The sequence below is a fragment of the Sphingomonas longa genome (assembly GCF_016892685.1).
GTDB classification, from domain to species: Bacteria; Pseudomonadota; Alphaproteobacteria; order Sphingomonadales; family Sphingomonadaceae; genus Sphingomonas; species Sphingomonas longa.
In genome coordinates, this window is sequence record NZ_JAFEMC010000001.1 from 339725 (window position 1) to 397395 (window position 57671).

A 57671-nucleotide genomic window follows, 5' to 3' on the forward strand; every position below is an offset into this window, starting at 1 on the left:
CGCGAGAGGATATGTTCGCCAGCAAGGTCGCGACCTACAACGACAACACGCTGATCGGGTCGAAGGCGACCACCGCAACCGCCAATTTCGACCAGCGCCAGCCGCTCTATCGCCAGATCGCCGAACTGGCGAAGCTGCGCGTCGCCACCCCTGCCCTTACTCGCGGGCGACAGGTAACACGGGCGGGTGGCGACGGCCCCGGCTTCTTCGCCGTGTCGCGCTTCGATCCCGACACCGGCCGCGAAGTGGTGGTGGCGTTCAACACCTCCCCCCAGCCGCTCACGCAGGCGGTGCAGGTGGAGGTCGGCTCCTCCGCCTTTACGACGCTCGCGGGATCCTGCACCGCCAGGGCCAGCGCGCCGGGCAGCCTCGTCCTGACCCTACCCGCATTCGCTTATGCGGTGTGCGCCGCGACGGGGAAGTAACCGGCCCCCGGATACTCGCTCTCGGGGCTCGGGGGTCCTGAACAGGTCCCTATTGACACGCAATGCGATGCGGCTCTCCACGAGAGTCAGGATGGCTGATGCTGGGCCCGACGGATGCATCCGCGCGAACACTCGCCTACTGAGTCTCGGTCATCCGGTATCGCTGACGGTCAGGACCTGTTCCGTGCTTCCGACCGACAACCCGCTAGGTTGGCGTTCGACTCCCGAGCGTAATCAATGTCGACCCATTTTGGCACAGGGTGGGTTGCTCGGCGAAGCTGCAAAGGAACGGGCCCCGTCCTCGATGGAGGATCGCGCATATCGACGAATATACATAGCAAACGTACCGCCTTGAATTCTAACGACCAACTGCAACTCAGGCACTCTTGGCGCTCAGCACCTTCTCGATATACGTAAGTAATGGATGTCATAACGGGACATCTTAACCATGAATGTCCCTTTCCCGATATAGCTATGATCGTCATTGCATCCTGACTTCGATTGGATGTGGGCGAGCTGGCAAATGAATACGCAGAAAGCAGGTGTGTATATCGATCGTCGGTTGCTGGCACTTGCGACGGCTTTGCTGTTCCCCACGACCCCCGCATGGTCGCAACTCCATACGCCGGAACCAAATACGTGCCTGCCTGCGGTATTTTCGCTAAGCGGCGCGGACCGGCCGACCGACCAAAACGGCCGTGTCGTCTCTCCTGACCGGTTTGGCGGCACGACCGTCGTGATGACGCTGGTCCCGCCATCCTGCGACACGACGTGCGCGATGCGGATGATCGACCTCGACAAGATCGCACGCCGACGCGGCGCCGGGCTCACCCATCCGGTCGCGTTCGTCGCGGTGGCTACGGCCGGAGCCGGCGATCGGGCCGCCCTCCGCAGGACGATGGCTACATGGAAGCTCGACCGGGCGCGGTGGACGATGGTGGGCGCATCGCCGCTCGCCACCCGGACTATCATGCGACGTATCGACATCGCGCCCGACGGTGCGACGGAGCCATCTCACGTCGTCTTGTTGTTCGACGCCGCCGGCACCCTGCGCCAGCGCTACGCCGGCAACCCCGTCGATCGTGAGCGACTGATCCGGGAAATCGCCATCGTCGACTCGCTCGTGCCGGTGCCGACGGCCGCCCCGACCCGGTCTTCGACCTGCATCGCGCCCACGCTCTAAGGAACGTTCCTCCATGCTCCCCACCACGCCCCCGCCCCGGTGCCGCGCCGCCCGCCGCGGGTTCCTGTTCGCCACCGCCGCGTCGGCCATGCTCGTGCCCGCGATCGCATCGGCTCAACAATTTCCGGTCGTCGTCGCGCAGGTCCAGGACCCGGCGATGCAGAACCTCGCCATTCCAGAGGGCGCGGACGTCCACGGCATGTGGTCGGGAGTCAAGGATTGGCCGCTGATCGGCATCCATTCCGCGCTGCTGCCCAACGGCAAGGTCGTGACCTATGGCTCGCCCAACGGCACCGCGGCACAGAGCGGACGGGTGTACGATATCTGGGACCCCACGCGCGGCTTCGGCCGCGAAAGCCATCTGACCCTGACCGGGGTGGCGGACGTGGACAGCTTCTGCTCGGCAGCCACCTTTCTCGACGACGGATCGTTGCTGATCGCCGGCGGCATCTTCTCGGAGGGCAACGACCGCGGCAGCGTCCTCGTCGACCAGACCGGATCGTCGCTGCGCGGGCTCGGCCGCAACATGGCCTATGATCGCTACTACGCGACGATGGTCACGTTGAACGATGGCCGCCCGTTGATCGTCGGTGGCTCCTATCCGTATCAGGACGTGAACAACTTCGTCCCCGAAGTGTACAACCCCAATGGCTGGGCCAGCCTGTTCGGCGCTGCCGACACGCTGGTCTTCTCCCGCGCGGAGGGACGCTTCTGGTACCCGCACGTCTGGCAGGCACCGAACGGTCGCGTGTTCGGCATTTCCACCGAGCAATTATGGTGGATGGACCCGCAGGGTAACGGCAGCATCGCGCGCGCCGGCGTGCTGAAGCGGGCGCACACCTACGACCGCATCCCCGCCAACCAGTTGCCGAATGTCGGTCCGACCTCCACCGCCGTCATGTTCGACGTCGGCCGTGTGCTGCAGCTTGGCGGCAATGGGCAACAGAACGGCGACGCCACCTACTCCAGCAGCGCCGCAACGGTGATCGACATCAACGGAGCCGCACCGGTCCAGCGTGAAGCGGCGCCGATGATCCACGGTCGCCAATGGGCGAACGCGATCGTGCTGCCGACCGGCACCGTCATGGTCAATGGCGGCTCGCTCTGGGGGGACGAAGCCGGCTGGAGCGACGCACGACCGGTGGAACTTTGGGACAAGAACACCAATGCGTGGACGCTGGGCGCGGCGGCGGGCGTTTATCGCGGCTATCACTCGTCGTCGTTGTTGCTGACCAACGGCACGGTGCTGACCAGCGGCGGCGGGGTGCCCGGCCCGGTCGTCAACCTCAACTCGGAAATCTACTATCCACCTTATCTGTTCCAGCGCGTGAACGGCCGCATGCAGCTCGCCCCGCGTCCGCAGATCGTCAGCCTCCAGACCACCAAGCTGAACCACGGACAGTCGGCGCAGGTGGAAATGGCGAACGCCAACCCGATCCGGTCCGTATCGCTCGTTCGCCTCGGTCAGGACACGCACAGCTTCGACAGCGGGCAGCGCTACATTCCTGCGACCTATTTCCAAACCGGCGCAGTCCTGACGGTGCAGGCGCCTGCCTCGACCTCCGTCGCACCGCCCGGCTACTATATGCTCGTCGCGGCCGATGCCGACGGCGTCCCCTCGACAGGTGTCATCGTTGCGATCGGCGGCGCGATCACCGCACCGCCGGGCGTTCCCCGCGCCCCCGTCGGGTCGATCTCCAATGCCGCCAATGCCGCGCTGACCGGCGGCGGCACGACGGTCGACGGGCCCAGCTACGAATGGCGCAACTGCGCGGGCGAAGGCGGCACCTGCAACGGTCCGGCGGGATCGACGATGCGCTACGGAGTCGGCGATCTCTGGTCGCTGCGCGCGAACAGCACGTCGATCCTCTGTTCGGTCAACGCGTTCGGCGACCCGGCACCGAACCGCGGCAAGACCTGCCAGATCATGGTACCGCTCAACCCCGGCGTGACCCGCGCACCCGCCGCACAGGTGCCGAACCCGCCCCCGGCGCCGGGCCCCGGTCCGACCCCTCCCCTGCCGGCGGGGTCGTGGAGCGCGTGTGCGCGGGAAGGCCAGACCTGCACGGTGCCGACGAGCACGACGCTGCGCTACGGTGCCAACGGCACCTATGTCGTCCGGACGGTCACCGGCGCAACGGCCTGCAACAACGAGGTCTTCGGCGATCCGCTCGTCGGCGTGGTGAAGGGCTGCGACCGGTTTGTGCCGGAAGCGACGCCGACGCCCACGCCGGGTGGCGGTACGCCGCTGCTCGCCGGGGCATGGACGATGTGCGCCGGTGAGGGCGAACGCTGCGTCGCCCCGGCCGGTGCGACGATCCGGTTCGGCGCCAACGGCCTTTACGCGGTCCTGACCAACACCGGCACGGTGGCGTGCGCCAACGGCGTCTTCGGCGACCCCGTCAAGGGAACGGTGAAGCGGTGTGACGTCGCACCCGCCGCCGTCTGGGCCGCCTGCGGGAACGAGGGCGGTCAATGCGACCTGCCTGCCGGGGCGATGATCCGCTACGGCGCCGGCACCCGTTGGGCGACGCTGGTGGCGAAGGGCGTGACCGCCTGCACGAATGTCGTATTCGGCGATCCGGTGCCCGGCACCGTGAAGGCATGCCAGCGCCTGATCGCCGCCAACTGATGTCGGTCGCACGATATCGCGGCAAGCTCCGCCTTGCCGTCGGGGCTTGGATGCTCGCCGTGCTGACGGGAACGATGCTGGCCGCAACGGCTCCCGGCTGGAGCATGCCTGCCGACACGGCTGCGTCCGCGGCGCGCTTCGGCGGTTTCGTCGACCAGTCGGGCCGGGCGTTCGCCCCGGCACGACTGGCTGGCAAGGCCGTGCTGCTGAACTTCATCTTTGCCGGCTGCGGCACGACGTGTCCCGTGCAGACGGCGGAACTTGCGGCGACACTGAAGGCGATGCCGCCCTCGATACGCCGATCGGTCCGGATCGTGTCGATCACCGTCGATCCGGCGAACGACACGCCCGTAGCGCTGCGACGCTATGCGGAGGCGCGCGGTATCCGGGGTGGTGAGTGGGCGTTCCTGACAGGGAATCCCGCCGGCATGATACGGCTGGCGCGAATCTACAATGCGGTGGGTACGGCCAACGGCAGGGTCGCCGAGTCGATGCACAGTACCGACGTCGTGCTGCTGAACGGCGCCGGTCGCACGATCCGCCGTTATCGCGCGCTGCCGCTCAACAAGGCCCGGGTGATCCAAGACCTTGAAATGCTGACGCAGTTCCCGTCGCTGCAACGGCAATAAACCGCAGGAATCCGCCATTTCCCCTCGCGCGGTTAACGATATCGTCAGCAACCTGGATTAGGAACCGGCTGCCAGTCGCAAGGAAGTCAGCCGATGCCGTTCCGTCCCATTCACCTCGCGACCGCGCTCGCCGCGCTGGTCCAAGCCACCGCGGTGGCGGCGCAGGATTACGACGCCGATCCGCAGGGGTCGGGAGCGATCGTGGGTGCGGTGCGGTGGTTGCAGGGGACGCTGCTGGGCACAGTCGCCACGACGGTTTCGATCATCGCGGTCGCCGTCGTCGGCCTGTTGATGCTCACCGGACGGCTGAACTGGCGCTACGGCGTGACCGTCGTCGTCGGCTGCTTCATCCTGTTCGGCGCCGCCAGCATCGTCGGCGGCATCCAGACCGCCGCGCAAAGCGGCCTCTGAGCGGCCGGCCGGGGAGCGACAGGCGATGGAAGGGGTCGGCAGCGACATGCTGTTCAAGGCGCTGACGCGGCCGCAGATGGTGCTCGGCGTGCCTTACGGTTTCATCATCGGCAACGTCATCGTCGTCGCCGAGCTATTCCTGCTCATCAAGTCGTTCTGGGTCCTCGCAATCGGCATCGCCGCGCATTGTGCCGGGTGGCTGGCCTGCCTGCGCGAGCCGCGCCTGATCGACATCTGGCTGGTCCGCATCCGCCGGACGCCCCGCAACCGCAATTTCGCGATCTGGCATTGCAACTCCTACCGCCCCTGAGCCGCCGCAAGGATGCGGCCGATCGCGAGACGTCGGCGGGCAGTCGCCTGCCATACGTCGCGCAGATCGACGATCATACGATATTGCTGCGCGACGGCCGTCTGATGCAGGTCGTCCGGCTGGACGGATTCCTGTTCGAAACGGCGGACAGCGCCGAACTCGATCACCGCAAGGATCTGCGCGACGCGATGCTGCAGGCGATCGGATCGTCGCGCTTCGCTCTCTATCACCACATCCCTCGCCGTCCCGCACCGTCGTCGCTCGGCGGGCGCTTCGACGACGTGTTCAGCGAATTCGTCGACGATCGGTGGCGGGAAAGGCTGGCATCGCGGCGGCTGTTCGGCAACGAACTCTACGTCGCAATCGTCTGCCGTCCCGCCGCCGCCGGACCGCTGGGAGGAGCCGGCCTGCCGCTGCTCGGCGGGTGGCGGGATCGCCAGCGGGCGAACCGTGCGGCGGAGATGCAGGCCCTGAACGCGGCGCGTGACGCCCTGATCGCGGCGCTGGGGGCGTACGGGCCGCATCTGCTCACCAGCTACGATCGCGACGGCGTGTCGTATTCGGAACCGCTGGAATATCTCGCTGCGCTCTACAACGGCCCTGCCCGTCCGGTCCGCCTGCCGGAGGGCGATGTCGGGGAATATCTACCGTATCGCCGGATCAGCTTCGGCGCCCGGACGGCGGAGCTGTCGGACGCCGCCGGCATGCCGCGCCGGTTCGTCGGCATCGTATCGATCAAGGAATATCCGGGCCGCACCGCGCCCGGCATGCTCGACGACCTGATGCGGCTGCCGTTCGACATGACCGTCTCGCAAAGCTTCGCCTTCGCCGAGCGCGGCAGTGCGCTCAGCCGCATCAACCTGTCGGTACGCCGGATGCGCGCCGCTGACGACGAGGCGATCGGACTGCGTGCCGAACTGGAACAGGCGCGCGATGCGGTGGCCTCGGGTCGTGCGGCGTTCGGCGAACATCACCTGACGATCGCCGTCAACGGCGAGTCCGCGCACGAGGTCGACGCCGGCTGCGCTGAAATACAGGCCGCGCTGTCCGATCTCGGCATCATCGCCGTGCGCGAAGATATCGGGCTGGAGGCGGCGTTCTGGGCACAGATGCCCGGCAACTTCGCGTACATCGCGCGGCGCGGCCTGGTGTCGAGCCGCAACTTCGCCAGCCTGGCGAGCTGGCATAATTTTCCGGTCGGCCGCGCCACCGACAATCACTGGGGCGATGCCGTTGCGATCCTGGAGACGACGGCGGCGGGACCCTATCACTTCAACTTTCACGACGGCGATCTCGGCAACTTCACGATCATCGGTCCCTCGGGATCGGGCAAGACGGTGGTGCTGAACTTCCTGCTGGCGCAGGCACGACGGCACCGCCCGCGCATTGCGTATTTCGACAAGGATCGCGGGTCGGAACTGTTCTTGCGATCGATCGGCGGCCACTACGACGTCCTGCGGCCGGGGCAGCCCGCCGGCCTGAAGCCGCTGGCCTTACCCGACAGTGCCGTCAATCGCCGGTTCCTGCTCGGCTGGCTGACGCGCCTGCTCGCGCCCGACCGGCCGCTGTCCGCCGAGGAGAGCGCGACGCTGCGCGAAGCGATCGAGATCAACATGGCCGCGGCACCGGAATATCGGCGGATGAGCGCCTTCGCCCAATTGCTGCGCGGATCGACGCGGCCCGATGCCGACGATCTCTACACGCGTCTGCAACCGTGGTGGGGACGCGGTCAGCACGCATGGCTGTTCGACAATGCGGACGATGCGGTGTCGATCGACGCGGAGGTCGTCGGCTTCGACATGACTCACATCCTCGACGATCCGATCACGCGGACGCCGGCGATGATGTACCTGTTCCACCGGATCGAGGAGCGGCTGGACGGCACCCCCACGATCATCGTCGTCGACGAGGGTTGGAAGGCGCTGGATGACGATGCCTTCGTGGCGCAGATCCGCGATTGGGAAAAGACGATCCGCAAACGCAACGGCATCGTCGGCTTCGCCACGCAGAGCGCCGAAGACGCGCTGTCCAGCCGCATCGCCTCCGCGATCGTGGAACAGGCCGCCACGCAGATTTTCATGCCCAATCCCAAGGCGCGGGTGGAGGATTATTGCGACGGCTTCGGCCTCAGCCGGCACGAGCATGAACTGGTCCGGTCGATGCCCGCATCGGCGCACGCCTTCCTGATCCGGCATGGACGCCATAGCGTCGTCGCCCGCCTCGATCTGGGCGACGAGCCGGAGATGCTGACGATCCTGTCGGGCCGCGAGACAACCGTACGCCGGCTCGACGCCTTGCGCGCGCAGGTCGGTGACGATCCTGTCGACTGGATGCCGCGCCTGCTGAAGACCGACATGGCGGAGGCATCCGCATGAGCGTCGCAGCCTGCCTGCCCGGTTCCGGCGGGGAATCCCCGATCGGCGACCTGCTGGCGCTGACCGACTGCCGCGCCGCCGCGCTCGGTGCGGGCGGGTACCAGGCGATCGGTGATGGCGGCTGGTTCGCCGCGGTCCTGACCGGGCTTCTGACCGTCGCCGTGGCTTTGCAAGGCTATCGCCTGTTGGTCGGTCGTGTCCCCGATCTCGATGCCGGGCTGTCGATGATCGTGCGGATCGGCATGGCGATCGCGCTCGCGAGCAGCACGGCGGCCTATGGCACGCTCGTCTACCGCGTTGCGACCGAGGGGCCGTTCGAAGTTTCTTCCCGTCTGACCGGGGCGGCGGGCCTCGCCACCGGCGATCTGCCCGGCCGCCTCGACCGCCTCTACACGGCGATCCGCCTCGATCCGGAAACACGCGGACGTCTGGCAAGCGGCGGTAACGCGGTGGCGATGCGGACGCCCGCAATGACGGGCGACGCGGCGCAGCGCACGGCCGCGACCGCGCTCGTCGTCGTATCCGCCGGGCCTTGGATCGCGGTCCGCCTGACGATGGCATTTCTGCTGGCGCTCGGCCCGCTGGCGGCGACGCTGCTGCTGTTCGATGCGACGCTGGGCCTGTTTCGCAACTGGCTGCGCGCCGTTGCTGGCGGTGCGCTGTCGCTGACCGGACTGGCCGTCGCGATCCCGCTGGAGCTGGAGGCGCTGGAACCCATCGTCGCGCGAGCCGGCGTCGGCACGCCGGATTATATCGCGATCGCCGCGGTGCTGGGCGTCTTCGCGCTCCTGTCCGGTGGCATCCTGTTCGCGGCGGCTCGCGTGACCGCCGTCGTACCGCTCGCGCCGAGCCGCTCGCCGACGAAGGCTGGCGACGACCGTGCGCCCGTGGCTGCCGTCATGCCGTTCGGACCACCGCCCACGACGGTGATCGCCGCTCCGGCACAGCATGCGGCCGCGCCTCCTTCGCTCCAGCGCTCGCATGCCGCGTCCGTCACCAACGCGCTCGCTGCGGCGGCGCGGCGCAGCAGCCCGGCCGCCGTCACGATCCACCAGGGCCACACGGGGACCGCATCGCGCCGGATCAGCGTGCCGTCCCGCGCTCCGCTGCCGCCGCTCGCCCTGGCCGGTACCGGGGCCGCTTCCGCACATCGAAGCATGCCGACGCTACGCTCGCCATCCAACAGGAGTTCGCGCCGACGACCGACCGGGCCGAATATTACGAGACGGCGACCGCCTGGGCGCAGGACCGTCAGCGCGACCTGCTCCGCTCTCGCCGGGTCGCCTGGATCGCCGCCGGTGGGATTGCGGTGATCGCCGGCCTCGAAGCGTTGGCGCTGGCGATGCTGCTGCCGCTCAAGCACACCGAAACGGTGGCGATGCTCGTCGATCGCACCACCGGGTATACGCAGGTCATCGATCCCGCCGCGCCGCGCCGCGTCCGTGCGGACCGCGCGTTGCTCAACAGCCTGCTCGCCCAATACGTCGCCGCGCGCGAAGGATTTGACCGCGCCACCACCAACGACGCCTATCGCAGGGTCGCCCTCTGGTCGTTCGGCCCGGCCCGGGCGAGTTATCTGCGCGCGACGGACAGCCGCAACACGGACGTGGTGGCGGCGCGCCCCGGCCCCGGACAGATCGTCGACATCCGGATCAAGAGCGTATCGCTGCTGTCCCCCCGCAACGCGCTGGTCCGGTTCGAGGCGACGACCCGTGGTCGCGACGGGATCGGCACCGGTTCGCGGTCCTGGATCAGCGTCATCGGCTTCCGCTTCGCCGAAGGCGCGATGGCGGTCGAGGATCAGTACCTGAACCCTCTCGGCTTCCAGGTGACCTCCTATCGCCGTGATGCCGAGGCACCCGAACTCCCCGCACAGGGAGACGTGATGTGATGGGGCTGCTACCAATCGCCTTGATGCAGGCGGTGGCGATGGTGGTGCCGACACCGGCTGCCGATCCCCATCTTCAGACCGTAACCTATGACGAGGGTCGCATCGTGCCGCTCCGCATCGCGCCGGGCTTCGTCGCCACCGTCGTCTTTGCCGATGACGAGCGGATCGAGAACGTCGCCATCGGCAATCCCGGCGGCTGGCAGGTGACGCCGAACAAGCGCGGCGACCATCTGTTCGTCCGCGCCCTTCAGGACGGCGGATTGACCAATCTGGAGGTCGTCACCGATCGCCGCCATTACAGTTTCCTGCTGTCTACCAGCAGCGCGGGCGATCCCACCACGGCGTTCGTCCTGCGGTTCGACCATGTACCGGACCGCTCGGGCACCCCGGCTCCGCCGCTGACGTCGGGCCGCTACACGGTATCCGGTGCCCGCGCGATCCGCCCCGCGGCGATCGGCGACGACGGACGGACGACGCGCATCTGCTGGCCCGCCAAAACTGCGATTCCGGCGATCTTCTCGCGCGACGATGCAGGACGGGAACGGCTCGCCGACAGCCGCATGGAGGACGGCTGCTCCGTGATCCAGAGCATCGCCGCCCGCTACCGCTTCGTGGCCGGCGACGCACAGGCGGCGGCGCAGCGGCGGATACCAAAGCCATGAGCGATACCGCGGATCGTCCTGCTCCGCCGGAGGTCGATGCGCGTCCCGTCGTCGGCCTGCCACGCAGCGGGATGTCGACGACGGCGATCGGCGCAGGTGCCGCCTGCGCGACGATGCTGCTGCTCGTGATGCTCAACATCGACCGCCCCACCCTCGATCAGCCATTGCTCGCAACCAGCGGGACATCGAACTTCGGCGTGCCGCCGCGCCGTGCCGAACGATCGGCGACGTCACCCGGGTGGGACGCTGCGGACGAAGCGGCTACGCGTGATCCGATGGCGATACCCCGGTCCCGCTATCTCTTCGTCGGCGACGATCGCGGCGGATACGGGCGCACGGGGTCGTCGCTGTCGACCGCTGGCGGCTATCCGCCTGCTGCCGGCGCCTCGCCAGCCCCCTACACGCCGCCCCCGCCCTATGTCCCCGGACAGCCGTTCGGACCCGCTGCCGCGTCGGGGCCGGGCAGCACCGAACCCGCGACAACATCTCCGCTCGTCATCGACATCGATCGTGATGCAGCAGCGCCCCGTGGCGCGACCGCCAGCGCACCGGGGACGCTCGACGGCCCTGCCGGCACCACGCGCGCGATCCGGGCTGCGTTGATCGCGAACCGTTCAAGCCTGGTGATCGAGGGCACGATCATCACCGCGACATTGGAAACGGCAATCGACTCGACCCGTCCCGGCGCGATCCGTGCGACGGTGGCGGAAGACGTCCGCGGCTTCGATGGCCGGCGCATCCTGATCCCGCGTGGCGCGCGACTGATCGGCGAGTATCGCGCCGACGTGCAAAGCGGCCAGCGTCGCGTCCTTGCCACCTGGACGCGGCTGATCCGGCCGGATGGTGTCGCCGTCCTGATCGCCGCTCCCGCCGCGGACGCGATGGGGGGTGCCGGCATCCCCGGCCGCGTCCAGAGCAACTTCCTGCAACGCTTCGCGTCCGCCGTGCTTCAGTCGGCGCTCAACGTCGGCGTCAATCTGGCATCACGTACCAACGGCAGCACGGTCATCGTCGGACCGATCGGCGGCAACATGGGGCAGGTCCTGCCCACGCCGGAGGCCCGCCGCAGCATCACCGTCGCAGCCGGAAAGCCCGTCGCAGTGTTCGTGGCCCGCGATCTCGACTTCTCCGACGTACCGGGCTGGCGATGACGCTTCACGTCCCGATCGTCATACCCCCGTTGCCGCTGGCGTCACCAACGCCGCCGCCGACTCCCGATTACCTCGACGCGTTCCTGGCACCGCTGCGACCATTGCTCGACCTGCCCGATGTCACCGACCTGTACGTCAATCAGCCGGGAGAGGTCTGGATGGACCGGCTCGGTCGGCCCACCAGCCGTTTCGTCGTGCCCGACCTGACCGACGATGCCCTGTGGTATCTTGCCCGCCAGGTCGCTCGCGTTTCCCATCAGGGGATCAGCCGCGCACACCCGATCCTGTCCGCCACCCTGCCGGCCGGCGAACGCATGCAGGTCGTCGCACCGCCCGCCACCCGCGGCGGCATGGCGATCGCGATCCGCAAACAAGCCTGCGCCGCAATGACACTGGCGGATTATCGACGATCGAGCGCCTTTGCCGCCACGCGCCACAGCAGTGCCCCCGCCGATGCGGCCTTGCGAGGCTTGTACGCGGCGGGCGATTTCGCGGGTTTTCTCGGCGCGGCGGTCAAGGCGCGCAAGACGATCCTGATCGCCGGCGGCACCGCGACGGGCAAGACCACGTTCGCCAACGCCCTGATCCGGGAAATCCCGTCGGACGAACGCCTGATCGCGATCGAAGACACGCCCGAAGTCGTGTTCGATCATCCCAACATGGTCGGCCTGATCGGTGTTCGCGGCACCCAAGGCGAAAGCGCGGCCGGTGCAGAGGCGTTGCTGCAAGCCTCGCTTCGGATGCGCCCCAGCCGCATCCTGCTGGGAGAATTGCGCGGCGCGGAGGCGTTCACCTTCCTGCGGGCCGTCAACACGGGCCATCCCGGTTCGATCACGACCATCCACGCCGACAGCGCAGACCTCGCGGTCGAGCAACTCGCGCTGCTGGTTCTCGAAGCGGGGATCAAGCTCGATCGGGCCGATGTCGCCGCCTATGTCCGCAAGGTCGTCGACGTCTTCGTCCAGCTCGATCGCAGCGGGGGCGTCCACAGCGTACGGTCGGTTGAATGGCCGGCTGGGGCCGGTCGTTAAACGCGGCCGGTGCTGGCAGTGGCTGGAGCCGCCGCTGACGGTTTGGTCGCGAAGGTGGCGGACAGCCCGTGATACAGCTTCTCGCGGCAGACGCCCATGCTTGCCCAGTCGGCGATGAAGGCCGTGGCGAACATCGGCAGCATCAGGCCACGGCTGGCGGTCGTCTCGGACAGGATGATGACCGCGGTCAGCGGCGCGCGAACGACCCCGGTGAAATAGGCGACCATCCCCAGGATCACGACCGCCGCCGCCGGCTCGCCCGGAAACGCGGCGCGCAGCAGGTTGCCGACGCCTGCCCCGACCCCCAGACTCGGCGCGAAGATACCGCCTGGCAGCCCGGCGACCGCCGTCGCGAGGGTCGCGAGCAGCTTGGCCGGCCCGAACCACAGGGGCGCATCCGCCCCGACGATCATCGCCCGCGCCGCGCCATATCCGGTGCCCCAGGTCAGCCCGGTGAACACGCCCAGCACAGCCACGACGCCGCCGCAGCCTCCCGCGAACAGCACCGGCCGCGCCTTGCTCCACCGCGTGATGCCGTGCCGCCCCGTCGCCAGCGTCAGCACCGCGCGCGAGAAGCCACCCCCCGCCAGTCCGCCGACGATCCCCGCCACCGGCACCACGATCAACGCTCCCGCGGTCGGCAGATGCGCGCCGATCGCGCCGAAGTACACGTAATCGCCCGCCAGGCTCTGCGCGACCATGCCGGCGATGACGATCGACGACAGCACCATCAGCGTCATCCGCTGCTCGTACGCGGCGGCGAGTTCCTCGATCGCGAACAGCACCCCCGCCAGCGGCGTGTTGAACGCGGCGGCGACGCCCGCCGCACCGCTGGCGATCACCACCGAGCTTTTCAGCGTCACCCGCATCAGCCGGTGGCTCAAACCCATCACCGCCGCCGCGATCTGCACCGTGGGTCCCTCGCGTCCCACGCTCGCGCCGCACAGCACCGCGCCCAGCGTCAGCAGCGCCTTGCCGACGACGGTACGGACGGCAATCAGCCCGCCGGTCGCCGCCACCGGGTCGCTGCGCGCCGCCATCACCTGCGGAATGCCGGAACCGCGCGCCAGCGGCACCCAGCGCCGCGTGATCCAGACGAGCGCCATGAACCCCAGCGGGGTCGTCAGCAGCGGTACCCAACGATATCGCTTCGCAAATCCGCCGAACATTTCGCCCGCGGCGTCCGACGCCTGCGCGAACAGCACCGCCGCGATCCCGATCGCCACCGCGCCGGCGATGACCGCGATCCGCCGCCGGAAGCGCACCGACGTCGGCCCCCGTGACCGCAGCAGCGCCCGAAAGCGCGACGGCGTCCAGCGTTTCGCGGTGGGGGTGATCGGAGACGGGTCGGGCACGCCCCCGTTTAGGCGTCCACGTCGCCGCGCGTCACCCCCCGCGGATCAATCCTCCATGATCTGGCTGTGTTTGCTGGTGTCCTTCATCCGCCAGTACACGATCAGCGACACCCCGATCATCCCCGCGACATACCAGTAGAAGGCGCGCTCCGCCCCCTCCCCCTTCAGCCACAGTGCGACATATTCCGCGGTGCCGCCGAAGATCGTGTTCGCCAACGCATAGGGCAGCGCCACACCCAGCGCGCGGACATGCGCCGGAAACAGCTCCGCCTTCACCACCGCGTTGATCGACGTATAGCCGCTGACGATCACCAGCGCCGTCATCACCAGCGCCCACGCCGCCAGCGGACTGCGCACCGTCTCCAGCGCGGTGAACAGCGGCACCGTCGCGATCAGCCCGGCGATCCCGAACCCGATCATCAGCGGCTTGCGCCCGATCCGGTCGGACAGCGCCCCCGCCGCCGGCTGCAACAGTGCATACAGCGCCAGCGCCGCCGTCATGATCCCCGTCGCCGTCTCGCGGCTGAAGCCCGACGTATTGACGAGGAACTTCTGCATGTACGTCGTGTACGCATAGAAGGCGAGCGTCCCGCCCGCGGTCAGCAGCAGCACCGTCGCCGCCTCGCGCGGATGCTCCCTGAACAACAGCCAGCCACTGGACTTGGGCTTGTCGCGCGCATTCTCGAACGACTGCGTCTCGGCCAGACCGCGACGGATGCGAAATACCACGATCGCCAGCAGGCCACCGATCGCGAACGGGATGCGCCATCCCCACGCCTCCAGCTCCGCCTCGGACAGCACGCCCTGCAACAGCAACAGCGTACCGAGCGCCAGCAACTGCCCCGCGATCAGCGTCACATACTGGAACGACGAGAAGAACCCCCGCCGCGACTTGCCCGCCATTTCGGACAGGTACACCGCGCTCGCGCCATATTCGCCGCCGACCGACAGGCCCTGCATCAGCCGCGCCAGCACCAGCAGCGCCGGTGCTCCCCAGCCGATCGTCGCATAGCCCGGGCACACCGCGATCAGGAACGCGCCCGCACACATCAACGTCACCGACAGCGTCAGCCCCGCCTTGCGCCCGTGCCGGTCGGCATAGATGCCCATGATCCACGCGCCGATCGGCCGCATCACGAACCCGACCGCGAACACCGCCGCGGTGTTCAGCAGCTGCGCGGTCGGATCGCCCTTCGGGAAGAACACCGGCGCGAAATACAGGCCGAATGCCGAATACACGTACCAGTCGAACCATTCGACCAGATTGCCCGCCGATCCGCCCAGGATCGATTTCAGCCGGCCGCCCTTGTCGCTGTCTCCGGCCGCGCTCACTTCGCGAAGCCGCGCTTGACCAGCAGCGCCTTGATGTCCGGGTCACGACCGCGGAACTGACGATATGCCTCCGCGCGATCCGTCTCGTTACCGGTCGACAGCAGGATCGTCGCGAACTTGTCGGCGGTCGCCTTGTCCCACGGGCTGCCCGCCTCCTCGAACGCCGCGAACGTATCCGCGTCCATCGTCTCCGACCACAAATAGCTGTAATAGCCCGCGGAATAGGCGTCGGACGAGAACAGATGATTGAACTGCGGCAGGCGGTGCCGCATCACCAGCTGCTTCGGCATGCCCAATTCCGCCAGCGTCTCGCGCTCGAACCGGTCGGGGTCGATCACGCCGTTCGCCACCGTATGCAGCTTCATGTCGACGATCGCCGACGACAGGTAGCTGGTCGTCGCATAGCCCTGGTTGAACGTCTTGGACGCCTCGATTTTGTCGAGCAGCGCCTGCGGCATCGCCGCCTTGGTCTGGTAATGCCGCGCATATTTGTCGAGCACGTCGCGCGTCAGCAGCCAATGCTCGTTCACCTGGCTGGGGAACTCCACAAAATCGCGGGGCGTCCCAGCCAGTCCGGGATAGGCTACGTTCTGCAACATCGCGTGGATCGCGTGGCCGAATTCGTGAAACAGCGTCTGCGCATCGTCCAGGCTGATGAGCACCGGCTCACCCGGTGCGGGCTTGGCGAAATTGTTGTTGTTCGACGACAGCACCGTTTGCGCCGGCGGCAGGTTGCGCTGCCCGCGATACGTGTTCGCCCACGCACCCGACCGCTTGCCCGTGCGCGCGAAATCGTCGCGGTAGAACAGGCCGACCTCCTTGCCGGCGCGCGTCACATGCCACACGCGCATGTTCGGCTCGAACACCGGCACCGTGCCCGTGATCTCCTTGAACTCCAGCCCATACAGCCGGTTGGCGGCGTAGAGCGAACCCTGGATGATGTTGTTCAGCTCGAAATACGGCTTCAGCTGCGCCTGATCGAGGTCGTAGCGCGCCTTGCGGACCTTCTCCTGATAATAGGCATAATCCCACGGCTCGATCGTCAGCTTCTGACCTTCCCGATCGGCAATCGCCTGCATGTCGCGGACCTCTTCCGCGACGCGCGCCTTCGCGAACGGCCAGACCCGCATCATCAGCGCCATCGCCGCAGTGGGCGTCTTCGCCATCGTGTCCTGCATCCGCCAGTCGGCATGCGTCTTGAACCCGAGCAGATGCGCGCGGTCGGCACGAAGCTTCAGGATGCGGGCGATCGTCGCGTTCGTGTCGTTCGCGTCGCCATTGTCGCCGCGCATCATGAACGCGCGCCATACCGTCTCGCGCAGGGCACGGTCGCTGGCGAAAGTCAGCACCGGATCGACCGCGGAGCGGGTGTTGACGATCGCCCAGCCCGGCTGCTGTCGCTCCGCCGCCGCGGCCTTGGCCACCGCCTTGACGCTGTCCGGGAGTCCGGCGAGCTGCGCTTCGTCCGTCACGGTGATCGCGGTGCCCTCGTCCGCGAGCAGTTTGTTGGAGAAGTCGCTGAACGCCCCCGCAAGTTGCTGGTTGTACTCGGATAGCTGCGTCTTCTGCGCCGCGTTCAGCTTCGCACCTTGCCGCACGAAGCTGTCATAGGTGCGCGTCACCAGCCGCTGCTGCTGCGCATTCAGCTTCGATCGACCCGCGTAGATCGCCTCGATCCGCGCGAACAGCTTCGGATCGAACGTGATCGCATCCTGCGCTGCCGACAGCTTCGGCGACCATGTCTTCTCCAGCGCCTGATACGCTGGCGTGTTCATGTTGCTGGTCATCACCCCGAACAGCGTGCCGACCCGCTGCAATCGCACACCGGCCAACTGCATGGGCAGGAACGTGTTGGCGAAGGTCGGTGGCTCGGGATTGTCTGCGATCCGGCGATACTCGGCGGCGCGCTCGTCCAGCGCGGCGGCGAACGCGGCCGGGAACAGACCCGGCTTGACCTTATCCCATGGCGGCACTCCGCCGTAAGGCCCGGTCCAGTCGGCGAGCAGTGGATTGCTCTCCGCCGGTCGCACCACGCTGCCCTGAGCGGCAAGCGGGTCGGCAGCGAGAATGGTCACGAGCGCCGTAAGCGACGCGGCGAGCAGCAAATTACGCAATGGAGACTCCCGTTCAATCCCGGACATCATAGCCGGGATGAACGATCCGTCACCCGTTCAATTCGGTTTCGCTGGCAGCACGCGTACCTGTCACTCGGATGGTGGAGCCGGATCCTGCGTCGCCGCGATGGCCGCAGCGGCAATCAGTCGGCGGCCGGTTTCCTCCGCACACGCTGGCGTCATCGCCACGGCAATGGCGTCGGGGCCATCCAGCAGGACCACCCCATATTCCGCGCTTGCGACGCCGGGTTCGGACAGGGGGGTCAGCGAAGCCATGGGTCAGTCCTTCCGGAGGTCGTCTGGGAAAAGATAGGCGGGGTCGAACTCGCCCAAGGTGGCAAGCGCGCGGCGATCGAGGATCTCCACGATGCCGTTGCGGAACACCAGCATACCACGTTCCCGCAACGACCGCAGGACGCGATTGACGTGTACACCGGTCAATCCGCACGCTTCCGCCAGATCGGCTTGCTTGAGCGGCAGCGGGAAGCGTCCGTCCGATGCCAGCCCGACCATCTCCAGCCGGACGTTCAGCTCGCACATCAAATGCGCGACCCTTCCCTCTGCGCCGAGCCGCCCCAGCCGGAAGATCCATTCGCGATGCATCGCCGCGTCGAGCAGGGTCGAGAACCAGAGCATCCGCGTCAGGTTCGGCCGGCCCTCCATGACCTTGGCGAGCGCGGCATGCGGCCACGATGCGACCTTCACCGGCCCCAGCGTCGCGATGTCGTGGTCGAGCATTTCCATCGGAAACCCGTGCAAGTCCACGAAATCGCCCGGAACATGGATGGCGACGAGCTGCCTTAGCCCTTCGCGGTCGTCCATGTACCGACAGATGAATCCTTCCAGCAGCATCGTGCTGACCGTCACGCGCTCCCCCGCCGTGATCATCAGCGTGCGCGCCGGCAGGCTCCGCACGGTCTGAACCGATCCTTCCAGCGCCGCGATGTCGTCGGCCGTCAATTGGGAACGCCGCCGTCCCATCAGGAACCGGCCCGTAATGGTCTCGGTCCCTGTCACCTCCGCCATGCGTCACTCCGTGCATTCATGTTGATTGGGATCAACGTGACCGACTTTGATGCAACATTGCAAGAGGTTCGGGTGTTCCGGGCGACATGCATCATATCGCCTATGACAACGATCACGTGCTCGCGCGTGCTTTTGTCGACACCGTCGAACACGCGTCCTTCCCCTGCGTCGGAGCGAAGTCCGCGCTGAGCCGCGGACAGATGGACATTCTGGTCGCCCGCAATCTCACTTCCGCTTGGGACGACCTCCGCATCCTGCCTGCTCTCGCCAAGACCGTGGGCAAATATCACGCGGACCGCGCCTTGTTTCGGACGCTGGTGGTCCTGTTCGAGGGGCCGGAAGACCTGTCCGAGGAAGTTTTCGAGCGGCACCTTTGGGCTCGCGCCCAGTCGCTGTCGGATAAGGACGAATGGCTCGGCTATCGTCCCGCGCCCGAGGTGTCGTCGGACCCCGACGATCCGCATTTCTCGCTGAGTTTCGCCGGGGAGGCGTTCTTCGTCGTCGGCCTGCATCCGAACGCAAGCCGCCCTGCCCGCCGTTTCCAGACGCCGGCGATGGTCTTCAACCTGCACGACCAGTTCGAGGTGTTGCGCGCCCAGCAGCGCTACGAGAAACTGCGGGCGGCGATCGTCGCGCGGGACGTCGCCGTTGCCGGGTCGCCGAACCCGATGCTCGCCCGCCACGGCGAGATCAGCGAGGCGAGGCAATATAGCGGTCGAGTAGTCGGTCCGGAGTGGAAATGCCCGTTCAGCCGCACCTCGTCGGGTGTCGACGCCCATGGTTGAGACGATCCCGCCACGCTCGGGCACGGCGTTCACGCTCGATCGCGGACAGACTCTGACGGTGATCGACCCGGAGGGAAAGCAGGTCGCGGACCTGCTGGCGTTCTCGCGCAACGACCTGCGGGAAGTCATCTCGTCCGGCCGCACGCTGGATTACGCCAGCCGCCTGTACCTGACGACGGGCGATCCACTCTATTCCAACCGTAGCAACGTCATGCTGCGGATCGTCGAGGACACGGTCGGCCGCCACGATTTTCTGCTGACACCCTGTTCGAAGGACACGTTCCGGATCATCTACGGCGACACCGACCCGCACCGCGGCTGCTTCGGCAACCTCGCCGCGGCGTTTGCGCCCTACGGTGTCACGGAGGACGACATTCCGGTCGCGTTCAACTGCTTCATGAACGTGCCGATCGACGGCCTCACCGGCAGCTTCACCGTCGAACCACCGCTCAGCGGCCCCGGCGATCACATCCGCTTCACGGCGGAAATGGACCTGATTATCGGACTCACCGCGTGCTCCGCACTGCAATCCAATGGCGGCGCGTTCAAGCCGATCCAGTACCGGATCGATTGACGACGGCCTGTTCCTCGCTCCGGCGAGGAACACTCGTCCTACTCAACGAACACCGGATCGATCACCAGCCCGGCGGCGGACCATTCCGGCACCGCCTCCGGCCGCATCGGCACCATGAAACGCTTGCCGGTCGGTCGCTCGACCTCGATCACGTCGCCCGCCCCGAAATTATCGATCGCAACGACCGTGCCGAGCGGCTCACCTGCGGTCGTGACCGCGGGCAGGCCGAGCAGGTCGGCGTGATAATACTCCCCCTCCCCCAACGGCGGCAGCGCCGACCGGGGAACGGAGAGCGTAGTACCGCGCAACGCCTCTGCGGCGGTACGGTCGCGCACTTCCGAAAAGCGCGCGATCGCGCCGTTGCTACCGGTACGGAGCGATGTCAGCGTCAGCGCGCCGTCGTTGAAGCTCTTGTGCGGGGACAAATCCTCCGCAAACACCTTCAACCGCACTTCGCCCGCAATGCCGTGCGCGCCGACGACCGCGGCGAGCACGACACCAGCGTCATCCTTGGGGTGAGCCATCATCCTCCGCGGGGTCGGCATCGGCGCCCTCCGCCGGATCGGTCGTCGACACGCCCTGGTTAGTCGCGTCTTCGGCGTCGTCCGGCGCGGTGCGCGGGTCTGGGTTCAGATCCGGGGTCATCATGCACTCCTTGAACGGTTAGCCCATGGGAAACGAACGACGACCCCGATCCGCTGCTCAGGCGGCGGTCTCTTCGGTCGCAGCGTCGTCACCGGCTGGCGCGTCGGCGGCCGGCTCCTCGGCGGCGGGAGCGGCGGCGGCGGCCGCAGCGGCCTCCTCCTGCGCCTTCAGCTTCTCGGCACGCTCCTCGGCGCGCTCCGTCGCCTTCTCGCCCGGCTTGCCCTTGTTCGGGTTGGTGCGGGCGGCGCGCTCACGAACGCCGGCGGCGTCCAGGAAGCGGGCGACGCGATCGGTCGGCTGCGCACCGACCGACAGCCAATGCTTCGCACGATCCGCGTCGAGCACGATGCGCTGCTCCGAATCCTTGGCGAGCAACGGGTTGTAGTTCCCGATCTTCTCGATGAACTTGCCGTCCCGCGGGCTACGTGCGTCCGCGACGACGATGCGGTAGTACGGGCGCTTCTTGGAGCCGCCACGCGACAGACGGATGCTAAGTGCCATGATAACTGTTCCTTGCTTTTGATCTTCGCCACGATCGACATCGGGGCATTATGGTTGGTGAAGCGCCTCCGCCGCTGACGGCTTCGGCAGGTTATTTCTTCTTCAGGAAATTCTCGAAGCCGGGCGGGAGCTTCGGCATCTCGCCGGGGCCACCCAGACCGGGCAGTCCGCCCGGCAGACCGCCGCCCGGTCCGCCCGCCTTGGCCATCATCTCGCCCATGTCGGCCCCGCCCAGTGCGTTGCCGAGACCGCCGAGACCGCCCTTGCCGAGCATCGCCATCATTCCCTTCAGGCCGCCCATCTTCTTGATCTTCTTCATGGCGGTGGCCATTTCCTGATGCATCTTCAGGAGCTTGTTGACCTCCTGCACCGTGGTGCCGGAACCCTTGGCGATGCGGATCTTGCGCTTGGCGTTGATGAGCTCAGGCTTCGTCCGCTCTTTAGGCGTCATCGACCCGATCATCGCGTCCATCCGCACCAGCACCTTGTCGCTGCCCGGCGTCGCGGCCATTGCCGCCTGCGCCTTTTTCATGCCGGGCATCATGCCCGCCAGCGCACCGAGACCACCCATCCGCGCCATCTGCGCCAGCTGGGCACGCAGGTCGTTCATGTCGAACTGACCCTTGGCCATCTTCATGGCCATACGCTCGGCGTCTTCGGCCTGGATCGACTCCGCGGCGCGCTCGACCAGCGACACGACATCGCCCATGCCGAGGATGCGGCCGGCGACGCGTTCCGGGTGGAAGGCCTCCAGCGCATCCAGCTTCTCGCCGGTGCCCGCGAACTTGATTGGCTTGCCGGTGACGGCCCGCATTGACAGCGCCGCGCCGCCACGCGCATCGCCGTCCATACGAGTCAGCACGACGCCGGTCAGCGGCACCTGATCGGAGAAGTTCTGTGCAACGTTGACCGCGTCCTGACCGGTCAGCGCATCCACGACGAGCAGGATTTCCTGCGGACGCGCAATGTCGGCGACCGCCTTCATCTCGTCCATCAGCGCCTGATCGACATGCAGACGCCCGGCGGTGTCGAGCATCAGGACGTCATAGCCCTGAAGCTTCGCCGCCTGCATCGCGCGCCGTGCGATCTCCACCGGCTGCTGCCCCGGCACGATTGGCAGCGTCGCGACCTCGACCTGCGTACCGAGCGTCGCCAGCTGTTCCTGCGCATTCGGGCGATTGACGTCAAGCGACGCCATCAGCACCTTCTTGCGCTCGCGGCCGGTGAGACGCTTGGCGATCTTCGCGGTCGTGGTCGTCTTGCCCGAGCCCTGAAGCCCGACCATCATCACGACCGCCGGCGGGGTCACGTCGAGCAGCAACTCGCTCTCGTCCGCACCCAGCATCGCAACCAGCGCGTCGTTGACGATCTTGACGACCTGCTGACCCGGCGTGACCGAGCGCAGCACGTTCTGGCCGATCGCCTGTTCGGTGACGCCATCGACGAACTGGCGCGCGACGGGCAGCGCCACGTCGGCTTCGAGGAGCGCGACGCGCACCTCACGCATGGCCGCCCGCACGTCCGCCTCGGTCAGCGCACCGCGACCGCGCAGGCGATCGAAGACGCCACCAAGCCGGTCGCTCAGACTTTCAAACATGCGTACCCAGCCTCCTCATGCCACCCCAAGCAAAAAGCGCCGGCGGGCGAAACCTCGCCGGCCAGCGCGCATCGGGTGGATGCGTGTATTTCAGTGTCCGACGGATCGGACGTTGGCGGGACCTAGCGGGGTGGGGATGGAAAGGCAAGTGTCGTGGCTCTGCCGTCCCGCGCGGATTATCGTCGCCCGGTCCAGCGATGCAGCGGCATATAGACCTACCAACCCCCACCCGTCTCCTCCAACCAAGCTTTCTCCTCCGCCGTCGTATCCCGTCCCAACGCCGCATTTCGCCCCGGAAACCGCCCAAACCGCTCAAACACCGCATGATGATCGCGCGCGAACGCCAGATTCGTCTCGATCCCCAACGCCTCGAACTTCTCCACGCACAGCCGCTGGAGCGATCCGTCCTCCGCGTGCATCAGCGGCATGTACAGGAACACCCGCTGCTCCGCCGACAGCCGCCGGTCGTAGCCGCGATCGATCGCCTCCAGCGTCAGCGCCGCCGCCAGATCGTCGGCGGCAAACGCGTCCGCACTGCCGCGGTGGATATTGCGCGAGAACTGGTCCAGCAGGATGATCGCCGCCAGCATCGTCTCCGGCTCGTCGCGCCACCCGCCCGCATGCCCGGCCAACACCGTATCGCGCCAGCCGCCGAACCGCTCGGCGATGTCGCGATCACGCTCCGCGTCCTTGGCGAACTGCTGCTCCTGCGAAAGCCCGAACCAATAGTCGAGCACGGCCTGCGCCTGCTCATGGACTTGCGTCGCGCCGGCCACTAGATCGCCCATCATGTCTCTCCCCGAGCCGGAGGTCGTCAGCCTCGGCTGCCGCCTCAACATAGCCGAGAGCGAAACGATCCGAACATTGGTCGCCCACCGCGACACAGTGGTCGTGAACAGCTGTGCTGTGACCAACGAGGCGGTGAAGCAGACCCGCGCCGCGATCCGTCGCGCGCGCCGCGACCGTCCCGGTGCGCAGATCGTCGTGACCGGCTGCGCTGCAACGATCGATCCCGCGAGCTTCGCCGCGATGCCGGAGGTCACGCGCGTCGTCGCCAACGATGTGAAGTTGCGCCCGGAGAGCTGGGGTGGAACGGCCGCCGCGCCGACCGTCTTCGCCGGCCACGCCCGCGCCTTCGTGGAGGTTCAGAACGGCTGCGACCATAGCTGCACCTTCTGCATCATCCCGCAGGGGCGCGGCGCCAGCCGGTCGATTCCGGCCGGCGCCGTCGTGGATCGTATCGCGATGCTGGTCGACGCGGGTCACCGGGAAGTGGTCCTGACCGGTGTCGACCTGACCAGCTATGGTCCCGACCTGCCCGGCGCGCCGACGCTGGGGATGCTGGTCGAGCGTATCCTGCGCCATGTGCCGACACTCCGGCGTCTGCGCCTGTCGTCCCTCGACTCCGTCGAGATCGACCCGCGGCTGTTCGAGATCGTGACAGGCGAGCCGCGTGTGATGCCGCATCTGCACCTCTCGCTACAGGCGGGCAACGACCTGATCCTGAAGCGCATGAAGCGCCGCCATTCCCGCGCACAATCAGTCGCACTGGTCGAGCGGCTCAAATCCAGCCGCCCCGACATTGCGATCGGCGCCGACCTGATCGCCGGCTTCCCGACCGAAGACGACGCGATGTTCGCGGATACGCTGGCACTGATCGCGGATTGCGACATCGTCTACGGCCACATCTTTCCCTATTCGCCACGCACCGGCACCCCCGCAGCGCGCATGCCGCAGGTCGCGCCGGAGGTCCGCCGCGACCGGGCGGCGCGGCTGCGCGCTGCGGCGGCGACCCGCAAGGCGGCGTGGCTCGCGAACGCGGTCGGCACCGTGCAGGACGTCCTTATCGAGCGTCCGGGCGACCGCGGCCACACCGCCCATTTCGCGGAGGTCCGCCTCCCGTCCCCCTCGGAACCCGGCAGCATCCGGCGCGTCGCGATTACCGGCGCTACCGACACCCATCTCATCGGAACGGCAGAATGAGCACTTGGCACGAGAAGCTGTTGGGCGGCTTCAAGCGGACATCGGACCGGCTGGTCGGCAATCTCGCCGGCCTCGGCGGCGCGCGGCTCGACGATGCCACGCTGGATGATATCGAGGAGGCGCTGATCGCGTCCGATCTCGGCCCGCAGACCGCCGGCCAGATCCGCGAGCGCCTCGCGGAGGGCAGTTTCGAGCGAAACATGGAGGAACTCGGCATCCGCCTCGTCGTCGCCGAGGAGGTCGAGAAGACGCTGGCGAAAGTCGCCATCCCGCTGGAGGTGACCGCTTTTCCACGACCGCAGGTGATGCTGGTGATCGGCGTCAACGGATCGGGCAAGACCACCACGATCGCCAAGCTGGCGCATCTGCTGATGGAGCAGGATTACGGCGTCATGCTCGCCGCCGGCGACACCTTCCGCGCGGCCGCGATCGGTCAGTTGCGGACCTGGGCGGACCGCGTCGGCGTGCCGATCGTCACCGGCAAGGAAGGCGGCGACGCGGCGGGCATCGTGTTCGAAGCAGTGAAGCAGGCGACCGCGACCGGGATCGACGTGCTGATCGTCGACACCGCCGGCCGTCTCCAGAACAAGCGCGAACTGATGGACGAACTTGCCAAGATCCGCCGCGTGCTGGGCCGGCTCAACCCCGCCTCCCCGCATGACGTGGTGCTGGTGCTGGACGCGACGACGGGACAGAACGCCCTCAATCAGATCGAGGTGTTCAAGGATGTTGCCGGCGTCACCGGCCTCGTCATGACCAAGCTGGACGGCACCGCGCGCGGCGGCGTGCTGGTCGCGGCGGCGGAAAAATACGGCCTGCCGATCCACGCGATCGGCGTAGGCGAGGGCATGACCGACCTCCGCCCCTTCGATGCGAACGAGGTCAGCCGCATCATCGCCGGTGTCGAAGGAGCGCGGAAGTGAACAATGGTCGGTTCTCGCACTCCGCCATGAACGACAACGGGGCCGGGGCCACGATCGCCAAATCCGAATCCTCGGGCCTGCGGATGGCGATCGACTACGCCCCACTGCTGGTGTTCTTCGCGATCAACTTCTTCGCACCCGCCAACCCGATGATGCGGCTGGTGGGTGCGACGACCGGGTTCCTGAACGACATGGACCGTGTCGGTGCGCTGGTCATCGCGCGCGTGATCTGCGCGACCGCGGCGTTCATCGTCGCAACGATCGCGGCGATGATCGTCTCGCGCGTGAAGCTCGGCCGCGTGTCGCCGATGCTGTGGATTTCGGGCGGGCTGGTCGTGATCTTCGGCGGCCTGACCATCTACTTCCACGACCCGCGCTTCATCCAGATGAAGCCGACGATCGTCTACGCGACCTTCGCGGGCGTGCTGGTGTTCGGGCTGGCGACGGGACGCCCCCTGCTGGAGGGGCTGCTCGGGTCCGCCTACCCCGGACTGTCGGCGCTCGGCTGGCGCAAGCTGACGCGCAACTGGGCCTGCTTCTTCGCGGGCATGGCTTGCCTGAACGAAGCAGTCTGGCGGACGACAAGCTGGGACTTCTGGGTTGGTTTTAAACTCTGGGGCGCGATCCCGCTGACGCTGGCCTTCGCCCTGGCGAACATCCCCATGCTGCTGCGCCACGGTTTACAGACCGACGGCGGCACGGCGGCCAAGGAACTGCCGCCGGAATAAGGCTCCACAGGCAACCTTTGGCGTCCAGCTAGCGCAGAACGGCAACTCCACACCGCTAGCGAACGAACAGCCTTTACACCCGCTGTCCCAAGGAATCTTTGCATCACCCGTTGTTGCGATCGCGGCGAAGCAATCAGCCGAACGCCCGACGCACTCGATACCTTCCCCGGCTCGCAACGTCGCGCCCATACGCTCCGCAAATAGCTTGCCGCGACAGTCGGGGCGGCGCAGCGCCATCGTCCCGGACGCCTCCGTCACCCGCACCTGCTGGTGCCTAATTCGCTTCAGACCTTTGCCTGTCGTGTGTCCCTGCGGAGGCGGGAACCCAGTATCGGGCTCTCGCCTTCGCCGGAGCAGATGCATGCCTGGGTGCCTGCCTTGACAATAAGAGAACCCACGGGCGAAGCGCGCCTACGGTATACCTTGAAACACGTCCCGATTGACGGTGCTCAGGGAGGCGACGCAAAGTCGGTAACTCCCGCCGCCTGTGAACGGCAGTCCGGACTACCGCGACCCGGCGATGTCGTTGCCGATAAGATCGAAGCCGTTCAGATCGCCGGTCGCGGTGGCATACATGATCGCTGCGAAAAGCTTCTCGTACCGCGTCGCGAAAGCCATACCGTCGGACTTACGCGAAGGATCGAACGCCAGTGTCTGGCCCGTGACCCGCAGCGCGCTGCCCGGCTTGAGGCCACAATGCCGCTCCAGCTCTCGGCCATAGTCGCGCAGATCCCGGTAATCCGCACGCTTCGGAAATGCCTCGATCAATCCCAGCTTCGTGACGACGGCCGTCGCTTCAGCAAGCATGCGTGGTCGCGCGAGATCATCGGCATAGGCGTCGTAAGCCGAACCCATAGCCTTGTCATCGAAGGCCACGAACTCGACGCCAGCGGCGTCGCGAATGCAGGAAAACTGCCCGGCCGACACCGCAGCATCACGCCGGATCACGATCAGCGCACCCTCCGATTCAGCTTCCCACGTCACCGACACCGCAGCGCGATCAAGCCCGCACGCGACCAGCTTGCGCGCGATGACCTCGGTCGGCGGCATCGCCGGGATGACGTCGATCATAAAACCTCTCCAGAAAGGCCGGGCCCATCGCCCGAACGCGCCCGGTCAAACCGGGCAGGACACCTTCACGAACGGGTCCACCACGAACGGATTGCTCCCCCCGAACGTCCGCACTCGGAAGTCGAAGCGCGCACCGCCCTGGGTCAGGCTGCCCGCGCCCGCCAGCGGCGAGCCGGCGGCTTTGACAGCAGCCTCCTTCATCATGCGGAACGCACCCCAGACACCGACCCAGCTTTTCACCGCCGGCGCCGCGCCGTCGATTGCGAACTCGACGGAGGCACCACCCGCGCCGGGCCAGTCGAATGTCGCGGGCACGCCGGACTTGCCGTCATAGGTCAACGACTGCCCGTCCGCCTTCAGCGTCACCGATTTCGCGCCCGATAGCGCCACCGGTTCGATCTGGTACACGAGCCGTGGCGCGTTCGGGTCCGCGGCGAAGAACGCGCGCGTGACCCTCTGCGCCGCCTGGAAGGATTGCAGCCCCGTCTCCGTCATGCCGATCTCGCTGGCATTGGGCAGCAACACCCATTCGGGCTTCGTCGTGTCGACATAACCCGCCAGTTCCTGCGTCACGAACTTGGCGAACGCGCCCTGCGGCGCGAAGAAATGGCCGAACTGCTCCAGCGAGATGTCGTTGGCCGATGCCGCGAGCAGCGGAAACGAGCGGCCGAGCACGTTGCGGCAATCCTCCCCGAAATTGCCGCTCAGCGCCGCGCCCATCTGGCTCTTGCGCGCACCGCCGAGCGCGACGTTGGCGTCGCCCGCCACCGCCTTCACCAGCACGCCCGCCGGGGCTGGCATGTTCGCGCCGCTTTGGTCGAGCTGCGCGACCAGTGCCTTCACCTCCAGGCTGGCGGCCGACCCGGTCTCGCCGCCGCCACCGGGCAGCACCGCGACCATGTTCAGCTTGTCCGCCAGCTGTCCCATGCTCGCCAGTGTAGCATCCAGCGGACCCGGCGCGCCGGGCTTGCCGACGAACAGGCGCAAGGGCTCGAACGCGCGCACCACTGCATCGCGTGGATCGTCGCTCGCGCCACCGCCGGCCAGCGCGTTGCTCGCCGCCGTGCCAGCCATCTTGCCGAACTGGCCGCCGGGCAGCTTCGGCATCTTCATCTTCGGCACCGCCGCACCCTTGCCGGCGGTGAGGTCGGTCGCCACAACGATCGCTCGCATCAGCGGCGCGATCGGTGACAGCGGCCCGGCGGCATCGCGCAGCCGCTGGATGTTCTCCGCCAGCGAAGACACCGGCCGTGGCTGCATGCCCGCCATATAGTCGCGCCACCGGGTCAGGAACTCGTCGAAATACAGCCGCTGCAAATCCTGCTTCAGCGTGCTCATCTCCTCCGGGGTCATCCCCGCCCGCGCGCCGGTATCGCCGACGACCCAGCGCTCCTCGTCGAGTAGCTTAGGTCCGCTCGACAGCATCGGCACGAACACCTCGTCGTACCCGGTGCGCGTGAACAGCTGCGGGATGCCCGCCCCCGGCGCGAACGCACCGGCGGGGGTGAAGAACATCTCCGGCTGCGGACCGGCATTCTCGCGCGCGGTCCATGTCTCCCCATCCACCAGCGCGACGCTCTTCAGCCGGCCATAGACGCGTACGGACGCGGGTTGCGAACGCAGGATCGACCGCGCCGCTTCCACCCGTGCCGTGTCCAGCGACACGGGCGCGAACGCCCCGTCGAGCAGCGCGCGCGTGTGGCGCGCGACCTCACCGGCCTGCACCTGCGCATCGGGGTCCTGCGACCGCGCCGCCCATGCCGGCTGCACCCATGCGAGCAGCGCTTCCTCAGCCTTGGGACCGCGCCCACCGAGCACGAGATAGGATTTCAGATCGTCGTAGAGCGCGGCCGGCACAGCCCGATCGGCATCGATCCGGTCCTCCGCCAGCCGCGCGAGCATCGGCGTCATCCGCCGTTGCAGGTCGCGGCCGTAGATCGCGCCGATCTCGCCCTCCAGCCGACCGCCCTGCCCCAGCCCCAGACCGAAGTCGCTCGCGGTGTCCATCTCGTCCCGCGCCTTTGCCAGCACGCCCAGTGCGGCAAGGTCCTGATCGGGCGTCGAGGTGCCGCCGCGCGACGTGCCGGCGGCGTTCGAATATGCCGCGGCGGTGGCATAGACCGTACCGATCAGCGCCTTGTTGCGGACATAGCCCCATGTCCACAGTCCAATAGCCAGCAACAGCGCCACCGCCGTCGCGACCGCGCCGCCGACATACAGCTGCCGCTGCCGCGTCTCCGCGCCCGCGTTGCGATTGGCGAGCCCCGCTTCCGGGAAGACGAGGTCGGAGAACAGCCGCTTGAGAAAGTAGCTGCGCCCGCTGCCGACGCCGTGCGCCGGTGCCATCGCCGCGACGCCCATGTTCAACAGGATGCGGTCGACCGGATTCCCGGTCTGGTTGCCCGAGGTCAGATACACGCCGCGTATTCGCGCCGCCGTATCGAACCGCGAGGTCTGGCCGAGGGCCGCGAGCAGATCGGCGATCGGCTTGCGGAGCGACGCAAGCTGCGACGGAAAGGTCGCGATCTGGCCGCGCAGGGGCAATTGCCCCTCGTTCTGCATGCGATCGACCACCCGCTCCGAGACGCTGGCGACCAGCGCGTCGAAACCGGCTAGCACGGCGGCGCTGTCGCTGCCGTCGCCCGGCGCGGTCGACCCGAACACCTGATCCGACTCCGCGTCGGTCGCGCGGGCGAAATACTCGCGAAATCCGGCAAGCAGATCGGCCTTGGTGACCAGCAGGTAGATCGGCAGCGTCTGGCCCAGCGTCTGCTGGATTTCCGCCAGCCGCGCGCGGACATGCTGCGCGTGGTCCGCCATCTTGCGCGCGTCGGCGAAATCGGGCGCGGGGATCGCCACCAGCACACCGTTCAGCGGCTGGAGCGGGCGATGCGTCTTCAGCAGGTCGAGGAAGCTCTTCCACCCCTCCGCATCGCGCGCCGCATCGATGTCCTGCGTCACGTAGCGGCCGGCGGTATCGATCAACACCGCCTCGTCGGTGAACCACCAATCGCAATCGGGCGTGTTCGGCTGTCCCCGCAGCGCCCGGTACTCGCCCGCGACGGCCGTCGGAAAACCGAGCCCGGAATTGAGCAACGCCGTCGTCTTGCCCGCGCCGGACGGACCGATGATCGCGTACCACGGCAGTTGATAGACATACGATCCGCGCCGCCCGACCTTGGTGCTGCGCAGTATCGCCAGCGCTTCGCCCAGCTTCGCGTCGAGCGCGGCACGATCCGCCTTCGGAGCGGCCAGCGCATCGACCAGCGCGGCGTTCGCGTTCGCCGCCTTGCGCCTCTGCCACCACCAGTAGAGCCCGACGCCGACGATCGGCAGCAGCGCGACGACCAGCGCCACCAATGTCTGACCGAGCGGGCGCCAGCCACCGATTGCGACCAGCGGCCCCACGAAGAACAGCAGCAGCCCGGCGAAGATCGCCCCGACGGCGCGCCAGAACCAGCGGTTCGCGAACAGTGACTTCACGCCCCCCACCCCTCTAGTTCCACGCTACATCGTTGGCGACGCGGATTTCCACGCGCCGGTTCTGCCGCCGCCCATCGGGCGTCGTGTTGCTCGCCAGCGGCTGGGCATCGGCAAGACCCGTGCTGGCGATCCGGCTGGCATCGCCCAGTCCGGCGCGTGCGATCGCCTGACCCACCGCCCGCGCCCGCGCCTCCGACAGTTCGAGGTTGGACGGGAACGCCAGCGACCGGATCTGCTGATCGTCGGTATGGCCGGCGATCTTCAACGGCCCCTTGGTCAGGTTCGCCGCCTGCGCCAGCCGACCGAAGGTAGCGCTCCACGCTCCCGACGGCTCTGCCTGTGCGCTTTCGAACAGACCCTGATTGTTCAGGCGCAGCACGATGTCGTTGCCCTCGCGCAGCACCGCCAGGCGATCGGCCTCCACATCTGGACGCAGGATCGACTGTATCTTTTCGAACGTCGGTGTGGCCGTCTCGGGCGGTGGTGCGGCCGGCGCGACGATCTGTGCGGAGCCGACCGCCTGATCCAGTGCGGTCACCGCCGCTGCGCTCTCGCTCGACAGGCGGAACAGCAGCGCCGAGAAGATCAGCAGCGCCACGACGCCAATCCCCGCCGCGATCGCCCAGAGCGGAATCCGCTGGTGATAGGCGCCGGTTGCCGCCGTCGCCCCGCGCCATTGCGGCGACAGGTCGGCCGGTGGCCGGTCGCGCATACCGCCGATCGCCGCCGCCAGCCGCTGGCGACGTTGTTGCAACAGCGATTGCCCCCGCGGATCGAGCGCCGCGCGCCCCTCGAATCCCAGCGACAGGCACTGGTACAGCAACTCCATCAGTCGCGGTTCGCGCCGCGGGTCCGCTTCCATGCGCTCGGCAAACTGGAACAAACGATCGCCGCCCTGCACGTCGTTGTGATAGGCGGCGAGCAGGCTGTGTTGCGACCACGGGCTGTTTGCGCCCCACGGGGTCGACATCACCGCATCGTCCATGAACGCGCACAGGATGTAATGCGCCAATTGCGCGGTCTTCGGATCGAGGCCCAGCGCCTGCGCCCGCTTTCCGAACGCGTCGAGTTCGCGGATCACCAACTGGCGGAGCGCGCCCAAATCGGGGCCCACCGGCATCTGCCGCAATTGGCTGGCGAGGTGGATCAGGCGACCGGCTGCCGCGACCAGCGGTTCGGGTCCATACAGGTCCGGCTCCGCTTCCGCGAAGTCCAGCCGTGCCGGGGCGCCGACGGAAGAGGGCGACGATGATGATGGCGCGTAGGCAGGCGACGCATAGGCCGATGGCGGCTCGGCCTGCGGCGGCGGCGGCACCGGCGGCACCGCACCCGCCGGCATCATGACCGTGCGGTCCTGCGGCGGCCCTCCGCCCGACGGCGGTGCGGCCGAGGCCCCCGGAAAGGGCTGAGCCGCAGCAGGCTGGCTCGGATAGGGCGACGCCGGGTTCGGGGCGTTGCCACCACCCGCCGGCCGGATGATCGTCCGCTCCGTCGGCGGCGGATCGTTGCGCTTGTCGCTCATCGCGGCCTCCCGGTCTGGACTTGGCTAGCGGCAGTCTGGATCATGACTGGCTTCCCCGGATCGCCCACATCTCCAGATCGAGATCGGGGATCTCGCCTGCGACGTGCAGCGCCACCGCGCCCGATGTCGCAACCGACTGCCATTGTTCGTGGCGGGTGTTGATCGCGAAATAGACGGTGTTCGCGCGGAACGGGATCTGGCGCGGCTCGGCTGGCATCGGGTGGATGTCGGCCCCCGGCAGCTGCCGCATCACCAGATCGCGGATATGCTCCACCGACCCCAGCTTGGCGCGGCGTGGCAGGTTCGCACGCAGCGTCTCCGTGTCGACTGTACCCCTCGCCGCCAGAATGAAGCTGGCCCCCGAAAACAGGGAGCGGTCGGTGATCTGGCCGACGCGGATGCCGTACTGGCGCAGCTCCAGCGGGATCGCGACCGCGCTCTGCTCGAACACCGCCGACAGCGAGCGGCGGAGGTCGGCCATCACCGCATCGAAGCACACGCGCAGGTCGCGATGCTGATACAGCGGCATGAAATTGGGGCGGTTGCCGGCCGCCGTCATCGTCGCGATCTCCGCCGCGAGCACGCTTAGCGCGCCGTAAAAGTCCGCCGGATGCACGCTGGGCAGAGCGGCCAGATGCTTTACCATCGCCTCGCCGCGATTGACCGCGATCAGCATCATGAAATCGGTGATATCGGCGACGCCCTTCGACCCCGGCGTCCCCAGTCGCCCTGCGATCGCCTCGCCGCGCTGGTGGAGCATTCCCTCCAGCTCGGACAGGAAGCCGCTCAGCGTCGGGCTGGCACCGGTCGCGAGCACGGTCGGGATGAAGCCATCGTCAAGCACCACAGAGTCGTCCGATCGCCGCTCGACGATGCGCGCGATCGGAATCGTGGCATAACCGCCCAATCCCTCCCCTTCATGCCGCAACGTCAGTTGCAGCCGTCCGACGTTCAGCGCCACACGCGTCGGCGCACCATAGACGGCATCGGCAGCCTCGAACTCCTCGGCCATGAAGCGCGTTTCCGCCCGGGCCGACGGGTCGAGCGCGACATCGGCGGTGCCGGGCCGGGACAACGGGATACAGAGGTGAACGTTGGTGTCGCGCAGGTCGCGGGACACCTCCAGCGGCATCGGTGCCGCCGCGCCGTCCGGAACATGGAACGGCGTGCCGTCGTCGAACACACCCGTCGCGCGTGCCAGCGCGATCTTGCCCGTCTTCAGCAGGCCGTCGTCGATCCGCAGCGAGGCCAGCCCCCATGCGTGTGATACGAGCGGCGCGACCCTCGCCTCCAGCTGTGCCGATGTAAATCGCTCGAATTGCTGGAAATGCTGCGGACGCAGGAACATGCCTTCCGACCAGACCGGCTTGTTCTCCCAGCTCACTCCACCACCCCCCACAGGTTTTCGCTTCGTCGTATTCTTACCCGGCGCCGTTCAGAAACGCCTCGTACCCCTCGCGAAACGCGACGCTCATGATGCTGTTGACGTTGGAAGTGGCATCTTTGCGCAACGCGTCGAAGACTGCCTGATACACCGTCCACGGATTAACGCCACGACCGATCCGCAGGCCCTTCTTCTCTCCGATCGCCTTTTCCATCACTCGCTGGATCTCGTCAGGCGAAAGTCGTTCGAAAACAGCGCGCAATGCGTGTTGTACGCCGGCCAGCATCGCCAGTTGGTGCTTCTTTACATCCTCGAACGCCGACCGCACCGACTCTTCGGCACCCATGAAGCCGGGCAGCGGATCACCCAGCAGCAACTTGGCGGAATCGAGTGCTGGCAGATGTTTAAGCGGATTGTTACGGCCTAGCCCAAGCTGCGTCCGCTCGACCCGAAACTCGTTCTTGAACGCCGCGCGATCCTGGATCAGATCGGACAAGCCGAGCACCACCTGTTTGTAGAGTATGCCCAGACGATGCATCGCATCGGGCGTCGTCCGCAAATCGGTCGGATCAAGCCCCGCGCCAGCGCAGAACGCCGCCCATCCCTCGCCGTCCGGTGCAGCCGCCGGAGACGTCGTGGAGGGATCGACCTGTGCCGATCCTGCTGAGCTTACTGCCCGCGACGCAGAAGCGAAGGGGTCCGATGGCGTCGACGGCGCGCGAGCCGGCGGCAAGGCGAACGGGTCGGCGGCTGCCGGTTCGATCGCTGCTGGCTCACTCGACGCGCTCGCGAACGGATCGACGTCTGCCCCGAAGCCACTGAACGGATCGATGGCTGCTGCTGCGGGCGCCGCTAGCTTGCCCGGTGTGCTGGTAAACGGATCGGCCGTTGCGCCGAAATCGGCGAACGGATCGCCTGTCGCTCGCTCCGGGTTCGCGAACGGGTCCGGCGTGCGAGCGACCGGATCGACCTGTACATCGAACCCGGCGAACGGATCGCTGTCGGCGGTGGGCGCGAAGGGATCTGCAATACGCTTGACCGGCGACGTTTGCATCGGGGGCATCGCGAACGGATCGGCCGCAGGTAAAGGTGACGGCGCAAAGCCATCCGCGCTCGGCGGGCGACCGGCCGAATGCGACGGGGGTGAAACCGCAAACGGGTCCGCTGCGGCGAAGGGGTCGCCTCTGACCGGCGCAAAAGCCTCCATACCGGCGAACGGATCGTCCGCGCGCGCGGGCGCAGCAGCGGGTGGCGCAGCCCAATCCTCCGGGATCGCGAAGTCGCTGGCCGCGGGTAAGGGAGCCGACGCCAACATCGGCCGGCTGAACGCATCGGACAGCGGCCCACCCCAGGGGTCCGCCGCTGCCACCGCTTGCGACCCCCGTGGCGGCGCGAGGAAGTCGTGCATCGCGCTGCCCAGGAACTCGTGCACCTCAGCAGCCGGCGCTCCCGTCCCCCACGGATCTGTGCCGCCGCCATCGAACCAGCTGTCGGGCTGACTGAATGCCGGCGGCGGCGGCGGCGCGGCCGCCGCGAACTGTTGCTGGAGGTTCGCGGCCAATCCAGCGGCTTCGGTCGTGATCTCGATCGCGTAATCGCCCAGCAACAGCCGATCGTTGACGCGTACGGCCACCGGCATTTGCGGCGCAATCCGCTGGCCGAGGCGATTCAGGCTCACGCCATTGGTGCTGGTGTCCACCACAAACAGGTCGAGGCCGATCACGGAGACGGTGCAGTGCGCGCGCGAGATGTGACCCGACTGGTCGGCCAGCACCCAATCGCACTTCAGCGCGTCGCGGCCAATGCGGATTTCGCCGCTATCGAGCTGGCGTCGGTCGATGAACGTGCCGGGTGGGTCCGCCTGGCGGGAGAGCAGCAAGGTCCACATGAGGTCGCGCGGTTCGTCCCGTAGTTTAGCTTCCGGCGAGGCGGTCGAGCACCGCCGCCTGCGCCTTGCGGCCGACATCGCCGTGCATCAGCGCGACCCCGATGGCAACCAGATCGGCATAGCTTACCCTACCGCGTAGCGCCGGGTCGTGCACCGTGAACAGCAACGCAGTACGCGTCGCGATCCCCGTCAGGTGTGCGGCCGGCGGCACCGGCTGCTGTCCGCGTGGTGCGATCGACGGCCCGGACCAGTGTGCCGCCATCGCCGCCCACCGCGCGGGCGCCGCCACCGCGCAGAACTCCGCTGCGGTAAAGGCACGCTCCGCCGCCTCGTCGGCCGTCGTCTGCACCCAGGCTTCGGCGGTTTCGAGCGCGACCCGCTCGGCAGCCCGATCTGCCATACCGGGGATCAGGCGGACTGCCAGGCATCCCCACCAGACGGATTGCCGACGCGGCAGCATCAGCGCCAGTGCGGCTGCGGCATCGGCCTGATCCGGCAGCGCCGTCAACGTCGCGAGCAACGCTTCCGGTCCCGTCGTCGTCGCCAGTGCGTCGAGCCCACGATCGGACAGGCCGCCATGTTCCTGCAATTCCATGCGCTGGAACCGCAGCGGCAACGTCGTCGGGACGGCCGAACGGCCAATGTCGCCGTCGCCCATCAGTTGATCATCACGATGCTGCCCTTCACGGTCATCATTCCCGACGCGGACAGTTCGGTGATCGCCGCCTTCAGCGTAGCCTGTCCGCCAGCCGATGCCGTCAGCACACCCTCCGCCTCGACGGTGATCTTTGCCGCCTTGATCGTGATGCCATCCGGTGCCAGCTTGATGCTGCTGGTACCGACGACGAGTTCGATCTCCTTCAGCGACTCATGCAGGCTTTTCTGGGTGACAGTGACGGTTTGGGTCTTCTGGACCGTCGTCTGCTGAATACCAGTGACGTCGATCTTGCGATCATTCTCGATCTTCATCGTCTGGTCGCGCTGAATCGTTTCCTTCTGATCGCGTTCGACGGTCAGGGTCTGATCCCGCTTGACCGTTCCGGTTTCATCGTTGTCGACCAGCCGCCGGTAATCGCGACCGGTGTACAGATACACCTCCTCGCCACCCGGCTTATCCTCGAACATCAACTCCTGGGTAACGCCGCCGTTCTTGTCGGTGACCGATCGCCAGCCGGTCTGCGTGACCTTGCTCTGCGGGTCGAACGGGTATTTCGCGGACGGCGTGTAGAGCGTGCCTGAAACAAACGGCATATCGGGGTCGCCGTACAGGAAATCGATCACCACGCGCGTGCCGATGCGCGGGAAGAACTGCGCGCCATGCGTTCCGCTCGCCCAGGCCTGCTGCACCGGTAGCCAGACGATATCCGGCAACGCCGTATATTCGCGGGCATGCGTCACTGCGACGGGGATGCGATTGAGGTCGTCGACCACCGCCTGCCCTTCGACGGACCCCTTCTTTGAGACGACACCGAGCACCGGTCCGGCGGCGCGACGACGTCCATGCGGCAGCGCCGGACGGAACGGTTTGCTGGCGTCCATGGCCGTAAAGCTGTTGGAGTAGATCGCGTCGCCACCTCCCACCAGCATCCAAGGATCGAAGGCGCTGTGACTGACGGAGGTCAGTACGATCCGGGCCGGCAATGGCCGGTCAGGCCATTCTGCCTTGATCCGACCACCTGCGAAGAACAAATGGTCACGCCCGCTGCCCACGATCGTTTCCGCTGCCTGTGCGTAGCCCTCCCCGTGCCGCGCGCCGCGACCGTTGACGTCGCCCGCGGCGACAGCCTCGCCGATCAGGTCTTCGTAACTGTGCGGATACACCCTGCCCCAGTCGCCAACCGCGCTCGCGCTATGGGCGAACGGCGCATCGACCTTGCGTACATCCAGGCCATGAAAGTCGTGCTTGGACGGCCGGGCGCGGTGAGTGTGAGCCAGGGATGTCAGCTTGCTGCTCTCCGAACCCGGAGTCAGCCGGATGTCGTCGCCGTCGGGCACGTCCAGGTACGATCGTGCTGCGTTACCGACATGCATCGTGTGGTGATACGCCCCGGCGGCTTCCGCATAGGTAAAGAAGTAGAAGATGCCGTCCTGCGCCAGCAAGCGCTGGAGAAACTCGAACTCCGTTTCGTCGTAACGAACGGCGTAGGTCTGCTTCGGTGGTGCCGGACTAAGACTGATGTCGGTTGCCAGACCGGGAACGTCGGCCACCATCGCGTCGAAAATCTCGAGTGCGCTCTTGTCCTGAATGAAATGCGTCGCGCGCGCATAGGCGGTCGCATGATAGGCAGGACGCACGCGAACGTGGATCCGGAACTGACCGTGGTCGGTACTGCTGATATCCGTTTCGAAGATGCGTCCGGCGAACCGGCGTTCGGCATCGTCCTCGGTGGTGATGTCCCACTCCGCCAACTGACCGATCCAACGGCGGATGTCCCCAGGCGCCTCCCGACAGACCAACTCCAGCCGATAGTCGAACGGCTCCGAGAGAGCCTCGCGACCCTCGAACCGCAAAAGCGACAGCGACGCGAGGTCGACGCCCGCCATCGCGTGCAGATTGAGCAGATGATCTGCCATAGTGAGTCCGCGAAAAGAAGCGGTGCGCCACCGGGGCGCACCGCTCCAACGGGCTTAGCCCAACTTGGCTGCGACGAGATCGTAGATCAGGTGCGTCGCCGTACCCTTGTTGTCCTCGTCCCGATCGCTGAACGACTGATCGAACTTGCCGATGTTCAGCGTCAGCGACTCATGCGGCATGTCCCCACCACTGGACACCGAGAAACCGGAGACGATGACGTCTTCCAGCTTGATGGTCAGATACGCAACGCTCTCGCCTTCCGAGGTCGCCGCGAAAGATATCTGCCCCTTCTGCACGACCGTACCTTTGAGCAGGCTCTTGAATAGCAGTTCCGACGACTTGTCGGTCACCTTGGAGAGCGAAATTTCGGAAATCGACGCCTTCGTAGCTGTCCGGTTGCCGTTACCGGCGCGGTCCACAGCGAGGCCAGCGCCCCACTGAAACGAGTTGCATTCAATCTGCTCCTTGAATGCCGCGTCCGTCGCGCTGCCCTTGATGCCGTCCAGTTCGAGATAGATCGCCATTTGATCCTCCTTGGTTCGAGATTGCCGGTCGGCGACATGCCGCCGGTCTTTTCACGCACACCGTCTCGCGCTCACCCGATCAGGTGAGATCGATCACATAATCCTGTTCGCCAACACCCCCGGCACTCGCGCCGATATGGATCGCGTTGACCTCGCCACCGTCTGCGCGGAGCGTCAGCACGCGATCGGCGAGATCGGCGAGTAGCCCGCGCTTCAGGATATTCTCGATATTGCGGGCACCGCTCTCCACTTCGGTGCAGCGGGCCACGACCTTGTCGAGGAATGCGTCGTCCCAGTCGAAGGTCGCCCCATAATTGGCGACCACCCGCTTGCGGATCCGCTCCAGGCTGATGACCACGATCTCGCGCAGGATGTTCGGCTGCAACGGGAAGTAGGGCACCACCGTCGTCCGGCCGAGGAACGCCAGCTTGAAATACGACGTCAGGTCGGGCCGCAGTTCCGCCGCCAGCGCTTCCGGCTCGGGCATCGTCTCGGCATTGCGGCACAGCCGCTCGATCGTCTCGGTGCCGAGGTTCGAGGTCATGATGATAAGCGTGTTCTTGAAGTCGATGTCACGGCCCTGACCATCGCGCAGCATGCCCTTGTCGAACACCTGATAGAAGATGTCCTGCACACCCGAATGCGCCTTCTCCATTTCGTCCAGCAGGATGACCGAATAGGGCTTGCGCCGCACCGCTTCGGTCAGCACGCCGCCCTCACCGTAACCGACATAGCCGGGCGCGGCACCGACCAGCGTGGAGACTTTATGCTCCTCCTTGAACTCGGTCATGTTGATCGTCGTGACGTTCTGCTCGCCGCCGTACAGCAACTCCGCCAGCGCCAGCGCCGTCTCCGTCTTGCCGACGCCCGACGTTCCGCAGAACAGGAATACGCCGAGCGGCTTGCGCGGATCGGCCAGACCCGCGCGCGCCGTCTTCACCGTCTGGCCGATAATTTCCAGCGCGTAATCCTGCCCCTTGATCCGCTTCTTCAACTGCTCGGGCACGGTCAGCAGCGACTTGATCTCGTCCGCCACCATGCTGCCGACCGGAATACCGGTCCATCCGGCCAGTACTTCGGCGACAACGGCGCGGTCGACCACGTCGTACACCATCGGCACCTTGCCCTGCACCTCCAGCACCTTCGCCTGCGCATCGCGCAGCAGCTGGATCTTGTCGGCATAGTCGGGCGCATCCGCCGCCAGCCCGTCGATCGCCACGCGCGCGTCGCCGACCGCCTTCACCGCATCGCGCTCTGCGATCCAGCGCGCGGCGGTTTCGTCGCGCTCGACTTCCAGCGCCGCCTTCTTCTCCGCACGCTCGGCCAGCTTCGTCGCGACATCGACGCCCGACCGCCCCTCTCGCTCCAGCATCGACACTTCGGACGCGAGCAGCCCCAGTTGCCGCTCCAGATCCTCGACGGCCGGCGGTGTCGCCGCCTGGCTGATACCGACGCGCGCGCACGCCGTATCCAGCAGCGAAATCGCCTTGTCCGGCAATTGCCGTCCGGTGATGTAGCGGTGCGACAGACCCGATGCCGCCTCCAGCGCCTCGCCGAGGATGCGAACCTTGTGGTGCTTCTCCAGCACCGGAACGAGGCCGCGCAGCATCGCGACCGCCAGCGCCTCCGCCGGCTCCTCGACCTTCACGACCTGGAAACGGCGGGTCAGCGCCGGATCTTTCTCGAAATACTTTTTGTACTCGGCCCAGGTCGTTGCCGCGATCGTCCGCATCTCGCCGCGTGCCAGCGCCGGCTTCAGCAGGTTCGCCGCATCATTCTGGCCCTCCGCACCGCCTGCACCGATCAGCGTGTGCGCTTCGTCGATGAAGACGATGATCGGCGTCTGCGAGGACTTCACCTCGTCAATCACCGACTTCAGCCGGTTCTCGAACTCGCCCTTGATCCCCGCGCCCGCCTGCAACAACCCGAGGTCGAGCGACAGCAACCGCACGTTCTTCAGCGCATCGGGTACATCGCCCTGGACGATCCGCAACGCGAAGCCCTCGACGACCGCAGTCTTACCGACGCCGGCCTCGCCGGTCAGGATCGGGTTGTTCTGGCGACGCCGCGTCAGAATATCGACGATCTGCCGGATCTCCGGATCGCGACCGAATATCGGATCGATCTTCCCGTCGCGCGCCTGCTGCGTCAGGTCGATCGTGTATTTGTTCAGCGCTTCCTGGCCGCGCGCGACTCCGCCCGACGGCGACGGAGCACCGCCGCTGCCAGCCGCCGTTTGCGCCGCCTCCGCCTTGGCCGCTTCTTCGGAGGACGCTGCGATCTGCACCATCGTCGTCCGCAACGTCTCGGTCGGGATGCGCGCGAACTGGCCGCTCGCCTCGCGCGGGATCGCCGACAGATCGTCTGATGTCAGCAGCGCCAGCAGCAGATGACCGGACCGCACGATCCCCGCGCCATGCTCCAGCGACGCGATCAGCCACGCCTCGCGAATCAGCGTCACGACGTTCGGCGCCAGCGCCGGTGCGCGGCCGTTACCCGTCTTGAACCGGTCGATCTGGCGATTAATATCCTGCGTCAGCCGACCTGCATCGACTTCGAAGTGGCTGAGGATGACGGCGATATCGGATGTCTGACGATCGATGAGGCGAAGCAGCCAATGCTCCACCTCGACATTGTAGTTGGTCCGCGACAGCGCGAGGCCGGCCGCACCTTCCAACGTCGTGCGGCAAACCTCATCGAGCTTGCCTACCAAGCTTTTCAGATTGACTTGTGCCAATGTAGATCATCCCCCCCGGCAAGCGCGATCCTACGCCTGCGGCTTTCCCCATGAAATCATTACGCTTCGATCGTCTCGATCGAAAGAATACCCAGGTCTTAACCTTTTCGAATCATCCCCGGCCTATTTCCCCCCGGCCCGGCCCCGCATGCTCGATCCCCGATCAATACTCCAGCGCCATTGCGGCGACAACAGAGATATTGCAGTCAACCACGGATCGCGAGCGGGACGTTGCAATCGACGAGGATGTCCATCGAGGACGGATTCAACGCCATCCATGCCGTTCGACCCAAGATTGCCGGGGCATGCGCCGCACCCAGTTGCAGCGGTGGCACCTCGCTGGCGGAGATGGCGAGCCGCAGAATCGGGCGGTACTCGATACCCGCGGCCAATCGACACACTTCGCGCACCCGCGTAATCGTCGCGTCGTCCGTGCAAAGCGCGATCAGCTCGGCATGGCCGACGGGTCCGACCTCGATGACGTAATGATGCTGCACGTCGAGGACCGCGGCCCCGATCATCGCGGCATCCGGCACATGATCGTCGGCACCGTCATGACCGGGCATTTCCAGCCGTTCGCCGCCCAGCCGGGTAAATCGGCCGAACGCTGGCCCACCGATCCGTGACTGTTCTTCCTTGGGCAGCGCCATCCAGACCGGCTCCGCCTGGATCACGCGCAATGGCCGTTTCAACAGGTGCCGCAACACCGTCTCCACCGATGCGGCGCTTCGGCGCTGATCGCCCAGATGATGCGCAAGCGGCGCAAGCGCCACATCGTCGAGAGCCAGGCGATCGCGCATCGCCGGCGTCGCGAGGCCGGCGAATGCCAGCATCGCACCCGTCGCCGCGTCGCTCCCGCCGCGCCCAGCGCGCTCGTGATCCAGCAACCAGTTGTACTTGCGCGCGATCCGGTAGAAGAACGACAGGGCTCGGTGGTCGAACAGGTTCAGGAACGCCGCCACCGATCGATCGCGCAATCTCCGTCGCTGAAGCTGTATCTCGCTGTAGAACGGCGGCATCGCCGCCGTCGCGCCGACCAGACCCAGGATGTTTGTCGTCACGCGCGGCTGCCGCCCATCGTCGTCGATCGCCGCCAACTCCGTCGCGACGAGGCCCATGCGGTCCGACGCGACGAAATGCAGCGGCTCCTCCTCGATCGGGGCGTCCTCGCCGAGAGGTGCGCCACGACCCTCCCGCCGCGCTGCCTGCTCGATCAGACGCCCCGCCTGAACCAGCGACGTTCGCGTCGCCCGCGATCGCAAACGCGCCAACGCGGTCATGTCAGGTCGCGGGTACCGACGCGCGCGCGCCATGTCTTCCACAGTCCCGGCTCCCGCCGCAACTTGGCAGACGTCCGCGTAAAGCTGTTGAGTGCGCAGGCGGTCGCCAGAAAGTGCTCGATGACGACGCAAAGCAGGAAGGCGCCGGACCCGGACAACCGCTCGTCATCGATCTCCAGCGTCACATCCACGCCCGCCGCGACGGCGCTATGTCCTCGCAACCGCATCCGTGCAACACCAGGCTCCGACGTCACGCCGACCAGTCGGTCGCGAAGGTGCACGCTCTCCGCCGTATCGACGATGTCGTATAGCGCCAGCACCTCCCGCAGCGCCTGAGCGCCCTTCGTGCCGCCGGATAGGCTGAGATGGTTGAGGGCCATTTGACCGACCAGTTTCCACACCGCGGCGCGGCGCCGGGCGGGTCGTCGGGTCGGTGTCGGCTTGGTCAGGGCGGTGGCACCGACGAGTCCGGGAACCTGCTCGTCGACCTCGAGTGCCGGCCGGCCGCCCCCGAACGGCAGGCGCATCGGCAGATCGCGGTTGGTCACCCTCACCCGCGTCAGCGCGACCGTCGAGTCGTCGCCGATCATCCGCCCGTCGAGGTCGGCGATCGACAGGAACACGTCGTCGCCGCCTCCGGGAGCGAAGCTTCCGCGTCGCGCCGTCGCGTGGAAGAAGCGGCCACGCTCGCCGCCGCCGTGAATCGAATGCAACATAGGCGCATCGACCTGTTCGCCCTGCGCATCCTGCAACCGCACCTCGCACACCGAATGCACCTCCAGCGCGTCCTCGCGCCTGGCATCGGGCACGATCCTGTATTCGATCTCCGTCTGATCGATCTGGATCGGCTCCGCCTCCATCTCGAACAGGTTCAGCACGGGCACGGCGAACAGTTCGAAATCCTCCGCCCTGACCACGCGCTCCAACTCGGCCGCCGGTTTGTCGAGGTAGAAGAACAGCTCCAGCCGGCCACCCGCAATGTCGAGCGTCCGAGCCGCCAGCCCGGTGATCTCGACGAACAGATGCTTTTGCGGGAACGCGAAATGCTCCTGCACCACGGCGTACGCGGTCGCCGCGACCTCCGTCTGCGGCAGAAGCAGTTCGTCCCGCTCAAGGCCCATGATCCGCAGGCGCTCGGGCGGCAGCAGCACCGAGCGCGGGTCCGTCGGGCCCGTACCGACGCCGATGCCTAACAGGTTGACCCCAAGTTGCTCGATCAGGATCTGCGCCCGCCGCGCATCGCTCTTGATGAACAGCCGGACGCGATCGAGGCCGAGCGACACCATTTCGAGGTCGGCCACCGTGGTCGTCAGCGCGATCCGAAGGACGCCCTTCGCCTGGGCCACGCCCAGCGCCGGCGCGTCCAGCGGCAACCCGCCGAGCGCCGCCTCCTCGATCCTGAGCGGCAGCAAGGTCGTGTCCCAACACGTGCGGTAGCGGCAGGGCTCGCCCGTCACGGGCTCGGTCGTCAGTACGGTGCCCGCCGGTACGACCACCGGCTTGTCCAGCGCCGGCGCCGGCATCAGGCGCGCCACGAAGAAGGACGGCACCGGCTGGATCAGATGGGGATACAGCGTCAGCAGCAGGGCGTCGGACAATTCCGGGAACTCGTCGTCGATCTTGTGCCGCAGTCGCGCGTTCATGAACGCCACGGACTCGATCAGCCGGCCGATATGGGGGTCTTCGGTCGCATCGCGCGTCAGCCGCAATCGCGACGCGATCTTGGGATAGGCATCCGCGAACGCACCCGCCGAACTCCGCAGGAAGTTCAGTTCGCGCTGATAATAGGGGATGAGATCGTCGATCATGCGCTATCGTGCCAGATTGACGTCGATCGCGCGATCCGATGGCCGCAGTCGCGCATCGTAGACCACCGCCTCCTCGATCATGTCCAGGACCATGACCGCGCTGATCCTGAAGCGAACCCCGGCCGATGTCGGCGCGCCGTCCACCTCCACTTCGACGCGGCGCAGGCGTGGCTCGTGTGTCCGGATGCCCTGTGCGATCATCCGTCGCAGCCGCTCCCGCACCGCTTCGCTGCTGAAGTCTTCGGTGCTGAGATCGGCGAGCCCGAAGCCCACCACCGTGTCCCCCAGTCCGGGTCGCGAGCCCAGCCATCTGGAATAGGGGCGTTTGCCGTTGAGCAAGCCCTCCAGATCGCGTCGCATCCCCAGCTTCACCCGGCGGAAGGCGGCATCGTCGTCGTCCTGCTCCTCGATCGTCTCGTCGGGCGCATCGTCCATCAGGCGATCGAACAGCGACAGCAGCGGCCGCGTCGTGTCGGTCACGCCCCGACCTCCCGCCCGATCTGCGTCGCCAGCCGGAACTCCGACGCGATCTGATCGAGTTGGTAATGGGGCTGGATCGCGATTTCGCAGGCATAGGTGCCGGGCTTGCCGACCACCTCGGTCACGACGACGTTCGCCTGACGCAGTGGATAGCGGACCCGCATCTCCGGACTCGCATCGTCGTTACCCGTGACATAGGCGGACAGCCACGTCTGCAGCAGCCGCTGACACTCGCGCGCATCCGCGTATTTCCCGACCCAGTCGCGGGCGATCACCTTCACGTAATGCGCGAACCGACACACGCACATGATGTAATTCAACATCGCGCTCATCTTCGCGTTCATCCGGGCCGCCTCATTGTCGTAGTCCGGCGGACGATGCAGCGTCGGCAGATTGAGGAACGCCACCGATCCGGTCAGGTGCAATTGGCGCAGACAGATGAACCCGGCGGCGTTCAGCGCGACCTCCTGTTCTTCCGAGATCGCGTTCTCGGTCGCGAACCGGGCGACGGTGCCCGGCCGGTCCGGCCTCAGCATCAGCTTGACCGGCCCATCGACGATGCCGCCCTCGTCCGCCGCGATCGCGCCGCGAACGTCCGCCGGCCAGCGATGCTGGCGCATCGCGCGCGCCGCCACGCGAGCCAGACCGAAGCCGCCGCCGATCCACAACAGGTCGGCGGGACCGGCGACCGCCTCGTCATAGACGAAGCCCAGCCGCGGCATCGACCGCCCGCGATAAGGTTGGCGCATCAGCAGGCGGGGCACCACCGCACCGATGAAGCGGCAGTCATTCTCTCCTCGCAGACGCTCGTATCGCGCCAGTTCCGGTCCGTTCAGGCTGGCGGCGAGATCCTGCCGAAGGTCGATCTCGTCATATCCATCGAGCCCGACCATACGCGGATCGACGCCTAGGATGATCGGACAGAATGCCGCCGCCGCTACCTCGGCCAGACTCGACACGGCGGCGAGATCGTCGACGCGCTCCCGTCCCGATGGCCGATGCCAGAGCGCGTGATCGACGACGAGCATGCCGAACGGCTCGCCGCCCGGCGTCCCGAATTCGCCGCTATAGATCTTCTCGAACAGGCTGGTCTGGTCGAACGCCACCGCGCGTTCCATGTCGCGGGCGATTTCCGCCCAGCGAGCATCCAGGATGCGCAGCTTCAGGCCGCTGTCGCCGGCCATTCCCTCGACCAGCCAGTGCGTGCCGCGCCACAGCGCTTCGATTTTCTGAAATCGCGGGTGGTGCAGGATCGCATCGAGTTGCTCGCCAAGGAGCCGATCGATGGCCGCGATCGCCGCACCGGCCCGGCCGACCTGGCGCCGGCGTGCGACATCCCGCCGGGATCGCTCCGCCCGGTCGGTATCGGACGACCGTGGAACCGGACGATCCGCGACCTCGCCCTGCTCGACGATGTTGTCGAGCAGGGCTTCGGTTCCAAGGCCGTCCAGTTCCATCGATCCGATCCGATCCGGTTGGATCAGCCGGCCTTGCCCGGAATGCGGGCGACGAGCCGCATCGACGTCGTCAGCTCCTCGAACTGCAACCACGGGCGCAGATGCGCGACCGCGGTGTAGCTGCCCGGAGCGCCCGGAACTTCCTTCACTTCGACCTTGGCCTCGCGCAGCGGATACCTGGCCCGCGACTCCTGACCGGCCCCTTCCGACGCGTTGACATATTGGCCGATCCAGCGGTTCAGCCACTGCTCGGTATCGCTCGCCTCCATGAAGGAGCCGATCTTGTCCCGCGCCATCACCTTCAGATAATGGGCGAAACGGCTGGTCGCCATGATGTACGGCAGCCGCGCGGAAATGGCGGCGTTCGCCGTCGCCTCCGGCCGATCGTACTTCTTGGGCTTCTGCATCGTCTGCGCACCGAAGAACACGGAGAAATCGGTGTTTTTGTAGTGGCAGAGCGGCAGGAAGCCGAGGTCGGACAGTTCCTTTTCGCGGCGATCGGTGATGCCGATTTCCGTCGGGCACTTCGCATCGAGGTCGCCGTCGTCCGAATGGAAGACGTGCGTCGGCAGGTTCGTCACCTTGCCGCCGCCCTCTGCACCGCGGATCGCCGTGCACCAGCCATATTGGGCATGCGCGTCGGTCAGGCGCGCGGCGAGTGCGTAGGATGCGTTCATCCACGCATAATCGTCATGCTGCATCGGCTTGGCGTTGCCGTTCGAATCGCGCGGCGCTTCCTCGTAATCGAACGCGTCGACCGCCTTGGTGTCCTTGCCATAGGGCACGCGCGACAGGACCTTCGGCATCGTCAGCGTGACGAAGCGCGCGTCCTCGGTGTTCCGGAAGCTGTTCCACTTGATGTAGTCGGCCGTTTCGAACAGCTGCTTCATGTCCATCGGATTGGCCAGCTCGGTAAAGCTGTCCATGCCGAACACGTTGGCATCCGCCGCAGAGATGAACGGGCAGAAACCCGCCGCCGCGACCGACGAGATGTTGGTCAGCAACTCGACGTCCGACGACGACTTGTTGAAGTAGAAATCGCCGATCAGCGTGGAGAACGGCGCACCGCCCGCCGTACCGAACTGCTCCTCGTACACCTTCTTGTAGAAGTTGCTCTGATCGAAATCGGTCGCCTTCTCCAGGTCGGCGGCCAGTTCCTTCTTCGTCACGTTCAGCAGCTGGACCTTCAGGCCCTCGCCGATCTCGCTATTCTTGACGAGGTAGTTGAGCCCGCGCCAGCTCCCCTCCAGCGTCTTGAACTTCTCGGCGTGCATGATCGCGGCGAGCTGCTCGGAGATCTGGGCGTCGATCTTCGCGATAGCCTCGCGCAGCGTGACCGTCATGTTCTTCTGGAACTGGACGGTGCCGCTCATCGCTTCGTTGGCCAGCGTCCGCATCAGTTCCTCGACGCGGCTCGGCTCGGTCTGCTTAGTGACGCTGATCGCCTGATCGAGCAGGCTCAGGCCCGTCTCCTCGGTCGTGATCGTCTGCGCGCCACCCTGTGTCTGGGTATCGGTATCGGCCATCGTCACTTACTCCTTGGGCGCGTCGGACACGCCGAGCTGCTGCTGCAATTCGGCCAGCGAGCCGTTGTCCTGAAGGATCTTCTCGAGCAGACCCTCGAGCTGCTCGGAGCCGTCGGCCTTCGCCATCAGGTCGCGCAGCGCGTTGCGCGTCTCCATCAGCTTGCGGAGCGGTTCGACCTGCTGGACGATCTGCTCGGGCTCGAAATCCTCCATCGAGCGGAACTTGAGATTGACCTCGAATTCCTTGCCGTTCTTCTCGACGGTGTTGTCCACTTTCAGCTTCACGGCCGGTTCGATGCGGGCCATGACCTGGTCGAACTTGTCCTTCTTCAGGTCGACGAACTTGCGCTCCTTGAGCGCCTTCTTGGCGATCGCCGAGTCCCCCGAGAAATCGCCCAGGACGCCGACCACGAAGGGCAGCTCCTTCAGTTCCTGCGCACCTTCGGTTTCGACATCGTAGGTGATGTGCACACGCGGTTTGCGCACCCGCTTCAGCTTGTCATGTACCGAGTCAGCCATATCCCACCCTCCAAGGCGCGACGTCGCGCCGTATTACGATCCGGGGCGACATGCCCCGGCGATTACGCTCACTCCGGCGGCGGGCGGATGCCCGAACGCCAGTAAAACAGTTCGCGGCTCGATCCGTCGGGGATCAGTTCGATGAGCAGGTCGTCGAAACTCATCCGCGCCCGACGATCGACGTCGCGCAACGCGGAGCCGATCGGCGAAATAGGTTCGTACTTCTCGAAATAATCGGCGGCGGCGTTGACCGCCCGCAGCGCGTCCTCCCGTCGCGTGATCTTGCCGATCGAGAACGGCGCGTTGGCGGCGCCCCCGGCCACGACGACCGCACCGTCGCCGGTGGCGTCCGCGACATGCTCGGGCGGATCCTCGACATCGTTGGCGCTGTCGTCCGGCAAGAGCCGCAACAGCCCCTCCAGCCACTCGCGGATCGACCGCAATTCGTCGCTGACGCGCGATGCCGCTGGAAACCGGGGCTTGGTCCGTTCCGAGATGAAACTCACCGTCCGCCGCCACGCCGCCTCCGCCGACGACAGGTGCACGACCGCGATGCGCAACGGCTTGCCGCCGACCCGCCGAGCCAGCGCCTCGGATGCGGCCATCGCTTCTTCGGCCTGTGCCTGCAGCGATGCGCGCTGTTCCGGCTTCACCGTCTGGGCGGACGCCAGCATCCCCTCGGCCACCACCCGGTCCATGTACCGCAAGGACTCGTCGCCGCCGCCCGCGAGCACGAGGTTGCGCAAGGGACCGATCAGCGTCCCATCCTTGTCGCTACCACCGCCCGAGAGGCCGGAAAGCGGCTGGAATCGAGCTTCGACGCCGTCTTCCTCGTCCTCCGCCGGGTAAAGCCCCTGGTCCCACCATGTTTCGACCAGTTCGGACATGACCATCACGGCCCGGTCGAACCCAGCCAGGCCGTCCCGCCGCGCGCAGGACTCGACCAAGATTGCCATGATCTCAAGGTCTTTGCCGTGTTCTTTCAGGTAATCGACGGCGGTTTCTGCGATCTGGTCCCAGCTCCAATTGTCGCCGTCGCCGAAATCTTCGCCCATCGCCGCCTTTTGCTCGATGCGGAAGATCGCCTTGCGTTGAAACCGGATTTCTCGAAAGAGATCACCAACTTCGCCCTCATCGGCGCGACCGTCGATACCCGGACCATCAGCGATGGGCGCAAGAATATCAGCGTCGATGCCATCGCCGATGATCACTGAATATTTCCTCCCGCCCCGATGACGACTCGATAGGCCCCCGCCTGCGCCGTTGCACGCGCCTTTTTTGCCTCGACAGCAACTTTCTCGCAAGCATCGTTCGTGCTAGCTGGAACGAATAGTCAGGGAGGGTTGGACCGATGGGGATGCCGGCGTCGCGCCAGACGGATATGCATGTCTGCCCCGCCGCGACGGGGCCCGTGCCCCATGTCGGCGGACCGATCACCGGACCGTGCGTCCCTACCGTGTTGATCGGCAAGCTTCCGGCTGCGGTCATGGGCGATCTCTGCACCTGCGTCGGTCCACCGGACTCGATCATCAAGGGCAGCGCCACGGTGCTGACCGGCAAGAAGCCGCAGGTCCGAATCGGCGACTCCTGCGCGCACGGCGGGGCGATCATCCTCGGGCTGCCGACCGTTCTGGTCGGCGGATGACTCCTCACTCATGAACGATCACGCCGAGGCCGCCGCGCTCAGCCATGTCGGCTGCGTCAGGACCGCCAACGAAGACAGCGTGATGACGCACCCCGGCGGCAGTTTCTGGGCCGTGGCGGATGGCATGGGCGGGCATGCGCGCGGCGATTGGGCGTCACAGACCGTCGCGGCGCGCCTCCACGCGGTGTCGCTCACGGGCGGTCTGGACCATGATTGCGAGGCGATCGCCGACGCGCTCGCCGCCGCCAATGCGGAGGTGGTGGAGGCCGGCCGCGTCGCCGTACGGACGATCGGCACCACGGTCGCCGCGCTGTTGCTGGCGGAGGGACGCTGCGCCTGCCTCTGGGTCGGTGACAGCCGCGTCTACCGCCTGCGGGGCGGCATGCTGCGGCAGATGACGCGCGACCACAGCCAGGTCGACCAGCTCGTCGCGGCGGGGATCATCCGCCCGGAGGAGGCGGCGGACCACCCGCTGGCCAATGTCGTGACGCGTGCGATCGGCGGGGAACCTGACCTGGCGCTCGACGTGGTCGAGGATGCGGCGGTGGCGGGCGACGTGTTCCTGTTGTGCTCCGACGGATTGAACAAATGCCTGTCGGATGCGGAGATAGCAGCGCTGCTCGAGGCTGCGCCGGCAGCCGCCTGCGACGCGCTGGTTCGCGCGGTGCTGGCACGCGGTGCGCCGGACAATGTCAGCGTGGTGGTGGTGCGCCTGCCGGGCTGAGCCGGCGCACGGGCGGGTCGGCGATCAGCGCGTTGAGATCGCGCAGGCCCTGTACCAGCGCCAATCCGCGCGGTCCGGCGATATAGCGCGGGGCCCAGAGCGGCTGGAACTTCTCCTTGTACGCCCGCAACCCGCGAAAGCCGTAGAGCTTCTCGCCATGCCGGAACAGCAATCCAGCGATCCGTCCCCAGGCAGGCGCGCTCCTGCGGCCATCGATCCCCGACAACGGCGCGAGGCCCAGCGCGAAGCGGCGATAGGCGTTCGCCTGCCCCCACAGCATCAGGCTGACGAACAGGAAGTCCATGACGCCGGACGGAGCGGCATCGTCGTGCCGCATCAGGTCCACCGACAGTTCGCTGCGATCCGCCGTCGCCCAGACGTTGGCGAACGCGACGATCCGGCCGTTCATGCGTGCCACCGCGCAATCGAACTGCGCCATATAGGCGGGATCGAACCGGCCGAGGCTGAAGCCCTTTTCGCGCTGGCTCTTCGCCGTCAACCAGTGATCCGATACCGGCCCGAGCTGCGGCAGCAGCGTGGTAACCTCCGCCGCCCGGACGATGTCGAACGTCACGCCGTCCCGCACCAACCGCCGGTGCGTCTGGCGAAGCGAGCGCATCGCACTGCCTTCGAGCGTGAAGGCCGCGAGGTCGACGATCGCCTCCTCCCCGTATTTGACGATCTCCAGACCCATCTCGATTGCAATCTCCAGCGTTCCGGCGCCGATCTGGTAGAGCAGCAGCCGACCCTGCGCGGCGTCCGCCATCGCGCGCAGCCGCCACAGCAGGTCGGGCCACGCCGCCCGCGCGCCGACCGGATCGGCCATTGCGATCCAGCTTCGCCCGCGCACCTGATACATCACGAACGCGTCGCCGGCCGTCGAGAACAGGAAGCGCTTGTCGCCGGTCAGCGCCAGCATCGCGTCGGTGCGCTCGGCGATCGCGAGCACGGCGGCGACTTCCTCGTCGGATGCCGTCTCGCCGTCGCGCACGGGGGCGGGCAGGAACAGCCGCAGGAACGCCGCCCCGCCCAGCACCACGCCGATGCCGAGACTGGCGCGCAGGAACCGCGACGCGTCGTCGCCCACCGCGAACTGCCACCACAGGCGCTGGCTGTAATCGACATGCTTGTACGCGAAGAACCCGACCCAGATCGCACCGCCGATCACGATCGCGACGCTCGCCACGAACGCCGGCGACAGCGGACGCGCGACCAGCGCCGTCCGGCGGTAGAATGCCCCGCGCGTCCATTGCAGCAGCGCTGCGATCGTCAAACAGACGACCGCCTCCTCGTAATCGATGCCCTTGAACAGGCTGAACGCCGCACCCGCCACCAGCAGCGCACGCGCCGCGTGGAAGGCACCGTCGAGCCGCCGGTACAGCCCGGGCGCGATCAGCAGCAGGCCGGTGCCAACCAGACTGGCGGCAAGATGCGATCCTTCGACGAACGGCAACGGCACCCATTCGGTCAGGTCGTGCAGCCGGCCCGGCACCGCGGGCAGCGATCCCGACAGCAGCAGCACCGTACCACCGCCGAAACAGGCCGCACTCAGCAGCGGCGGCGCGATCCCGTCCGCCAGCATCCGCGCGCCCGCCATCGCCTTCGCAGGCAGGCGTCGTCGCCCCTCGTGCCACACCAGCGCGACGATGCCGAGCGCCAGCGGCAACAGGTAATACAGGACGCGGTAGGCGATCAGCGCCGCAAACAGGGCGGTGCGGTCCACCGGCACCGCCGCCAGCACCACCGCCTCGAACACGCCGACGCCACCCGGCACATGGCTGATGAGCGCGACGATGATGGCCAGTGCGTAAGCGAGGACGAAGGTGGGAAGCAGATCGGGGGCTGCGCCGGGGATCAGGACGAACAGCGCCGCCGCCGCCGCCGCCAGGTCCAGCGTGGCGATGCCGATCTGCGCCAGCGCCTGCCGGGCGGTCGGCAGGGGTATGCTCCATCCGCGCCAACCCACCTGTCGCGGCCCCGCGGCGCACAGCGCCACGAACGCCGCCGCCGCAATTGCGATACCCGCGCCGATCAGCCGTGCCACCCATTCCGGCACGACCAGCGTCGCGATCGGCAGCGGGCCGGCGTGCACGAGCAACGCCCCCCCCGCCACGGCCAGCACGCCCATCCAGAAGGTCGCTCCCGCGATTGCGACGACGCGCGCCACGTCCGGGCCGTCCAGTCCCGCCGCGGTGTACACGCGGTAGCGGGCCGACCCGCCGGTGATCAGCGCCAGCCCCAGATTGTGGCTAAGCGTATAGCTGGTGAAAGAGCCCAGCGCCGCCGTGCGCCACGGCAGCGGTCGCCCGACGATACGCAGCGCCAGCACGTCGTAGAGCGTCAACGCCAGATAGCTGAGGACGGTCAGCAGCAGCGCCGCCACCACCTGCCCTCGCCCGATCCGATCGAATGCCGCGGCGACATCCGCGAGCCGGATCTCGCGCGTCAGATGGTGCAGCGCGACCAGTCCCAGGCCCACGAGCATGACGACCAGCGCCGACGCCAGCCATGCGCGCCGCTTCGCAACCGCAACGATCCGGGCGAGCCTGTCACGCATCGGGCATATGCTCGACCCGATGCCAAAGCTGCGACCGGCAGATGAAGCCGCCGATCAGGCACCCCTTCACCTTCAACTGATTACGGTCGACCAGCGCGATCGTGGACGAGAAGCGCCGCCCCATGTCGGGGACGTAGATCGTGCCCGACCACGTGCCGTCCTTGTTGGGCTCGTAATCCTGGAGCAGCGCGACGCCGATCAACGGATCGACTCCCTCTTCACGGGCGTCCTGCTTCGCCTGACCATTGGCCCAGCCGATCCAGCCGCACAGCTTGCTGCCGCAATCGCCCGCGCGCACCACGACGCTGCCGTGCGGGTTCATCCACAGGCCGGCCAGCGCATCCGCTGGCCGCTGCGCCACGGCCGGTCCCGCGATTGCAAGCGCCGCCGACGCGACCGCTGTCTTCCACCACATCCCCATCGCTCCCGCTCCGCTTCCGGCCGCCTTTGGACCCGGCGGGGTGGCCGCAGGCTGTGGGCGTTCTGAACTTTTGGTCATGTCAGAACGTCCACTCGACACCGACCGCACCATTCCACTGGTCGGGGCTGCCCGCATCGGCGACGATCGGTGACCGCGCGTAGCGGCCGAGCAGGCGCTGGTACCCGCCGGTCGCGAACAGCCCCAACCCGTGCGTCAGGTCGCCGGTGATCGCGTGCGCCACCAGCAGGCTGGCGTTCCAGTCCTTCCACCCTGCACGATCGGCCCCATCATAGGGGTCCAGCCCGCTGGTCGCAGCGCCGGCGGCGGAGATGTCGTAATAATAGTCGCCGAAGCCGCGCCCGACCCAGTCGGCGCCCGCCGACAGGCTGACATAATCCTTGCGCGACAGCGGCGTCGAATAGCTGACACTGGGGCTGACGACATAGCTGCGATGGGCGTCGTGCACATCCGCCTGATACGACACGCTGGCGCTGACATTGTCGTAGGGGCTGGTGACGACGCCAGTGCGCTGGATGCCGGCCCATGCCCCGACCTCCCACGCCGACCGCAACTCGCCGAGGCCGGATACCCGCGAGTCCTGAATGCGGCTCGTCCGGTCCAGCCGCAGTGCCGCGATCGGTCCCGCCTGCGCCTTCCAACCAACGCCGCCGCTGCCGCGGATCGCGTCCAGCCACAATGCCGTTCCCTGCGATGCGAACGCCAGGCCGTGCACCTGACCCTGTAGCGCGATGCCGGGCACGATGCCGTACTGGTCGGACCCGGTATAGCTGGGCACCACCGCCGGGCCGACGCCGATCGTCAGCCGATCGGCACCCGGATCCACCGGGGGTGGCGGCGTGGCGGGGCTGGCCTCCTGCGCCTGCGCGCTGGCGGAGAGCAGCGCCAGCACGGCGGTAAAGGCAAGGGGGCGGATCATGACGTCCGGGTACGCGCGGCGACCGGTGCGGAAGCTGTCCGCGGGATGACGAAGCGCTCATTTCGGCGCGGATTGTGAAGAACCTACTGTCCCCGCCCCGTCAGGAAATGGCTGCGACTTCGCTCAGCTACCTGTCACCAAGCCCCCCCCGGGGCATTCTGCCGAAGGGAGGGCGAGTTGGCGCGACGCCCCTGGCCGCGCGCCCGCATGACGAAATCGTCACCTCTCGCCCACCGCGTGCCAAACCGGGCGATGGCAGGAGTGCGATCATGACGACACCGCCCCAGCACCGCCTGTTCCGGCACATCTTCGGCGAACAGAGCCGCGCGCTGGAGCCGGAGGAGCGCCGCGTCCTCGATCATATGGAGCTGGCGCTGACCGTCTCGCGCGATGCCGCCGATGTCGCCGACGAACGGTCTTCGTTCGGCGATCGGCTGGCCGACCGGGTGGCGGCGGTGGGCGGATCGTGGAGCTTCATCATCGCCTTCGCGGCGGTGCTGTTCGGGTGGATGCTGCTCAACACCGACGTGCTGGCGCATTGGGGTGATGCGTTCGACCCCTACCCCTACATCTTCCTGAACCTGATGCTGTCGACGCTGGCTGCCGTGCAGGCCCCCGTCATCATGATGAGCCAGAATCGGCAGGCCGCGAAGGACCGCGTCGCCGCCAGCCTCGACTACGAGGTCAATCTGCGGGCCGAACTGGAGATCCTGCGCCTGCACGAGAAACTCGATCGCCTGATCGCGGATCGGGATCGGATCGGTGCGCGGGAAGAGACGCGATGAGGGGCTTGGTCGCGGTCGCCTGGGCGGCGATCGGCAGCGCCGTCGCGGGAAGTGCCGGCATCGCGCTGATCCCCGGCTGGCTGTCCGCGCCACAATTGCGGGGGGCGGTCGGCGGCGCGACCTTCGCGACGCTGGTTGGCGACCGGCAGGGGCGGCTGGTCGTCACCAGCCTGCGTACCGGTGGGCCGGAGGCCGCGGCGGGCCTTCGGGTTGGAGACGTCGTCGCGGCGGTGAACGGCACATCCGCCCCGTCGCTGCGCACGCTTCGGCGCGAAGAAGCGCAACGGGACCCCGTAAGTCTGGTCGTCGACCGCCGGGGTGCCCCGTTGACGCTGACGCTGCTACATCCGGATCAGGGAGGGCGATGATGACCAAGATCCTGCTCGTCGAGGATGACGACACCACCGCAGACTATGTCGCCAACGGTTTGAAGGAACAGGGTTTCGTTGTCGATCGTGCCGCAAACGGCCGCGACGGCCTGTTCCACGCGACCGACGGCGGCTACGACTGCATCGTCCTCGACCGGATGATGCCGGGGATGGACGGCATGGCCGCACTGGCGGCGATGCGCGCGGCGGGCGTGGAGACACCCGTGCTGATCCTGTCGGCGATGAGCACGCCGGAAGACCGCGTCGCCGGCCTGACCTCGGGCAGCGACGATTACCTGACCAAGCCGTTCGTGTTCGCCGAACTGCTCGCCCGCGTGCGGCTGCTCGTGCGGCGCGGCCAGAACGCCGGTACCGCGCCGGAAACGAAGCTGGTGTGCGACGATCTGGAAATGGACCTGCTCGGTCACCGCGTGAAGCGCGCGGGCAAGCCGATCGACCTCCAGCCGCGCGAATACCGCCTCCTCGAATTCATGCTGCGCCACGCCGAACAGGTCGTCACCCGCACGATGTTGCTGGAGGGCGTGTGGGATTACCATTTCGATCCCGGCACCAACGTCACCGACGTGCATATCAGCCGCCTGCGTAAAAAGGTCGACGAGGGGTTCGCACGGCCGTTGCTGCACACCGTGCGCGGGTCCGGCTACAAGCTCGGCGTCGAGCGATAGCCGGGTTGCGCCTGCCCCGGTCGGCGACCGTCCGGATCGCCGCGCTGGTGTTCGCGCTGCAACTCGCGGGCGCGGCGACGACCCTCGTCACCGTGCGCCAGATCACCCGCAGCCAGATCACCGCCGCGGCGGAGGACATGGCGCGCGGCGTGCGCGGCGACCTGATGACCGCCTATCGCGCAGGCGGGACCGATGCCCTGCGCGCGGCGGTGTCGCAGCGGGTGCAACGTCGGCAGCCGCCGCAGACCGTGCTGATCCTGACCAACGCGGCGGGGCGCTATCTGGCCGGCAATATCGCCGACTGGCCGCCCACCGCCGACCCCGGCAGCGGCGCGACGACGATCGAGCTGTTCCGCATCGACCGCGAGGTGCCGGAGCGGATGCGGGTGCTGACCACCACCCTTCCCGGCGGCGAACGCCTGCTGACCGGGCATGTGATCGAAAGCGAACTCAGGTTCGCGCGCGCGATGGAGGAAGCGATGGCCGTGGCGATGGCGGTCGCGCTGGTGCTGGCGGGCCTCGCGGGATGGATCGCGGCGCGGATCATCGACGCACGGGTCGGGCGCACCGTCACCACGGCGCAGGCGGTGGCGGCGGGCGATCTCGGCCGCCGCGTGGAAAGCGACGGCGGCGACGACGCGTTCGAGGCGCTGGGCCGCGCGGTCAATGCCATGCTCGACCGCATTGCGTTGCTGGTCGGCGAGTTGAAGGTCGCGACGGACGGGCTGGCGCACGATCTCCGCTCACCCCTCACCCGCCTGCGCGCGACGCTGGAGCGCGCGCTCGCCGCCGCCGACACGGAGGCCTCGCGCACCGCGATCGTGCGGGCGATGGACGAAGGCGACCGGTTGCTGTCGATGCTCGACACCGCGCTCCGCATCACCCGCGCCGAGGCAGGCTTGGGGAGGGAGGCGTTCGCGGACACCGACATCGCCGCGCTGCTCCACGGACTGGCGGAAATGTTCGAACCGCTGGCGGAGGATCGCGGCATGACGATGAGTGTCGGGGCCCCAGCCGATCTGCGCGCTCCC

52 protein-coding genes (2 of these 52 running past the window's edge) are annotated in these 57671 nt (G+C 67.2%); 23 read left to right on the forward strand and 29 right to left on the reverse strand.

Annotated elements, in window-relative coordinates:
- From ILT43_RS01645 to virB11, 12 genes are all read left to right on the forward strand, one after another.
- Positions 1-425: the final stretch of an alpha-amylase family glycosyl hydrolase gene (locus ILT43_RS01645; protein ID WP_204193561.1), read on the forward strand. 1372 nt of this gene lie to the left of the window's left edge; 425 of the gene's 1797 nt are visible here — the last part of the coding sequence; its start codon lies beyond the left edge, outside the window; it ends in the stop codon at positions 423-425.
- 505 nt (positions 426-930) lie between these two features.
- Positions 931-1608: a thioredoxin domain-containing protein gene (locus ILT43_RS01650; protein WP_204193563.1), complete on the forward strand. Its 678-nt coding sequence runs from the start codon at positions 931-933 to the stop codon at positions 1606-1608.
- Between the two features lie 13 nt (positions 1609-1621).
- Complete coding sequence (locus tag ILT43_RS01655) at positions 1622-4240, forward strand: galactose oxidase-like domain-containing protein (RefSeq protein WP_204193564.1); 2619 nt, start codon at positions 1622-1624, stop codon at positions 4238-4240.
- A complete protein-coding gene (locus ILT43_RS01660) occupies positions 4240-4869 on the forward strand; it encodes an SCO family protein (protein WP_204193565.1) in 630 nt (209 codons plus the stop codon). The genes ILT43_RS01655 and ILT43_RS01660 overlap by 1 nt, the downstream gene beginning before the upstream one ends.
- Positions 4870-4962: 93 nt before the next feature.
- Positions 4963-5280 carry a TrbC/VirB2 family type IV secretion system protein gene (locus ILT43_RS01665; protein WP_204193567.1) on the forward strand — a complete coding sequence of 106 codons (318 nt, stop codon included), beginning with the start codon at positions 4963-4965 and terminating at the stop codon, positions 5278-5280.
- A 25-nt stretch (positions 5281-5305) separates the two neighbouring features.
- Positions 5306-5590: a VirB3 family type IV secretion system protein gene (locus tag ILT43_RS01670; RefSeq protein ID WP_204193568.1), complete on the forward strand. Its 285-nt coding sequence runs from the start codon at positions 5306-5308 to the stop codon at positions 5588-5590.
- Complete coding sequence (locus tag ILT43_RS01675; protein WP_239473948.1) at positions 5563-7965, forward strand: VirB4 family type IV secretion/conjugal transfer ATPase; 2403 nt, start codon at positions 5563-5565, stop codon at positions 7963-7965. The genes ILT43_RS01670 and ILT43_RS01675 overlap by 28 nt, the downstream gene beginning before the upstream one ends.
- On the forward strand, positions 7962-9278 hold the full coding sequence (locus ILT43_RS01680) for a type IV secretion system protein (RefSeq protein WP_204193572.1): 1317 nt from the start codon (positions 7962-7964) through the stop codon (positions 9276-9278). Before ILT43_RS01675 ends, ILT43_RS01680 begins: the two co-directional genes overlap by 4 nt.
- Positions 9254-9856: a VirB8 family type IV secretion system protein gene (locus ILT43_RS01685; protein WP_318293466.1), complete on the forward strand. Its 603-nt coding sequence runs from the start codon at positions 9254-9256 to the stop codon at positions 9854-9856. The genes ILT43_RS01680 and ILT43_RS01685 overlap by 25 nt, the downstream gene beginning before the upstream one ends.
- Positions 9856-10518 carry a TrbG/VirB9 family P-type conjugative transfer protein gene (locus ILT43_RS01690; protein WP_204193573.1) on the forward strand — a complete coding sequence of 221 codons (663 nt, stop codon included), beginning with the start codon at positions 9856-9858 and terminating at the stop codon, positions 10516-10518. Before ILT43_RS01685 ends, ILT43_RS01690 begins: the two co-directional genes overlap by 1 nt.
- Positions 10515-11669 carry a TrbI/VirB10 family protein gene (locus tag ILT43_RS01695; protein ID WP_204193575.1) on the forward strand — a complete coding sequence of 385 codons (1155 nt, stop codon included), beginning with the start codon at positions 10515-10517 and terminating at the stop codon, positions 11667-11669. The genes ILT43_RS01690 and ILT43_RS01695 overlap by 4 nt, the downstream gene beginning before the upstream one ends.
- The gene (gene virB11 / locus ILT43_RS01700) at positions 11666-12700 is read left to right on the forward strand and encodes a P-type DNA transfer ATPase VirB11 (protein WP_204193583.1); all 1035 of its coding nucleotides are present in this window, start codon (positions 11666-11668) and stop codon (positions 12698-12700) included. Before ILT43_RS01695 ends, virB11 begins: the two co-directional genes overlap by 4 nt.
- Here the strand turns inward: virB11 and ILT43_RS01705 are convergent.
- The 5 genes from ILT43_RS01705 to ILT43_RS01725 form a co-directional block, all read right to left on the reverse strand.
- Positions 12697-14055 carry a chloride channel protein gene (locus ILT43_RS01705; protein ID WP_204193585.1) on the reverse strand — a complete coding sequence of 453 codons (1359 nt, stop codon included), beginning with the start codon at positions 14053-14055 and terminating at the stop codon, positions 12697-12699. The two genes, virB11 and ILT43_RS01705, sit on opposite strands and share 4 nt — an antisense overlap.
- Positions 14056-14100: 45 nt before the next feature.
- Complete coding sequence (locus ILT43_RS01710) at positions 14101-15387, reverse strand: MFS transporter (RefSeq protein ID WP_204193587.1); 1287 nt, start codon at positions 15385-15387, stop codon at positions 14101-14103.
- The gene (locus ILT43_RS01715) at positions 15384-17501 is read right to left on the reverse strand and encodes a M3 family metallopeptidase (protein ID WP_204193589.1); all 2118 of its coding nucleotides are present in this window, start codon (positions 17499-17501) and stop codon (positions 15384-15386) included. The genes ILT43_RS01710 and ILT43_RS01715 overlap by 4 nt, the downstream gene beginning before the upstream one ends.
- A gap of 90 nt (positions 17502-17591) precedes the next feature.
- Positions 17592-17777: a hypothetical protein gene (locus tag ILT43_RS01720; protein WP_204193591.1), complete on the reverse strand. Its 186-nt coding sequence runs from the start codon at positions 17775-17777 to the stop codon at positions 17592-17594.
- 3 nt (positions 17778-17780) lie between these two features.
- Positions 17781-18527, reverse strand: coding sequence for a Crp/Fnr family transcriptional regulator (locus ILT43_RS01725; RefSeq protein ID WP_204193593.1), 747 nt, complete (start codon positions 18525-18527; stop codon positions 17781-17783).
- A gap of 86 nt (positions 18528-18613) precedes the next feature.
- Here ILT43_RS01725 and gntA point away from each other — a divergent pair, with 86 nt between their 5' ends.
- Together gntA and ILT43_RS01735 are read left to right on the forward strand one after the other, a co-directional pair.
- Positions 18614-19312: a guanitoxin biosynthesis heme-dependent pre-guanitoxin N-hydroxylase GntA gene (gntA, locus tag ILT43_RS01730; RefSeq protein ID WP_204193595.1), complete on the forward strand. Its 699-nt coding sequence runs from the start codon at positions 18614-18616 to the stop codon at positions 19310-19312.
- Positions 19305-19886, forward strand: coding sequence for a DUF1989 domain-containing protein (locus ILT43_RS01735; protein ID WP_204193597.1), 582 nt, complete (start codon positions 19305-19307; stop codon positions 19884-19886). Before gntA ends, ILT43_RS01735 begins: the two co-directional genes overlap by 8 nt.
- Positions 19887-19924: 38 nt before the next feature.
- On the opposite strand, the gene rimM is transcribed toward ILT43_RS01735, so the two are convergent.
- The 5 genes from rimM to ILT43_RS01760 form a co-directional block, all read right to left on the reverse strand.
- Entirely contained in the window at positions 19925-20413 is a 489-nt protein-coding gene (rimM, locus tag ILT43_RS01740) for a ribosome maturation factor RimM (RefSeq protein ID WP_204193599.1), read from the reverse strand.
- On the reverse strand, positions 20391-20534 hold the full coding sequence (locus ILT43_RS01745; RefSeq protein WP_204193600.1) for a hypothetical protein: 144 nt from the start codon (positions 20532-20534) through the stop codon (positions 20391-20393). Before ILT43_RS01745 ends, rimM begins: the two co-directional genes overlap by 23 nt.
- Positions 20535-20588: 54 nt before the next feature.
- Positions 20589-21032 (reverse strand): 30S ribosomal protein S16, encoded by a 444-nt coding sequence (rpsP, locus tag ILT43_RS01750; protein WP_204193608.1) that lies wholly within the window; start codon positions 21030-21032, stop codon positions 20589-20591.
- Positions 21033-21123: 91 nt separating this feature from the next.
- Positions 21124-22629, reverse strand: a complete 1506-nt coding sequence (gene ffh / locus ILT43_RS01755) for a signal recognition particle protein (RefSeq protein WP_204193610.1) — start codon at positions 22627-22629, stop codon at positions 21124-21126.
- 215 nt (positions 22630-22844) lie between these two features.
- Complete coding sequence (locus ILT43_RS01760) at positions 22845-23420, reverse strand: DUF924 family protein (protein WP_204193612.1); 576 nt, start codon at positions 23418-23420, stop codon at positions 22845-22847.
- On the opposite strand from ILT43_RS01760, the gene mtaB reads away from it, so the two are divergent.
- The 3 genes from mtaB to ILT43_RS01775 all read left to right on the forward strand — a co-directional run bounded on the left by mtaB (position 23419) and on the right by ILT43_RS01775 (position 26263).
- Positions 23419-24612 (forward strand): tRNA (N(6)-L-threonylcarbamoyladenosine(37)-C(2))-methylthiotransferase MtaB, encoded by a 1194-nt coding sequence (gene mtaB / locus ILT43_RS01765; RefSeq protein ID WP_204193614.1) that lies wholly within the window; start codon positions 23419-23421, stop codon positions 24610-24612. The genes ILT43_RS01760 and mtaB overlap by 2 nt on opposite strands.
- A complete protein-coding gene (gene ftsY, locus ILT43_RS01770) occupies positions 24609-25535 on the forward strand; it encodes a signal recognition particle-docking protein FtsY (RefSeq protein WP_204193616.1) in 927 nt (308 codons plus the stop codon). Before mtaB ends, ftsY begins: the two co-directional genes overlap by 4 nt.
- Before the next feature lie 83 nt (positions 25536-25618).
- Positions 25619-26263: an inner membrane-spanning protein YciB gene (locus ILT43_RS01775; RefSeq protein WP_239473956.1), complete on the forward strand. Its 645-nt coding sequence runs from the start codon at positions 25619-25621 to the stop codon at positions 26261-26263.
- Between the two features lie 504 nt (positions 26264-26767).
- Here the strand turns inward: ILT43_RS01775 and ILT43_RS01780 are convergent.
- The 16 genes from ILT43_RS01780 to ILT43_RS01855 all read right to left on the reverse strand — a co-directional run bounded on the left by ILT43_RS01780 (position 26768) and on the right by ILT43_RS01855 (position 49821).
- Positions 26768-27334, reverse strand: a complete 567-nt coding sequence (locus tag ILT43_RS01780; protein WP_204193620.1) for a hypothetical protein — start codon at positions 27332-27334, stop codon at positions 26768-26770.
- Between the two features lie 45 nt (positions 27335-27379).
- Positions 27380-30817: a type VI secretion system membrane subunit TssM gene (gene tssM, locus ILT43_RS01785; protein WP_204193625.1), complete on the reverse strand. Its 3438-nt coding sequence runs from the start codon at positions 30815-30817 to the stop codon at positions 27380-27382.
- A 13-nt stretch (positions 30818-30830) separates the two neighbouring features.
- Complete coding sequence (gene icmH, locus ILT43_RS19645) at positions 30831-32339, reverse strand: type IVB secretion system protein IcmH/DotU (RefSeq protein WP_204193630.1); 1509 nt, start codon at positions 32337-32339, stop codon at positions 30831-30833.
- A gap of 40 nt (positions 32340-32379) precedes the next feature.
- Positions 32380-33723 (reverse strand): type VI secretion system baseplate subunit TssK, encoded by a 1344-nt coding sequence (gene tssK, locus ILT43_RS01795; protein WP_204193636.1) that lies wholly within the window; start codon positions 33721-33723, stop codon positions 32380-32382.
- 37 nt (positions 33724-33760) lie between these two features.
- Positions 33761-35611 (reverse strand): type VI secretion system-associated FHA domain protein TagH, encoded by a 1851-nt coding sequence (gene tagH, locus ILT43_RS01800; protein ID WP_204193638.1) that lies wholly within the window; start codon positions 35609-35611, stop codon positions 33761-33763.
- A 25-nt stretch (positions 35612-35636) separates the two neighbouring features.
- Complete coding sequence (locus ILT43_RS01805) at positions 35637-36269, reverse strand: DUF6931 family protein (protein ID WP_204193640.1); 633 nt, start codon at positions 36267-36269, stop codon at positions 35637-35639.
- The gene (locus ILT43_RS01810) at positions 36269-38185 is read right to left on the reverse strand and encodes a type VI secretion system Vgr family protein (RefSeq protein WP_204193648.1); all 1917 of its coding nucleotides are present in this window, start codon (positions 38183-38185) and stop codon (positions 36269-36271) included. The genes ILT43_RS01805 and ILT43_RS01810 overlap by 1 nt, the downstream gene beginning before the upstream one ends.
- Positions 38186-38239: 54 nt before the next feature.
- A complete protein-coding gene (locus tag ILT43_RS01815; protein ID WP_204193650.1) occupies positions 38240-38710 on the reverse strand; it encodes an Hcp family type VI secretion system effector in 471 nt (156 codons plus the stop codon).
- 79 nt (positions 38711-38789) lie between these two features.
- Positions 38790-41423: a type VI secretion system ATPase TssH gene (gene tssH / locus ILT43_RS01820; RefSeq protein WP_204193651.1), complete on the reverse strand. Its 2634-nt coding sequence runs from the start codon at positions 41421-41423 to the stop codon at positions 38790-38792.
- Positions 41424-41653: 230 nt separating this feature from the next.
- Entirely contained in the window at positions 41654-42727 is a 1074-nt protein-coding gene (gene tssG, locus ILT43_RS01825; RefSeq protein ID WP_204193653.1) for a type VI secretion system baseplate subunit TssG, read from the reverse strand.
- On the reverse strand, positions 42724-44535 hold the full coding sequence (gene tssF / locus ILT43_RS01830; protein ID WP_204193660.1) for a type VI secretion system baseplate subunit TssF: 1812 nt from the start codon (positions 44533-44535) through the stop codon (positions 42724-42726). Before tssF ends, tssG begins: the two co-directional genes overlap by 4 nt.
- A 3-nt stretch (positions 44536-44538) precedes the next feature.
- Entirely contained in the window at positions 44539-45015 is a 477-nt protein-coding gene (gene tssE, locus ILT43_RS01835) for a type VI secretion system baseplate subunit TssE (RefSeq protein WP_204193662.1), read from the reverse strand.
- A complete protein-coding gene (gene tssC / locus ILT43_RS01840; RefSeq protein ID WP_204193668.1) occupies positions 45012-46472 on the reverse strand; it encodes a type VI secretion system contractile sheath large subunit in 1461 nt (486 codons plus the stop codon). Before tssC (ILT43_RS01840) ends, tssE begins: the two co-directional genes overlap by 4 nt.
- A gap of 23 nt (positions 46473-46495) precedes the next feature.
- Positions 46496-47998, reverse strand: a complete 1503-nt coding sequence (gene tssC / locus ILT43_RS01845) for a type VI secretion system contractile sheath large subunit (RefSeq protein WP_204193671.1) — start codon at positions 47996-47998, stop codon at positions 46496-46498.
- Between the two features lie 6 nt (positions 47999-48004).
- The gene (gene tssB, locus ILT43_RS01850; RefSeq protein ID WP_204193677.1) at positions 48005-48517 is read right to left on the reverse strand and encodes a type VI secretion system contractile sheath small subunit; all 513 of its coding nucleotides are present in this window, start codon (positions 48515-48517) and stop codon (positions 48005-48007) included.
- Positions 48518-48585: 68 nt separating this feature from the next.
- Positions 48586-49821 (reverse strand): type VI secretion system protein TssA, encoded by a 1236-nt coding sequence (locus tag ILT43_RS01855; protein ID WP_204193679.1) that lies wholly within the window; start codon positions 49819-49821, stop codon positions 48586-48588.
- Between the two features lie 47 nt (positions 49822-49868).
- Here ILT43_RS01855 and ILT43_RS01860 point away from each other — a divergent pair, with 47 nt between their 5' ends.
- Both ILT43_RS01860 and ILT43_RS01865 read left to right on the forward strand, forming a co-directional pair.
- Positions 49869-50162 (forward strand): PAAR domain-containing protein, encoded by a 294-nt coding sequence (locus tag ILT43_RS01860; RefSeq protein WP_204193681.1) that lies wholly within the window; start codon positions 49869-49871, stop codon positions 50160-50162.
- Between the two features lie 10 nt (positions 50163-50172).
- Positions 50173-50886 (forward strand): PP2C family protein-serine/threonine phosphatase, encoded by a 714-nt coding sequence (locus tag ILT43_RS01865; protein ID WP_204193683.1) that lies wholly within the window; start codon positions 50173-50175, stop codon positions 50884-50886.
- Here the strand turns inward: ILT43_RS01865 and mprF are convergent.
- From mprF to ILT43_RS01880, 3 genes are all read right to left on the reverse strand, one after another.
- Positions 50855-53443 carry a bifunctional lysylphosphatidylglycerol flippase/synthetase MprF gene (gene mprF, locus ILT43_RS01870; protein ID WP_204193684.1) on the reverse strand — a complete coding sequence of 863 codons (2589 nt, stop codon included), beginning with the start codon at positions 53441-53443 and terminating at the stop codon, positions 50855-50857. The genes ILT43_RS01865 and mprF overlap by 32 nt on opposite strands.
- Complete coding sequence (locus tag ILT43_RS01875; protein WP_204193686.1) at positions 53436-53858, reverse strand: DUF2147 domain-containing protein; 423 nt, start codon at positions 53856-53858, stop codon at positions 53436-53438. Before ILT43_RS01875 ends, mprF begins: the two co-directional genes overlap by 8 nt.
- Before the next feature lie 85 nt (positions 53859-53943).
- On the reverse strand, positions 53944-54801 hold the full coding sequence (locus ILT43_RS01880) for a MipA/OmpV family protein (protein WP_204193688.1): 858 nt from the start codon (positions 54799-54801) through the stop codon (positions 53944-53946).
- Positions 54802-55070: 269 nt separating this feature from the next.
- Here ILT43_RS01880 and ILT43_RS01885 point away from each other — a divergent pair, with 269 nt between their 5' ends.
- The 4 genes in view from ILT43_RS01885 to ILT43_RS01900 are tightly spaced (at most 5 nt apart) and all read left to right on the forward strand, a layout consistent with a single transcriptional unit that may run on beyond the window.
- A complete protein-coding gene (locus ILT43_RS01885; RefSeq protein WP_204193690.1) occupies positions 55071-55586 on the forward strand; it encodes a DUF1003 domain-containing protein in 516 nt (171 codons plus the stop codon).
- Positions 55583-55954, forward strand: coding sequence for a PDZ domain-containing protein (locus ILT43_RS01890; protein WP_204193691.1), 372 nt, complete (start codon positions 55583-55585; stop codon positions 55952-55954). The genes ILT43_RS01885 and ILT43_RS01890 overlap by 4 nt, the downstream gene beginning before the upstream one ends.
- Positions 55951-56640: a response regulator gene (locus tag ILT43_RS01895; RefSeq protein WP_211534342.1), complete on the forward strand. Its 690-nt coding sequence runs from the start codon at positions 55951-55953 to the stop codon at positions 56638-56640. The genes ILT43_RS01890 and ILT43_RS01895 overlap by 4 nt, the downstream gene beginning before the upstream one ends.
- 5 nt (positions 56641-56645) lie before the next feature.
- On the forward strand, positions 56646-57671 hold the 5' portion of the coding sequence (locus tag ILT43_RS01900) for a sensor histidine kinase (RefSeq protein ID WP_204193693.1). It continues 324 nt past the right edge of the window; 1026 of the gene's 1350 nt are visible here — the first part of the coding sequence; the start codon lies at positions 56646-56648; its stop codon lies beyond the right edge, outside the window.

Excerpts from the sequence above, each read along its gene's own strand:
- ILT43_RS01650 (WP_204193563.1), top strand. The coding sequence starts at position 931 with ATGTGGGCGAGCTGGCAAATGAATACGCAGAAAGCAGGTGTGTATATC.
- ILT43_RS01655 (WP_204193564.1), top strand. The coding sequence starts at position 1,622 with ATGCTCCCCACCACGCCCCCGCCCCGGTGCCGCGCCGCCCGCCGCGGG.
- ILT43_RS01660 (WP_204193565.1), top strand. The coding sequence starts at position 4,240 with ATGTCGGTCGCACGATATCGCGGCAAGCTCCGCCTTGCCGTCGGGGCT.
- ILT43_RS01665 (WP_204193567.1), top strand. The coding sequence starts at position 4,963 with ATGCCGTTCCGTCCCATTCACCTCGCGACCGCGCTCGCCGCGCTGGTC.
- ILT43_RS01670 (WP_204193568.1), top strand. The coding sequence starts at position 5,306 with ATGGAAGGGGTCGGCAGCGACATGCTGTTCAAGGCGCTGACGCGGCCG.
- ILT43_RS01680 (WP_204193572.1), top strand. The coding sequence starts at position 7,962 with ATGAGCGTCGCAGCCTGCCTGCCCGGTTCCGGCGGGGAATCCCCGATC.
- ILT43_RS01690 (WP_204193573.1), top strand. The coding sequence starts at position 9,856 with ATGGGGCTGCTACCAATCGCCTTGATGCAGGCGGTGGCGATGGTGGTG.
- ILT43_RS01695 (WP_204193575.1), top strand. The coding sequence starts at position 10,515 with ATGAGCGATACCGCGGATCGTCCTGCTCCGCCGGAGGTCGATGCGCGT.
- virB11 (WP_204193583.1), top strand. The coding sequence starts at position 11,666 with ATGACGCTTCACGTCCCGATCGTCATACCCCCGTTGCCGCTGGCGTCA.
- ILT43_RS01720 (WP_204193591.1), bottom strand. The coding sequence starts at position 17,777 with ATGGCTTCGCTGACCCCCCTGTCCGAACCCGGCGTCGCAAGCGCGGAA.
- ILT43_RS01725 (WP_204193593.1), bottom strand. The coding sequence starts at position 18,527 with ATGGCGGAGGTGACAGGGACCGAGACCATTACGGGCCGGTTCCTGATG.
- gntA (WP_204193595.1), top strand. The coding sequence starts at position 18,614 with ATGCATCATATCGCCTATGACAACGATCACGTGCTCGCGCGTGCTTTT.
- ILT43_RS01735 (WP_204193597.1), top strand. The coding sequence starts at position 19,305 with ATGGTTGAGACGATCCCGCCACGCTCGGGCACGGCGTTCACGCTCGAT.
- rimM (WP_204193599.1), bottom strand. The coding sequence starts at position 20,413 with ATGATGGCTCACCCCAAGGATGACGCTGGTGTCGTGCTCGCCGCGGTC.
- ILT43_RS01745 (WP_204193600.1), bottom strand. The coding sequence starts at position 20,534 with ATGATGACCCCGGATCTGAACCCAGACCCGCGCACCGCGCCGGACGAC.
- rpsP (WP_204193608.1), bottom strand. The coding sequence starts at position 21,032 with ATGGCACTTAGCATCCGTCTGTCGCGTGGCGGCTCCAAGAAGCGCCCG.
- ffh (WP_204193610.1), bottom strand. The coding sequence starts at position 22,629 with ATGTTTGAAAGTCTGAGCGACCGGCTTGGTGGCGTCTTCGATCGCCTG.
- mtaB (WP_204193614.1), top strand. The coding sequence starts at position 23,419 with ATGTCTCTCCCCGAGCCGGAGGTCGTCAGCCTCGGCTGCCGCCTCAAC.
- ILT43_RS01760 (WP_204193612.1), bottom strand. The coding sequence starts at position 23,420 with ATGATGGGCGATCTAGTGGCCGGCGCGACGCAAGTCCATGAGCAGGCG.
- ftsY (WP_204193616.1), top strand. The coding sequence starts at position 24,609 with ATGAGCACTTGGCACGAGAAGCTGTTGGGCGGCTTCAAGCGGACATCG.
- ILT43_RS01775 (WP_239473956.1), top strand. The coding sequence starts at position 25,619 with ATGGCGATCGACTACGCCCCACTGCTGGTGTTCTTCGCGATCAACTTC.
- ILT43_RS01780 (WP_204193620.1), bottom strand. The coding sequence starts at position 27,334 with ATGATCGACGTCATCCCGGCGATGCCGCCGACCGAGGTCATCGCGCGC.
- icmH (WP_204193630.1), bottom strand. The coding sequence starts at position 32,339 with ATGAGCGACAAGCGCAACGATCCGCCGCCGACGGAGCGGACGATCATC.
- tagH (WP_204193638.1), bottom strand. The coding sequence starts at position 35,611 with ATGTGGACCTTGCTGCTCTCCCGCCAGGCGGACCCACCCGGCACGTTC.
- ILT43_RS01805 (WP_204193640.1), bottom strand. The coding sequence starts at position 36,269 with ATGGGCGACGGCGACATTGGCCGTTCGGCCGTCCCGACGACGTTGCCG.
- ILT43_RS01810 (WP_204193648.1), bottom strand. The coding sequence starts at position 38,185 with ATGGCAGATCATCTGCTCAATCTGCACGCGATGGCGGGCGTCGACCTC.
- ILT43_RS01815 (WP_204193650.1), bottom strand. The coding sequence starts at position 38,710 with ATGGCGATCTATCTCGAACTGGACGGCATCAAGGGCAGCGCGACGGAC.
- tssG (WP_204193653.1), bottom strand. The coding sequence starts at position 42,727 with ATGACCGCGTTGGCGCGTTTGCGATCGCGGGCGACGCGAACGTCGCTG.
- tssF (WP_204193660.1), bottom strand. The coding sequence starts at position 44,535 with ATGATCGACGATCTCATCCCCTATTATCAGCGCGAACTGAACTTCCTG.
- tssC (WP_204193668.1), bottom strand. The coding sequence starts at position 46,472 with ATGGAACTGGACGGCCTTGGAACCGAAGCCCTGCTCGACAACATCGTC.
- tssC (WP_204193671.1), bottom strand. The coding sequence starts at position 47,998 with ATGGCCGATACCGATACCCAGACACAGGGTGGCGCGCAGACGATCACG.
- tssB (WP_204193677.1), bottom strand. The coding sequence starts at position 48,517 with ATGGCTGACTCGGTACATGACAAGCTGAAGCGGGTGCGCAAACCGCGT.
- ILT43_RS01860 (WP_204193681.1), top strand. The coding sequence starts at position 49,869 with ATGGGGATGCCGGCGTCGCGCCAGACGGATATGCATGTCTGCCCCGCC.
- ILT43_RS01865 (WP_204193683.1), top strand. The coding sequence starts at position 50,173 with ATGAACGATCACGCCGAGGCCGCCGCGCTCAGCCATGTCGGCTGCGTC.
- mprF (WP_204193684.1), bottom strand. The coding sequence starts at position 53,443 with ATGCGTGACAGGCTCGCCCGGATCGTTGCGGTTGCGAAGCGGCGCGCA.
- ILT43_RS01875 (WP_204193686.1), bottom strand. The coding sequence starts at position 53,858 with ATGTGGTGGAAGACAGCGGTCGCGTCGGCGGCGCTTGCAATCGCGGGA.
- ILT43_RS01880 (WP_204193688.1), bottom strand. The coding sequence starts at position 54,801 with ATGATCCGCCCCCTTGCCTTTACCGCCGTGCTGGCGCTGCTCTCCGCC.
- ILT43_RS01885 (WP_204193690.1), top strand. The coding sequence starts at position 55,071 with ATGACGACACCGCCCCAGCACCGCCTGTTCCGGCACATCTTCGGCGAA.
- ILT43_RS01890 (WP_204193691.1), top strand. The coding sequence starts at position 55,583 with ATGAGGGGCTTGGTCGCGGTCGCCTGGGCGGCGATCGGCAGCGCCGTC.
- ILT43_RS01895 (WP_211534342.1), top strand. The coding sequence starts at position 55,951 with ATGATGACCAAGATCCTGCTCGTCGAGGATGACGACACCACCGCAGAC.